General features: G+C 71.2%; 45 protein-coding genes and 1 riboswitch (1 of these 46 only partly in view). Of the genes, 28 read left to right on the forward strand and 17 right to left on the reverse strand.

From position 1 onward, the window contains the following. The first annotated feature begins 134 nt into the window (after window positions 1–134). Complete coding sequence (locus AB0J66_RS41915; RefSeq protein WP_364673005.1) at window positions 135–1487, forward strand: sensor histidine kinase; 1353 nt, start codon at window positions 135–137, stop codon at window positions 1485–1487. Beyond that, window positions 1484–3016 (forward strand): SpoIIE family protein phosphatase, encoded by a 1533-nt coding sequence (locus AB0J66_RS41920; protein ID WP_364673007.1) that lies wholly within the window; start codon window positions 1484–1486, stop codon window positions 3014–3016. Before AB0J66_RS41915 ends, AB0J66_RS41920 begins: the two co-directional genes overlap by 4 nt. A 1-nt stretch (window position 3017) precedes the next feature. Here the strand turns inward: AB0J66_RS41920 and AB0J66_RS41925 are convergent, their stop codons facing one another. Further along, entirely contained in the window at window positions 3018–6029 is a 3012-nt protein-coding gene (locus AB0J66_RS41925) for an EAL domain-containing protein (RefSeq protein WP_364673008.1), read from the reverse strand. Window positions 6030–6212: 183 nt separating this feature from the next. On the opposite strand from AB0J66_RS41925, the gene AB0J66_RS41930 reads away from it, so the two are divergent. Next, window positions 6213–7817, forward strand: coding sequence for a chitinase (locus AB0J66_RS41930; RefSeq protein WP_364673010.1), 1605 nt, complete (start codon window positions 6213–6215; stop codon window positions 7815–7817). On the opposite strand, the gene AB0J66_RS41935 is transcribed toward AB0J66_RS41930, so the two are convergent. The 3 genes from AB0J66_RS41935 to AB0J66_RS41945 all read right to left on the reverse strand — a co-directional run bounded on the left by AB0J66_RS41935 (window position 7814) and on the right by AB0J66_RS41945 (window position 15935). After that, window positions 7814–10765 (reverse strand): VCBS repeat-containing protein, encoded by a 2952-nt coding sequence (locus tag AB0J66_RS41935; RefSeq protein ID WP_364673012.1) that lies wholly within the window; start codon window positions 10763–10765, stop codon window positions 7814–7816. The two genes, AB0J66_RS41930 and AB0J66_RS41935, sit on opposite strands and share 4 nt — an antisense overlap. Continuing rightward, window positions 10765–13782 (reverse strand): VCBS repeat-containing protein, encoded by a 3018-nt coding sequence (locus AB0J66_RS41940; RefSeq protein ID WP_364673014.1) that lies wholly within the window; start codon window positions 13780–13782, stop codon window positions 10765–10767. The genes AB0J66_RS41935 and AB0J66_RS41940 overlap by 1 nt, the downstream gene beginning before the upstream one ends. A gap of 71 nt (window positions 13783–13853) precedes the next feature. Continuing rightward, complete coding sequence (locus tag AB0J66_RS41945) at window positions 13854–15935, reverse strand: S9 family peptidase (protein WP_364673015.1); 2082 nt, start codon at window positions 15933–15935, stop codon at window positions 13854–13856. Between the two features lie 126 nt (window positions 15936–16061). Here AB0J66_RS41945 and AB0J66_RS41950 point away from each other — a divergent pair, with 126 nt between their 5' ends. Next, window positions 16062–17195 (forward strand): FAD-binding oxidoreductase, encoded by a 1134-nt coding sequence (locus tag AB0J66_RS41950; RefSeq protein WP_364673017.1) that lies wholly within the window; start codon window positions 16062–16064, stop codon window positions 17193–17195. A gap of 88 nt (window positions 17196–17283) precedes the next feature. On the opposite strand, the gene AB0J66_RS41955 is transcribed toward AB0J66_RS41950, so the two are convergent. Both AB0J66_RS41955 and AB0J66_RS41960 read right to left on the reverse strand, forming a co-directional pair. After that, a complete protein-coding gene (locus AB0J66_RS41955) occupies window positions 17284–17895 on the reverse strand; it encodes a dihydrofolate reductase family protein (RefSeq protein ID WP_364673018.1) in 612 nt (203 codons plus the stop codon). Window positions 17896–17946: 51 nt separating this feature from the next. After that, the gene (locus tag AB0J66_RS41960; protein WP_364673020.1) at window positions 17947–20040 is read right to left on the reverse strand and encodes a SpoIIE family protein phosphatase; all 2094 of its coding nucleotides are present in this window, start codon (window positions 20038–20040) and stop codon (window positions 17947–17949) included. Between the two features lie 62 nt (window positions 20041–20102). Here AB0J66_RS41960 and AB0J66_RS41965 point away from each other — a divergent pair, with 62 nt between their 5' ends. Beyond that, on the forward strand, window positions 20103–24509 hold the full coding sequence (locus AB0J66_RS41965) for a HAMP domain-containing protein (RefSeq protein WP_364673022.1): 4407 nt from the start codon (window positions 20103–20105) through the stop codon (window positions 24507–24509). After that, entirely contained in the window at window positions 24502–25050 is a 549-nt protein-coding gene (locus tag AB0J66_RS41970) for a response regulator (protein WP_364673024.1), read from the forward strand. The genes AB0J66_RS41965 and AB0J66_RS41970 overlap by 8 nt, the downstream gene beginning before the upstream one ends. Here AB0J66_RS41970 and AB0J66_RS41975 read toward each other — a convergent pair whose 3' ends face one another. From AB0J66_RS41975 to AB0J66_RS41985, 3 genes are all read right to left on the reverse strand, one after another. Continuing rightward, entirely contained in the window at window positions 25051–25398 is a 348-nt protein-coding gene (locus tag AB0J66_RS41975; protein ID WP_364673025.1) for a thioredoxin domain-containing protein, read from the reverse strand. Then, on the reverse strand, window positions 25371–25754 hold the full coding sequence (locus tag AB0J66_RS41980) for a MerR family transcriptional regulator (protein WP_364673027.1): 384 nt from the start codon (window positions 25752–25754) through the stop codon (window positions 25371–25373). Before AB0J66_RS41980 ends, AB0J66_RS41975 begins: the two co-directional genes overlap by 28 nt. A gap of 67 nt (window positions 25755–25821) precedes the next feature. Continuing rightward, on the reverse strand, window positions 25822–26148 hold the full coding sequence (locus AB0J66_RS41985; protein ID WP_364673028.1) for an STAS domain-containing protein: 327 nt from the start codon (window positions 26146–26148) through the stop codon (window positions 25822–25824). A 146-nt stretch (window positions 26149–26294) separates the two neighbouring features. On the opposite strand from AB0J66_RS41985, the gene hemL reads away from it, so the two are divergent. From hemL to ccsB, 6 genes are read left to right on the forward strand one after another with little or no spacing between them, the layout of a single operon-like run. Further along, window positions 26295–27629 carry a glutamate-1-semialdehyde 2,1-aminomutase gene (hemL, locus tag AB0J66_RS41990; RefSeq protein WP_364673030.1) on the forward strand — a complete coding sequence of 445 codons (1335 nt, stop codon included), beginning with the start codon at window positions 26295–26297 and terminating at the stop codon, window positions 27627–27629. Further along, entirely contained in the window at window positions 27626–28282 is a 657-nt protein-coding gene (locus AB0J66_RS41995; RefSeq protein ID WP_364673032.1) for a histidine phosphatase family protein, read from the forward strand. The genes hemL and AB0J66_RS41995 overlap by 4 nt, the downstream gene beginning before the upstream one ends. Then, complete coding sequence (locus AB0J66_RS42000; protein WP_364673034.1) at window positions 28279–28842, forward strand: TlpA disulfide reductase family protein; 564 nt, start codon at window positions 28279–28281, stop codon at window positions 28840–28842. The genes AB0J66_RS41995 and AB0J66_RS42000 overlap by 4 nt, the downstream gene beginning before the upstream one ends. Then, window positions 28842–29645: a cytochrome c biogenesis protein CcdA gene (locus AB0J66_RS42005; RefSeq protein ID WP_364673036.1), complete on the forward strand. Its 804-nt coding sequence runs from the start codon at window positions 28842–28844 to the stop codon at window positions 29643–29645. The genes AB0J66_RS42000 and AB0J66_RS42005 overlap by 1 nt, the downstream gene beginning before the upstream one ends. Beyond that, a complete protein-coding gene (locus tag AB0J66_RS42010; RefSeq protein ID WP_364673038.1) occupies window positions 29642–31249 on the forward strand; it encodes a cytochrome c biogenesis protein ResB in 1608 nt (535 codons plus the stop codon). The genes AB0J66_RS42005 and AB0J66_RS42010 overlap by 4 nt, the downstream gene beginning before the upstream one ends. Beyond that, window positions 31249–32223: a c-type cytochrome biogenesis protein CcsB gene (gene ccsB, locus AB0J66_RS42015; RefSeq protein ID WP_364673040.1), complete on the forward strand. Its 975-nt coding sequence runs from the start codon at window positions 31249–31251 to the stop codon at window positions 32221–32223. Before AB0J66_RS42010 ends, ccsB begins: the two co-directional genes overlap by 1 nt. On the opposite strand, the gene AB0J66_RS42020 is transcribed toward ccsB, so the two are convergent. Further along, window positions 32220–33128: a hypothetical protein gene (locus AB0J66_RS42020; RefSeq protein ID WP_364673042.1), complete on the reverse strand. Its 909-nt coding sequence runs from the start codon at window positions 33126–33128 to the stop codon at window positions 32220–32222. The genes ccsB and AB0J66_RS42020 overlap by 4 nt on opposite strands. Before the next feature lie 114 nt (window positions 33129–33242). On the opposite strand from AB0J66_RS42020, the gene AB0J66_RS42025 reads away from it, so the two are divergent. The 3 genes from AB0J66_RS42025 (at window position 33243) to AB0J66_RS42035 (ending at window position 36315) form a co-directional block, all read left to right on the forward strand. Then, window positions 33243–34703, forward strand: a complete 1461-nt coding sequence (locus AB0J66_RS42025; protein WP_364673044.1) for a menaquinone biosynthesis decarboxylase — start codon at window positions 33243–33245, stop codon at window positions 34701–34703. Next, the gene (gene mqnP, locus AB0J66_RS42030; protein WP_364673046.1) at window positions 34700–35596 is read left to right on the forward strand and encodes a menaquinone biosynthesis prenyltransferase MqnP; all 897 of its coding nucleotides are present in this window, start codon (window positions 34700–34702) and stop codon (window positions 35594–35596) included. Before AB0J66_RS42025 ends, mqnP begins: the two co-directional genes overlap by 4 nt. Window positions 35597–35676: 80 nt before the next feature. Further along, entirely contained in the window at window positions 35677–36315 is a 639-nt protein-coding gene (locus AB0J66_RS42035) for a UbiX family flavin prenyltransferase (protein WP_364673048.1), read from the forward strand. On the opposite strand, the gene AB0J66_RS42040 is transcribed toward AB0J66_RS42035, so the two are convergent. Further along, entirely contained in the window at window positions 36288–36563 is a 276-nt protein-coding gene (locus AB0J66_RS42040) for a BldC family transcriptional regulator (protein ID WP_364673050.1), read from the reverse strand. The genes AB0J66_RS42035 and AB0J66_RS42040 overlap by 28 nt on opposite strands. A 212-nt stretch (window positions 36564–36775) precedes the next feature. On the opposite strand from AB0J66_RS42040, the gene AB0J66_RS42045 reads away from it, so the two are divergent. After that, on the forward strand, window positions 36776–37225 hold the full coding sequence (locus tag AB0J66_RS42045) for an Lrp/AsnC family transcriptional regulator (RefSeq protein WP_203377960.1): 450 nt from the start codon (window positions 36776–36778) through the stop codon (window positions 37223–37225). 39 nt (window positions 37226–37264) lie between these two features. On the opposite strand, the gene AB0J66_RS42050 is transcribed toward AB0J66_RS42045, so the two are convergent. From AB0J66_RS42050 to AB0J66_RS42060, 3 genes are all read right to left on the reverse strand, one after another. Then, complete coding sequence (locus AB0J66_RS42050) at window positions 37265–37909, reverse strand: putative glycolipid-binding domain-containing protein (RefSeq protein WP_364673052.1); 645 nt, start codon at window positions 37907–37909, stop codon at window positions 37265–37267. A 111-nt stretch (window positions 37910–38020) separates the two neighbouring features. Then, entirely contained in the window at window positions 38021–39826 is a 1806-nt protein-coding gene (locus AB0J66_RS42055) for a DEAD/DEAH box helicase (RefSeq protein WP_364673054.1), read from the reverse strand. Between the two features lie 264 nt (window positions 39827–40090). Continuing rightward, window positions 40091–41662, reverse strand: a complete 1572-nt coding sequence (locus AB0J66_RS42060) for a hypothetical protein (protein WP_364673055.1) — start codon at window positions 41660–41662, stop codon at window positions 40091–40093. Window positions 41663–41726: 64 nt separating this feature from the next. Here AB0J66_RS42060 and AB0J66_RS42065 point away from each other — a divergent pair, with 64 nt between their 5' ends. Next, complete coding sequence (locus AB0J66_RS42065; protein ID WP_364673057.1) at window positions 41727–41915, forward strand: hypothetical protein; 189 nt, start codon at window positions 41727–41729, stop codon at window positions 41913–41915. A 550-nt stretch (window positions 41916–42465) separates the two neighbouring features. Here AB0J66_RS42065 and AB0J66_RS42070 read toward each other — a convergent pair. Next, window positions 42466–44337, reverse strand: coding sequence for an NlpC/P60 family protein (locus tag AB0J66_RS42070; RefSeq protein WP_364673059.1), 1872 nt, complete (start codon window positions 44335–44337; stop codon window positions 42466–42468). Window positions 44338–44595: 258 nt separating this feature from the next. On the opposite strand from AB0J66_RS42070, the gene mqnE reads away from it, so the two are divergent. The 6 genes from mqnE (at window position 44596) to AB0J66_RS42100 (ending at window position 49572) form a co-directional block, all read left to right on the forward strand. Continuing rightward, the gene (mqnE, locus tag AB0J66_RS42075; RefSeq protein WP_364673061.1) at window positions 44596–45765 is read left to right on the forward strand and encodes an aminofutalosine synthase MqnE; all 1170 of its coding nucleotides are present in this window, start codon (window positions 44596–44598) and stop codon (window positions 45763–45765) included. Window positions 45766–45789: 24 nt separating this feature from the next. Then, window positions 45790–46224 carry a hypothetical protein gene (locus AB0J66_RS42080; RefSeq protein WP_364673063.1) on the forward strand — a complete coding sequence of 145 codons (435 nt, stop codon included), beginning with the start codon at window positions 45790–45792 and terminating at the stop codon, window positions 46222–46224. A gap of 11 nt (window positions 46225–46235) precedes the next feature. Continuing rightward, window positions 46236–46586, forward strand: coding sequence for a DUF4229 domain-containing protein (locus AB0J66_RS42085; RefSeq protein ID WP_364673065.1), 351 nt, complete (start codon window positions 46236–46238; stop codon window positions 46584–46586). Further along, window positions 46581–46717: riboswitch (cobalamin riboswitch) on the forward strand. Its footprint overlaps the gene before it by 6 nt. A gap of 109 nt (window positions 46718–46826) precedes the next feature. Then, window positions 46827–47753, forward strand: coding sequence for an ABC transporter substrate-binding protein (locus AB0J66_RS42090; RefSeq protein ID WP_364673067.1), 927 nt, complete (start codon window positions 46827–46829; stop codon window positions 47751–47753). Continuing rightward, entirely contained in the window at window positions 47750–48805 is a 1056-nt protein-coding gene (locus AB0J66_RS42095) for an iron ABC transporter permease (RefSeq protein ID WP_364673068.1), read from the forward strand. Before AB0J66_RS42090 ends, AB0J66_RS42095 begins: the two co-directional genes overlap by 4 nt. Next, on the forward strand, window positions 48802–49572 hold the full coding sequence (locus tag AB0J66_RS42100; protein ID WP_364673070.1) for an ABC transporter ATP-binding protein: 771 nt from the start codon (window positions 48802–48804) through the stop codon (window positions 49570–49572). The genes AB0J66_RS42095 and AB0J66_RS42100 overlap by 4 nt, the downstream gene beginning before the upstream one ends. Window positions 49573–49576: 4 nt before the next feature. Here AB0J66_RS42100 and AB0J66_RS42105 read toward each other — a convergent pair whose 3' ends face one another. Both AB0J66_RS42105 and AB0J66_RS42110 read right to left on the reverse strand, forming a co-directional pair. Then, window positions 49577–50326: a VOC family protein gene (locus AB0J66_RS42105; RefSeq protein WP_364673072.1), complete on the reverse strand. Its 750-nt coding sequence runs from the start codon at window positions 50324–50326 to the stop codon at window positions 49577–49579. A 124-nt stretch (window positions 50327–50450) separates the two neighbouring features. Continuing rightward, window positions 50451–52451, reverse strand: a complete 2001-nt coding sequence (locus AB0J66_RS42110) for an AAA family ATPase (protein WP_364673073.1) — start codon at window positions 52449–52451, stop codon at window positions 50451–50453. Window positions 52452–52611: 160 nt separating this feature from the next. Here AB0J66_RS42110 and AB0J66_RS42115 point away from each other — a divergent pair, with 160 nt between their 5' ends. The 5 genes from AB0J66_RS42115 to AB0J66_RS42135 form a co-directional block, all read left to right on the forward strand. Then, on the forward strand, window positions 52612–53184 hold the full coding sequence (locus tag AB0J66_RS42115; protein ID WP_364673075.1) for a winged helix-turn-helix domain-containing protein: 573 nt from the start codon (window positions 52612–52614) through the stop codon (window positions 53182–53184). A 147-nt stretch (window positions 53185–53331) separates the two neighbouring features. Beyond that, the gene (locus AB0J66_RS42120) at window positions 53332–54519 is read left to right on the forward strand and encodes an MFS transporter (RefSeq protein ID WP_364673117.1); all 1188 of its coding nucleotides are present in this window, start codon (window positions 53332–53334) and stop codon (window positions 54517–54519) included. After that, the gene (locus tag AB0J66_RS42125; RefSeq protein ID WP_364673076.1) at window positions 54516–55367 is read left to right on the forward strand and encodes a menaquinone biosynthesis protein; all 852 of its coding nucleotides are present in this window, start codon (window positions 54516–54518) and stop codon (window positions 55365–55367) included. The genes AB0J66_RS42120 and AB0J66_RS42125 overlap by 4 nt, the downstream gene beginning before the upstream one ends. An 81-nt stretch (window positions 55368–55448) precedes the next feature. Next, window positions 55449–56930 (forward strand): LPXTG cell wall anchor domain-containing protein, encoded by a 1482-nt coding sequence (locus AB0J66_RS42130; RefSeq protein WP_364673078.1) that lies wholly within the window; start codon window positions 55449–55451, stop codon window positions 56928–56930. A gap of 62 nt (window positions 56931–56992) precedes the next feature. Beyond that, a protein-coding gene (locus tag AB0J66_RS42135) for a thioesterase family protein (protein WP_364673080.1) crosses the window boundary here: on the forward strand, window positions 56993–57671 show its 5' portion. 116 nt of this gene lie beyond the right edge of the window; the window shows 679 of its 795 coding nt (coding positions 1–679); the start codon lies at window positions 56993–56995; the stop codon falls past the right edge of the window.

Consider the following 57671-nt stretch of genomic DNA (forward strand, 5'->3'; position numbering starts at 1 on the left):
CGGATTCCAGGAGTGGCCCGGATTCCAGGAGTGGCCCGGATTCCAGGAGTGGCCCGGATTCCAGGAGTGGCCCGGATTCCAGGAGTGGCCCGGATTCCAGGAGTGGCCCGGATCCCAGGAGTGGCCCAGGTCCCATGAGCGACCGGCCCGAGCAGCTGATGCGGATGCGCCTGCGGGTTGCCCAGGACATCTTCGTGGTGCGCCAGCTCAGCCGGGAGGTGGCCCGCGAGGTCGGCCTCGAGCAGCAGGACCAGACCCGGCTCGCGACCGCCCTGAGCGAGGTGAGCCGGGTGATGATCGCCCGGGGAACCGATGCCGAAGTGACGTTCGCTGTCCAGTCGGACGGGGTAGTACCCATGCTGCAAGTGACGGTCGAGGGCCGGGTGGCGGGTGATGCCGCGCGGCTGACGCCGGAACTCGGCGCGGTCGGCCGCCTGGTGGACAAGATGGGGGTCTCGGATGGCGGGAACGGTACGGTCGTATGGATGGCTCGACGGTTGCCGGCGAGTGTGCCGAGGCTGACCCCGGACCGCATGGAGGAAATCCGCGCCGGGTTGGCGAGGCACGTCCCGGGCAGCCCGCTCGACGAGCTGAACGTGCAGAATCAGCAGCTCATCGCCGCCCTGGACGAGGTGCGAGCGCAGCGTGACGACCTGGCCCGGCTCAACGCCGAGCTGGAGGAGACCAACCGCGGCGTGATGGCGCTCTACCACCAGCTCTCCGAGGAGCTGGAGGAGACCAACCGCGGCGTGGTCGCCCTCTACGCCGAGCTCGACGAGAAATCGGTGCAGCTCGCGGCGGCCAGCGAGGCCAAGAGCCGGTTCCTGGCCAACGTCAGCCACGAGCTGCGGGCCCCGGTCACCGCGATCATCGGGTTGGGCCGGCTGCTCGGCGACGAGGGCTCGGACGAGCTGACCGCCGACCAGGCCCAGCAGGTCGACCTGATCCGCGGCTCGGCCACCGATCTGCTCTCGCTCGTCAACGACCTGCTCGACCTGGCCAAGGCGGAGGCCGGCCGGGTCGAGGCGACCATGGCCGACGTCGACCTCAAGGCCGTCTTCGGGCAGCTCCGGGGGACGCTGCGGCCGCTGGCGACCCGGCCCGAGGTGGAGTTCGTGGTCGACGAGCCGTCGTCGGTGCCGTCCATCCGGACCGACGAGGTGCTGCTGACCCGGATCCTGCGCAACCTCCTGACCAACGCGCTGAAGTTCACCGCGGCGGGCGAGGTGCGGCTCAGCGTGCGCCCGGTCGGCGACGACGCCGAGTTCACCGTCTCCGACACCGGCGCCGGCATCCCGGCCGAGCTGCACGAGCGCATCTTCGAGGAGTTCTACCAGGTGCCCGGCAGCCGGCCGATCAGCGGCAAGGGCACCGGCCTGGGCCTGCCGTACGCGCGGCGGCTGGCCGGCATCCTCGGCGGCGGCCTGCACGTGGCCTCCACGCCGGGTGAGGGCAGCACCTTCACGCTGCGGCTGCCGTTGTCATGAGCTCCGCCACCGTCCTCGTCGTCGACGACAGCCCGACCAAGCGCTACCTGCTGGTGAGCTGGCTGACCCGCGCCGGTTTCGCGGTGCGCCAGGCCGAGACGGGTGGTGAGGCGCTGCGGATGCTGCCCGGCTCGGGCGTCGACCTGGTGGTGCTGGACGTGAAGCTGCCCGACATGAGCGGTTTCGACGTCTGCGAGCGGATCAAGACCGACGCCGAGTACGGAACGCTGCCGGTCGTCCACGTCTCGGCCCACGCCGTCGATGTGGTCGACCGTACCCAGGGGCTCAACCGGGGCGCCGACGCCTACCTGGTCGAGCCGATCGAGCCGGACGAGCTGATCGCGACCGTGCACGCGGTGCTGCGCTACTACTCGGCCCGCCGCCGGGCCGAGACGCTCGCCGCCCGGCTGGTCCGGCTGGCCGAGGCCACCCTCGACATCAACTCGGCGGCGACGCTGGACGGCCTGTTGACGGCGGCCGCGGCGGGCGCGGTCGACATCTTCGGCGGCCCGGTCGTGGTGGTCGCCGAGACGGCCGACGGGGAGAGCCGGGCCGCCTCCGGCCAGGGGGTCAGCCGGTGGTCACCCTCGAGCCGGGTGGTCACGGTCGGTTCGCTCGTCCGCACCGAGGAGCCGTCGGACTGGGATCTCGTGGAGTGGCCCGAGGGCGACACGGTGGCGGTGGCCGCCGCGCGGCTGCGGGCCGACCGCCCGCCGGTGTTCGTGGCGGTGCCCAGCAGCTCGCAGACGCCCGGCTTCCCGGTGCTGCGGCAGCTCTCGCAGGCGGTCGCAGCGGCGGTCGAGGCCCAGCGCTCCTACGACGAGGAGCACCGGATCGCGGTCACCCTCCAGCGCAGCCTGCTCCAGTCGCGCCTGCCCGACGTGGCCGGCCTCGAGCTGGCCATGCGGTACGAGCCGGCGGGCGCCCAGACCGAGGTCGGCGGCGACTTCTACGAGCTGACCATGCTCGAGGGCCGGTTGCTGGTGGCGATCGGCGACGTGGCCGGCCACTCGCTGCACGCGGCCACGGTGATGGCCGAGGTGCGGCACGCCGTGCGCGCCTACGCGGTCGAGGGCCACCCTCCGGGCACGGTGCTGAGCCTGGTCAACCGCTTCATGCGGACCGTGCTGCCGAACGAGTCGGCCACCATCTGCCTGCTCACCCTCGACCCGGTCACCGGCGGCGTGCGCCTGGCCAGCGCCGGCCATCTGCCGCCGCTGCTGCACACCGAGGCCGAGGGCCCGCACTTCCTGCACCCGCGGGGCCCGCTGCTCGGCATCAACGCGCCCCGCCCCCCGGACGACCTCGAGTTCGTCCTGCCGCCGGGCGGCACGCTGGTCCTCTACACCGACGGCCTGGTCGAGCGGCGCGACGCCGACATCGACGTCGGCCTGACCGCCCTGGCCGCGGCCGCGGCCACGGTCGAGCCCAACCTGGACGACTTCTGCCGCCGCCTGCTCAGCCAGCTGGGCGGGACGGGGCAGCAGGCCGACGACATCGCGGTCGTCGCCCTGCGCCGCCGTCCGTAGGTCACCAGCCGCCGACGCCGGCCAGGACACGCTCCACCGGCACCGGTTTGCCGAGGTAGAACCCCTGCCCGAAGGCCACCCCGCAGGCGACCAGGGCGTCGCGCTGCTCGGCGGTCTCGATGCCCTCGGCGATGACGGTGCAGCCGTGCTGCTCGGCGAATTCGACCAGCGCCCGGATCGCGGCCTGGCGCGCCGTCTGGTGCTCGACGCCGGCCAGCGAGTCCAGGCCCAGCTTGAGAAAGGCCGGGCGGACCGTCTCGATCAGGGAGAGCGTCTCGTATCCGGCGCCCTGGTCGTCGACGGCGATCCGCACGCCCCCGCCGAGCTGGGCCGCCTCGGCCGGGGGCGGCCCGCCGGTCTCGACGACCAGCGGCCGCCTCGACTCGGCGAGCAGCGGGGCCAGCTCGTGCGGCCGCCGCATCAGGTCGGCCGAGACGTTGACGGCCAGCCAGGTGCCGTTGGGCAGCGGCGCGGCCGAGGCGATGGCCGCCTGGACCAGCGCCGCGTCGAGCGCGATGTGCACGCCGCGCCGCGCGGCCGCCTCGAGACCCTCCTGCGGGTTGCTGCCGTCGGCGAAGCGGGTGAGCGCCTCGTAGCCGGCGACGTGCCCGTTGATCATGTTGTAGATCGGCTGGAACACCGTGAAGAAGCTGAACTCCTCGAACGAGTGCCCACGGCTCGCCGACGAGGAGCGGTCGGCCTTCCACGCGCCGGTGTCGGTGCGCTGGAGCCGGACGGTGACCTGACCGGCGGTGGTGCCGTGCTCCTCGCGATAGTGCAGCACCGTCGCCCAGTCGCCGACCTTCGCCGCCGGCGCCGGGGCCGCGGCCGACCGGCGGCGCTTCGTCTTCTTCGGCTTGACCGGGCGGATCAGCCAGTTGCGCAGATGGGTCATCAGGTCGACGACCGTGTTGCCCAGACCGACGAAGGCGATCATCGCGTAGAGCGACAGGATCAGGTTCAGGCCGGCGAAGACCAGGTTGTTCCAGTGGTGCAGCTCGATGTCGCGCCACGCGGTGTAGACGCAGAGCACGATCAGCGCCAACGGCAGGATCAGGTAGCTGGTCGCCGCCGTGGTGCGGTCACGCACCTTGGGCGTGCGCTTGAAGGCGCTCTTCTCGCCGGTCAGCAGCTGCAGCAGCGAGGCGATGCTGCCCGACAGGTTGACCGGCAGCAGGATCAGGTTGAAGCCGTAGATGCGCAGCATGTCGGACCGCTTGTAGCCCAGGTGCTTCAGGTCGGCCGCCATCATCAGGAAGTACGGCACCGAGATGAGCAGCAGGATCGGGTTGAGCAGGTCCTTGTTGAACGGGTAGGCCAGCATGACGACCAGGCAAACGGAGCTCCAGAAGATGGAGGCCATGTAGTTGACCCGCAGGAAGTACTCGCCGAAGCGGTTCTTGTCCTCGCGCTTCGACTTCGCCCGGAACTGGTCCTTCAGGCGGGACAGGATCAGCAGGCCACCGTTGGCCCAGCGCTGCCGCTGGATGCAGAGCGAGCCGAAGTCGGGCGGGGTCGCGCTGTAGGCCAGCCGCTCGGGGTAGTTGTGCAGCGACCATCCCCGGACGCCGAGGTCGATCGTCGATTCGGTGTCCTCGATGACCGTACGGTCCTGGATGTAGCGCTTGATCTCCCAGTCGCCCTCGTAGGAGATCTCGCAGATCTCGTCGAGGGCCTTCTTGCGCAGCACGGCGTTGGCCCCGACCCAGAACGTGGCGCCGTAGTGGGTCATGCCCTGGTGCACGATGTACTGGATGTCGGTGGTGGCGCCCGAGATGCGCTCGATCCGGGTCGCCGAGCCCGGGTAGGCGCTGTACGGCGTCTGGGCCACGGCGTGCTGGGCGTACGCGCCCTGTTCGAGCAGGTGGACCAGGCGCAGCGCGTACTCCGGGAGGAGAACGCTGTCGGCGTCGAGGGTCAGCACGTAATCCGGGTTGGGCACGACCAGGTCGGCCCGGTTCGGGCCCGCCGTCACCAGGGCGGTGCCCATCGGCGTGCTGACCTCCTGGTAGGCGCCGCCCATGAGGCCGATGTAGCTGTTGAGGTTCATCGCCTTGTTCGGCTCGTGCGACAGCGACACGTACTTCTTGCGCTCGAAGCTGGTGACCTGCGCGTCGAAGATCGCGAGCAGCCGGCGGTAGAGCTGGTTCATCCGCGCCAGTGGCAGGGTGACCTGCTCGTCGGCGCCTTTGCTGAGCGCGCCGGAGATCTGGCCGAGCTCGACCGCGAGCGGGTGCAGGATGTTCTCGACGAAGAACTTGTCGGTGTGGTCGACCATCTCCTGCCGGGCGCCCAGGTCGTAGAGCCAGTCGGAGGCGAACCGGTACTCGTCGGCGAGCCGGCGCATGTCCTCCAGCACCACGAGATAGCCGCCGCGGTAGCGCACCTGCTCGTCGAAGCTGGCGTACATGCTTGAGACCCGCTGGTACGGGCCCTTCAGCTCGGCCTCGATCTTGCCCGGCAGGGCCCGGGCGGCCAGCAGCATGTCCCTTGCCGCGCGGGTCTTCGGCGCCCGCGGGTCGTCGATCAGCAGTGTCACCCGCAGACCGGGGTACTCCTGCAGCGCCGCCGAGAGCAGCGTGGTCCGGTTGGTCCGCTCATCTTCCTGATATGACGGCACCAAAACCGTCACGGACGGCGTCTTCCCGCCGATGAACTCGTCGAGCATGATGCGCGGCGCCCGCTGGTGGCCGCGGGACCGGTAGAAGTAGCCGATCCGCGTGATCAGGTAGGCGATCGCGGACGCGGCCAGGCCGGTGACGACGAGCATGTAGACGATCGCCTCGATCGCGAGCCGCACGCTGGAGGCGTGGCCCGCGATGAACTGCTGGATGATCGTGTACGTGATGTAGCAGGCCCAGACTGTGATGGTCACCACGATGGCGAGCCGGCCCCGGGTGATCCTGCCTTCGGAGATCGGCGGCGGGACGATCGGGTGAGGCTCCGTCCGCCGGTCGGCTCCCCATTGGCGCTGGGCGTCCGGCTTGCGCCGGTCCGCCGGTGTGCGTGGCATGCGTTTTGGTGCCCTTCGGTGCGAATTGCGACGACACCGCACGGCGATGCCCGGCCGAATTGTCATGCCAAGATCGTCAGTTGGCGCTCCGATGTCCAGATTGGACGCCTTCGGCCTTTCGCCCGATCGCGCAAAAGACGTTCGTAGGTCAGCGTGTGTCGACGGAAAAACGAAAGGCACCACATGACGGACCGCGCCCCACACGTAGCCGTGCGGCCCGAGTACGACCCGCTCGCCGATCCGAACTGGCAGGAACCGGAGCAACCACGCAGCCGGCTGTCGTGGACGAGGCTCGGCATCCTGATCCTCGCCCTGGGGCTGGCCGGCGCGGCCGGCACCTTCGAGGTGCTGCACCTGCGGAACACCTCCGGCCCGACCGCGAAGTCGTGGGCGGTGCCCTACGTCGACGTCACGCTCACCCCGACGTTCCAGTTCCAGGACCCCACGGCGAACCCGGCCAACGACGTCGCCCTCGGCTTCGTCGTGGCCGACCCGAACAACGCCTGCACCCCGAGCTGGGGCGGGGCGTACACCCTCGACGAGGCGGCCTCGTCGCTCGAGCTCGACCGGCGGATCAACCAGCTGCGGCAGGCCGGCGGCGACATCACGCTCAGCCTCGGCGGGCTCGCCAACAAGGAGCTCGCCGTCGCCTGCACGGACGAGGCGCGCCTCACCGACGCGTACCGCCGGCTGGTCAAGCGTTATGACGTGAAGACGCTCGACCTGGACATCGAGGGCACCGCCGTCGCCGACCAGGCGTCGCTGCGGCGCCGGGTGACCGCGGTGGCCACGGTGCAGAAGGAGCGGGCGCAGGCCGGGCAGCCGCTCACCGTGTGGCTCACCCTGCCCGTCACCCCCAGCGGGCTGACCGACGACGGTGTCGCCCTGGTCCGCGGCATGCTCGAGGGCGGCGTCGACCTGCGCGGCGTCAACGTGATGACGATGGACTACAACAACGGCGACAAGAACCCGGACATGCTGACGCTGAGCACGAGCGCGCTCAACGGCACCCACAAGCAGCTGTCCGACCTCTACCTGCGCCTCGGCCGCAAGCTCACCTCGCCGCAGGTCTGGTCCCGGATCGGGGCCACCCCGATGATCGGCCAGAACGACGTCGACACCGAACGCTTCACCGTCGACGACGCGGCCGGCCTGGCCCGGTTCGCCGTCGACAACGGCCTCGGCCGGGTCTCCATGTGGTCGCTGAACCGCGACGCCGAGTGCCGCGGCACCTTCGCCAACGTCGTGGTCCACTCGAACACGTGCAGCGGCGTCGACCAGGAGGCGCTCGCGTTCAGCAAGGTCTTCGCGGGTCTGCCCGGCAAGGCCGCCGGCAGCGGCACCGCCGACTCGGTCGAGATCCCCGACCAGGCCGCCACCGTCGACGACCCGAAGACCAGCCCGTACCCGATCTGGCGGCTCACCGCCCTGTACGCCGGCGGCTACAAGGTCGTCTGGAAGGGCGTCGTCTACGAGGCCAAGTGGGCCAACTCGGGCGCCGACCCGTCCGCGGCCCCGGCCGCCGGCACGCAGAGCGCGTGGTCGGTGATCGGCCCGGTCAGCCCGGTCGAGAAGGCGCCCCGCCCCACCCCGTCGGTCACCGGTGTCCACCGGATCTGGGCTCCCGGCATCATCTACCAGCGCGGCAACCGCGTGCTGTCCAACGGCCTGCCGTACGAGGCGCGGTGGACCACCAAGGGCGAGACCCCGTCGACCGAGTTCCCGATCGACGCCGACGACCCCTGGAAGCCCCTCTTCGACATCCCCGGCGAGCCGGCGACGAACTAGTAGATCCCCGCGAACTTCTGGTAGCCGGTGCCGACGAGTTCAAGGCCACCGAAGGTGCCCTTGCCGTCGCCCAGCTTGCGGAAAAGGGTGCCGGCGCTGTTGCGCAGCAAGATGTCGTTCTTCCCGTCCTCGTTGAGGTCGCCGGCCCCGATGATGTTGAGGAAGCCGAGGTAGCCGGTCCCGATCAGGTGGTAGCCGTCGGTGAAGCCGCCGACGCCGTTGCCGTACCAGGCGTACATGGTGTCGCCGATCAGGACGATCAGGTCGGCCTTGCCGTCACCGTTGATGTCGCCGGGGCCGGCGAAGCGGGAGGCGCCCTTGTAGGTGCCGGCGAAGGCGGCGACCGAGCTGAAGCCGCCCTTGCCGTTACCGGTGTAGCGGAACAGGCGGCCGGTGCTCTTCTCGCGGACGATCAGGTCGGAGATGCCGTCGCCGGTGAGGTCGCCGGTGTGCACAAGGGCGTCGAAGCGGTTCCACTCGCCGGGAATCAGCAGGGTCCGGTTACCGGTGAAGCTGAGCATCTCGTCCGAGAGATAGGCCCGCAGGGTGCCGTCGGAGCGGCGGATCAGCAGATCGTTGCGATAGTCCTGGGTGATGTCGCCGTACGGCACGACCGCGGTGACCGCACCCAGGGCTTCCGTGCCGGCCGGGTTGGTGCCGGTCGCCCGGGTCATCCAGGCGCCCGCGCCGGTGGAGAGGCTGGTGAGGCCGAGCAGGGTCGACTGGCCGTCGCAGGTGAAGCTGTGCAGGGGCGGGACTCCGGCGCAGCCGACGGTGACGAAGCCGGCGCCGACGGTCGTTGTCCTCGTCTCCGTGACGACTGTCAGAATCCAGCTGTACGACCCGCTGGTGGGCCGCTTCCCGTTGAACGTGCCGTTCCAGTCGACACGCACAGCGCTGCCGTCCACCGTGCCGGCGACCTGGGCGACCTGGCCGGTGCGGGCCTGGGTCAGGTAGAGGGTGGCGGTGGTGACCGGGCGGTTCAGCCGCGCGGAGACCGAGAAGGTGCCCGGGTAGGACATGGCGGACGGCGCGGTGACGGTGATCGCGCGCGGGACCGACGAGGTGGCGCCGGGGTCGACGATGTGCGTCGCGTTGCCGGCGTCGACCCAGGCGACGTCGCCGTCGTATTTGTCGACGGCCCAGGTGATGTTGCGGTCGTCGGCCAGGTCGCCGCGGGGGAAGGTGGCCAGGGTGGCGGTGCTGCCGTCGACCAGGTCGGTGCGGAGCAGCGCGCCGTCCGCTTCGTGGCGCACCACGTAGTTGTCGCCGAGCAGGTACTGTCCGGCCGGGAGCCCGATGGTGGTCTTGGAGCCCAGATCGTAGACGCCGGCCGGGCCGTCCACCCCGCACGACCAGAACACGTGCAGAGCGGTCGCCTGGACGTCGGTGGCGGTGCAGGAGTTTCCGGTGGCGACGGCGGCACCGACGGTCCCGGTCCCCAGGTCCTTGGGCTGCAGCCGGCCGGCACCGGCCGTCCACAGGGTCTGCGACCACAGGGCTGCCCCCGTGACCGGGCCGGTCGACACGATGGCGTCGTTGTTGGCGACGACGTACTGCTGCGCCGGCCCCGTGCCGTTGACCAAGCGGTAACCGAGCGAGGCGTCGATGACGGCGCCGCCGGTCGAGGGCAGTGTGGCCGTGGCCACGGTGGCACCGGTCTTCGCCACGTGCAGGACGACGGCATCGGTCGTCTGGTGCAGGAACGAGACGCCACGCTGGGAGCCGTCGACCGCGTGCAGACACGTCGCGCCTGTCTCGCAGGGCACCGGAGCGGGCAGCAGGCTGCCGAAGACGCCCGGGCTGGTCACCTTCTGATGGTCGTAGCTGCGGTACTGCGGAAGCTCACCGGGCTGTTCCAGCGCGGTGAACCGCCACAGGGAGCCCTTGTTGAAGGTGATGCCGGCGTTGACCTGCTCGGTCAATGGCTTGACGACCGACTGGCCGGTCGCGGTGGCCTTGCGCACCGACCAGTCCGTCGGGTCGGTCCCGCCGACGAAGAGGACGCCGTCGTCCGCCTGGGCCACGGTCGTCATGGCGCCGGCGACTGTCGTCGGCTCGGCGCCGTCCGGGGTGTAGCGCAGGAGGGGGAGCCGGGCGGCGGTGGGCGCAACGATCACGTCGTCGCCGGCCAGCGCGAGGGAGTTGAGGTCGACCGGCGCGGGCAGGGTGATGGTGGCCCGGGCGGTGCCGTCCCGGCCGAACGTGCGGACCACCTGCTCGGTGAACAGGCCGACGCGGTCGCCGGTGAGCGTGGCCCGGGTGGCCGCGCCGGTGAAGTCCAGCAGCGTGATCCGGCCGGAGGTGGCGTCCAACAGGCCCCACCGCCGGCCGGCCGGGGTGGGGAACGAGAGCACCGCTGTCATCTCGTCACCGGCCATGATGGTGGCCGACGTGGCGCCGTCGGGGATTCCGGTGATCGGCGCCAGGGTGTCCGAACCGTCCTGCCGCAGCTCCATCTGGGCGCCCGGTCTGATCAGCAGCAGAGCATGGTCGCCGAGGGGGCGCGCCGTGAGGTAGCTGTAGCTGCCCCCGGCGGGCATGGCGTACTCGCGCCACGTCATGGTGGCCAGATCGAACGTCTGACGCAGGCTGCCCGAAACCGGATGCCCCGGGATCGAGGTCCGGATCTCCACCGTGTCGCCGTAGAGACGGGCGGCGGCTCCGTTCGGCAGCCCGGCCAGCTCGGTGACGACGACGGTGTGCCGGTCGGCGTAACGGGTCCACAGCCAAGGCGAACTGCCCGTGCGCCGGTGCAGGAAGCCGGTCCGCCCGGCGACGCTCGGTGTGTCGGGCTGGTAGGCGTCGGTCCGGTCGTACTTCTCGGCCGGCACCACTGTCACCTCGGACGGCGCCGCGGCCGACGCGGCGCTGGGGACGGACAGCGCGGTGGCGGCCAGCGTGCCGCCGATCAGCATCGCGAGCCCGCGACGACGGACGTTGGTCATCAGTAGATCCCCGCGTACTTCTGGTAGCCGCTACCGACGAGCTGGAGGGCGCCGAAGCCGCCCTTGCCGTCGCCGAGCTTGCGGTAGAGGGTGCCGGCGCTGTTGCGCAGCAGCAGGTCGTTCTTGCCGTCCTCGTTGAGGTCACCGGCGCCGATGATCGCGTTGAAGCCGAGATAGCCGGTGCCGATCAGGTGGTAGCCGGGGGTGAAGCCGCCGGCGCCGTTACCCCACCAGGCGTACATGGTGGTGCCGATCAGCACGAGCAGGTCGGCCCGTCCGTCGCCGTTGATGTCACCGGGGCCGACGAAGCGGGAGGCGCCCTTGTAAGTGCCGGCGAAGGCAGCCGCCGAGCTGAAGCCACCCTTGCCGTTGCCGGTGTAGCGGAACAGCCTCCCGGTGCTCGTCTCCCGCACGATCAGGTCGGAGACGCCGTCGCCGGTCAGGTCGCCGGTGTGGACGAGGACGTTGAAGCGGTTCCAGCTGCCGGGGACGGCCACGGACGTCTTGGTGCCGAAGTTCGCCTGGCCGCTGCCCAGGTAGGCCCGCAGCGTGCCGTTGCGGTAGCGGACCAGCAGGTCGTTCTTCAGGTCCCGGTTGACGTCGCCGAAGGGAACCATCGCGGTGACCTGCGAGCGGTCCCAGGTCTCGGTCCGGCCGTTGTCCATCAAGGCGGCCGTGGACGGCCGGGAGAGCAGCCAGTGACCCTCACCGGACGGGGACGTACGCACGCCGAGCACGGACTGCTGCCCGGAGCACTCGAACGAGTGCAGGGTCGGCGTGCCGCAGTACACCCCGAACGTGCCTGAGCCGAGCGAGGTCGTGGCGCCGCCGGCCACCGCGGTCAGCTGCCACCGGTAGGTGCCGCTCGTCGCCCGTCGGCCGGCGATCAGCCCGGACCAGGAGTCCGCGCGGCTGACCCGGAGCGGCCCGGCGGCCACGTCCAGGACCACCCGGCCGGTACGGACCTGGGTGACGACCAGCCGCGACGAGGTGGTGGGCCGGGTGAACCGAAAGGCGGCCGACCAGGGGCTGGTGGACGCGAAGTCCAGGGTGGAGTCGCCGCGCTCGACCCAGAGAGCCGCGGCGGACGGCGCGACGCCGGGATCGACCACGTGCACGGCGTTGCCGCTGTCGACCCAGGCCACGTCGCCGCCGAACTTGTCGACCGCCCACGAGACGGTGCGGTCGTCGGTGAGGCCGCCACGGTCGAAGGTGGCCAGGACGGCCGGCTCGCCCAGCCGGCCGCCGGTGATCCCGAAGCGGATCAGGCTGCCGTCGGCGTCGTGCCGCACCACGTAGTTGTCACCGAGCAGATACCGGCCGGCGGGCAGTGCGATGCCCGCCTGGCGGGTGAGGTCGTAGACGCCGGCCGGACCGGTGGCGCCGCACGACCAGTAGAGGTACTTCGCGGTGGCCTGGACCTCGGTCGCCGTGCAGGCAGCGCCGGTGCTGACCGTGAGGCCGGCCGTCGCCGTGTCGTTCCGGCCGAGCGGCAGGGTGGTGGCCTGCAGCGTCCCGGCCCGGGTGGCCCGCCACAGGGTGCGGAACCAGAGGGCCGCGCCGGTCACCGGGCCGGTGTCGACCACGCCGGAGCTGTCCAGCACCACGTACTGCTTGGCCGGGTTCGTGCCGTTGACGATCGTGTACCGGTAGGAGGCGTCGACGACGGTCGCTCCGGCCGAGGGGATCGAGGTCATGTTGTGCCGGCCGGCGCTCTGGTAGCTCAGGGTCGAGCCGGTCGTCATCCACGGCATGCCCTGGTCGTGGCCGCCGATGGTGCGGATGCAGGCGGCGCCCGTCTGGCAGGTGGCCGGGCTGCTGAGCGCGGCGTCGTCGACGCGGCCGGTGATCCCGTCCGGCCCGATTAGGTAGCTGTAGGGGTGGTAGTCGGCCGGGGCCTCGCCCGGCGGCAGGGAGACGTGCACGTGGCGCAGCCGGCCGGCCGTGAGGGAGATCCCGGCGTTGCCGCGGGGCACCGCCAGCGGGGCGATGATCTCCTGGCCGGCGGCGGTCGCCTTGCGGGCCGCCCAGTCGGCCGGGCCGGTGCCGCCCACGAAGATCACTCCGTCCGGCGCCTGCACGGTCATGAGGTCACTGACCGGCGCGATCTGCTCCGGCGTGGGATCGCCCGCCCGGTAGCGCAGCATCGGTGTCTTGTTCTGGGTCTCACTCACCGGGCCGGCGATGAGATCCCGGCCGGCCAGTCCCATGAAGAAGTAGTTCCCGCTCTTCGGCAGCGTGATCGTCTCAGGCTGGGTGGCGGTGCCGGCCATGACCTCCGCGCGCGAGAACGTCCGGGCCGAGGTGGCGGTGAACAGGCCGATGCGATCGGCGGTCAGCACGACCCGGCCGGCCGCGGTCAGCCCGGCCGGCAGCAGCGCCACCCGTCCCGAGGCCAGATCGAGCAGGCCGTGGCGAACGACACCGGACACGGACAGGGACAGGACGAGGCTCTCGGCGTCGCCGGCCGTGCCCATCGCGATCGTGGTGGTGCCCTCGGGCACCCCGGTGATCGGCGTGGTCGTCCCGTCCGCCCGCCGGATCAGCGGGATGTTGGGCGTCGCGGCCGGTCGCAGCACGACGACGTCGCCGACCGGCCGGACCTGATATCCGGCCGGCGTGGTCACGTCGTGCCACGTCATGGTGGCCAGGTCGAACACCCCTGGCTGCGGGTGCGAGGTGGAGCCGACCGGGGACCACACGTGGTCACCGCCGGTGGGCAGGAGCCGGTTCCAATACGAGCCGGCGAGCTCGGGCACCGCCGTGGTGACGCCGTCGGCGTAGCGCGTCCACAGGAACGGTGAGGTGAACGTGCGCTGGTGGAGGTAGCCGGTCTCGCCGGCGAAGACAGGGACGTCGGCCGTGTAGGTCTGCGCCGGCTCGGGCGCGACGACGGCGACTTCGGATTCGGAGGCGGCGGCCGCAGCCATCGCGGGCGCGGGGACCGAAGTCCCCGCGGCCACAGCGAGTGCGCCGCCCACCAGCGCCGCGAGGGTGCGGCGGTAGACGTTCTTCACTTGTGCCCCGATTTAGAGAAAGACTCTCAGCAGCGAGACACTAAGGTGAAGTTGCTCTATGCGCAAGATCCTTATTGGATGCCGAGGACGTCGAGGGTCCAGGCGTTGACGAAGGCCTCTTCCTTCCAGGAGTCGTAGCGGCCGCTCGGGCCGCCGTGGCCGGCGCCCATCTCGGTCTTGAGCAGGTAGTCGCCGTCGGGGGCGGTGGCGCGCAGGCGGGCGATCCACTTGGCCGGCTCGTGGTAGAGCACGCGGGTGTCGTTCAGGCTGGTCATGGCCAGGATCTTCGGGTAGGCCAGCTTGGCGACGTTCTCGTACGGGCTGTACGACTTCATGTAGGCGTAGACGTCGGGCGACTCGAGCGGGTTGCCCCACTCCTCCCACTCGGTGACCGTCAGCGGCAGCGACGGGTCGAGGATGCTGGTCAGCGGGTCCACGAACGGCACCTGGGCCACGATGCCGGCGAACGCCTCGGGGGCGAGGTTGGCCACCGCGCCCATCAGCAGGCCGCCGGCCGAGCCGCCGCGGGCGACCAGGCGCTGGGCCGACGTCCACTTGTCGCGGACCAGGTGGCGGGCGCAGGCGACGAAGTCGGTGAACGTGTTCTTCTTGGCCAGTAGCTTGCCCTGCTCGTACCACCGGCGGCCCATTTCGCCGCCGCCGCGGATGTGCGCGATGGCGAAGACGACGCCGCGGTCGAGCAGCGACAGCCGGGCGATCGAGAAGTAGGGGTCGATGCTGGTCTCGTACGAGCCGTAGCCGTAGAGCACGGCGGGCGCGGAGCCGTCGCGCGGCACGCCCCGGCGGGCCACGATGGAGATCGGCACGCGGGTGCCGTCCTCGGCGGTCGCCCACTCGCGGAACTGCTCGTACGCCTGCGGGTCGTAGCCGCCCAGCACCGGCCGCTGCTTGCGCAGGGTCATGGTGCGGGTGACCAGGTCGACGTCGTAGACCGAGTCGGGGGTGACCATCGAGGTGTAGCCGATCCGCACCGAGGTGGTGTCGTACTCCGGGTTGCCACCCAGGCCGACGCTGTAGAGCGGCTCGGGGAACTCCATCTCGTACGCGTCGGTGCTGCCGTCGCCCAGCACGCGCAGGCCGGTGAGTCCGTCGCGGCGCTGCGAGACGACGATGTGCCGCTGGAACGCGTCGACCGACTCGAGGCGGGTGCCCGGCTCGTGCGGGATCAGCTCGACCCAGTCGCCGGGGGCGTCGGCCGAGGTGTAGGACAGCGCGAAGTCCTCGGCGTCCTTGTTGTGCAGGATCAGCAGGCGGTGGCCGTGGTGCTCGATCGAGTACTCGACGCCCTGCTCGCGCGGGGCGACCAGGATCGGCTCGGCCGCCGGCGTGTCGGCCGGGATGATCCGGATCTCTGAAGTGATCTTGCTGCCGGCGTCGATCACGATGAACTTCTCGCTGCGGGTGAGGTCGACGCCGACCCAGAACCGCTCGTCCGGCTCCTCGAAGATGATCACGTCGTCGCTCGCGGGCCGGCCCACGGTGTGACGCCAGACGCGGTACGGGCGCCAGGCGTCGTCGACGGTGATGTAGAACAGCACGCTGCCGTCGGCCGACCACGCCGTCCCGTACGAGGTGTCGGGCACCTCGTCGGCGAACACCTCACCGGTCCGCAGGTCCTTGACCTTGAGGGTGAACCGCTCGTCGCCGGCGAAGTCGGTCGAGTAGGCCAGGCGGTGGCCGTCGGGGCTCACGTCGAACGTGCCGAGCGCGAAGAAGTCCTTGCCCTCGGCGAGCGCGTTGCCGTCGAGCAGCACCTCCTCGCCGGGCACGGACCCCTCGGGCGACGGCGGGTCGGTCTCGCCGTCGCGCACGGCCACCCGGCAGTGGATGCCGTACTGCCGGCCCTCGACGGTGCGCGTGTAGTACCAGTAGCCGCCCTTGCGGGTGGGGACCGACAGGTCGGTCTCCTTGGTCCGGGACTTGATCTCCTGGAAGAGGGTGTCGCGCAGGCCTTCGAGGTGAGCGGTGGTCTGGTCGGTCCACGCGTTCTCGGCCTCGAGGTAGGCGATGGTCTCCGGGTTGTCCTTGTCGGCCAGCCACGCGAACTCGTCGGTGACGGTGTCGTCGTGGAAGGTGCGCTCGTGCGGCACCTGCCGCACCGAGGGCGGGTTGTCCGGAGTCTGCGTAGTCACCCGCCCTACGTTACCGGGCGGTCCGATTTCGCAGCCTTCTTTACTTCTTGCGCCCGGACCGCGCTCGTTCGAACACGTGTACGATATGCCAGAGTGGACGATCTTAAGGGCGTTGGGGGACCTCCTGTGAAAGAGCACGTGCTGAGCGCGCTTGTGGACATCTGCGGGCCCGACTACGCGCGTGTCGCCCGCTCGGTGGACACGGTGCACGGCCGCCGGGCCGGCTTCGTCGCTCTGCCCGCGACGCCCCGTGCGGCCGCCGACACGATCCGGCTCGCGGCCGACCTCTCGCTGTCGTTCCTCGCTCGCGGCTCCGGCTCCAAGATCGATTGGGGTACGCCCCCGCCGCGTGACATCGACCTGATCGTGGACACGGGCCGGCTCAACGGGATGTGGGACCACGACGTCGCCGCGGCCACGGCCGAGGTCGCCACCGGCACCCCGGTCCATGCCCTCCAGGCCGCCCTCGCCCTGCGGGGTCAGCGGCTGCCGGTCGATCCGCCGTCGCGCACGGCCACGGTCGGCGGCATGCTCGCGCTGAACGAGTCGGGGCCGCTGCGCCACCGGTTCGGCACCCCGGCCGAGCACGTCGACCGCGTCGTCTACGTCGACGTCCAGGGCCGCCCCGGCGAGTCCGACGGTGAGGACGGCCGGCCCGGCATCGCCGAGATCGACGGCCTGATCACCTCGGCCGTGCTCCGTCTGCAGCCGCTGCCGCCGGCCCGGCGCTGGGTGGGCGTCGCGGTCGACACCCCGCCGCAGATCCGCCGGCTCGAGGCGGCCGCGGCCGGGCTCGAGCCGAGCGCGATCGAGATCGACCTGCCCGGCGGCGGCACCTCGGGCACGCTCGCCGTGCTCTTCGAGGGCGCCGAGGCCGAGGCGGCCGAGCGGGCCGAGCGGCTCGCGGCCCTGTGGGGCGCGGGCGCCGTGGTCACGCCGATCGCCCCACCCTGGTGGGGCGCCTATCCGTTCGGCCGCGACGACGTGGCGCTGCGCCTCGCGGTCTCGCCCGACGATCTGCCCTCGGTCATCTACTCGCTGGGCGACGCGGTCGGGGCGCCGGTGCCGGTGCGCGGCTCGGCCGGGCTGGGCCGGGTGCACGCGGTGCTGCCGGGCGCGCTCGAGGCCGGCCGGCTGCACGGCGTCCTCGACACGGTGCGGCACGTGCTCCTGGCCCGCAACGGGCGCGCGGTGGTCATCTCGGCGCCGCCGTCATTGGCCGCCGACATCGAGCTGGCCGACCGCCACGACCTGTTCTAGCGCGGGACGGCCCGGGGCCGGCGGCGGGGCTTCGGCGCGGGACGGGCCGGGCGGCGTTCTTCAGCGCAGGACGGCTTGGCGGCGTTCTTCAGCGCAGGACGGCTTGGCGGCGGTCCGAGGCGGCCGGGTGCCGGCCCGGGATGGGCTCGGTGCCGACGGCGTAGGTGAGGTAGGCGAAGCGGCCGATCTGCGCGGTGCCGGTGAGCGCGAGATGCCGGGCGGTCAGGTGCCGGGGGAGCAGGGGGACGCCCTTGCCCAGCACGACCGGCGCGATGCCGAGGATGATCTCGTCGAGCAGGCCCTGGTCGACGAACTGGCCGACCAGGTCGCCGCCGCCCACCAGCCAGACGTTCTTGCCCTTGGCCGCCACCAGCATCGCCTCGTGCACGCGCTGGACGTCGCCGCTGACCATGAAGATGTTGGCGTCGGGCACGAGCGGCAGCTCCCGGTTGCCGAAGACCCAGCAGGGCATGTCGCCGTAGAGGTCGTGCCAGTTCTGCGGCTCGGCCAGCACGTTGTCGTTCTTCAGCACCCACTCGTACGTGTTCGCACCCATGGCGAACGCGCCGACACCCGCGAAGAAGCCGCCGAACGGGTTCTCGGTGCCCCCGTCCACGTCGGCGAGCCAGTCGAGCGAGTTTTCCTCGTCGGCGATGTAACCGTCGATGCTCGTGGCCGTGTAGTACTGGGTTTTCGCCATGACAAACACCATGCCACGACCAAGCGGGCGAAAGGGGCGAATCCGCCGAGGTCAGGCGTCGTTACGTAAGACCAGAATCGCGATGTCGTCGCGGGGTTCCTCGACCGAGAAGTTGATCGTGGTGGAGCGCAGCCGGGCCGCCATGACCTCGGCCGGGTAGCCGGCCAGCGGCCCGGCCGCGTCGCGCAGCCGGCCGGTGCCGAACAGCTCACGGCCGCGCCGGCGCTCGGTCACCCCGTCGGTGTAGAAGATCAGCGAGTCGCCGGGCTGCAACCGCACCTCGGCGTCGGGCGACGAGATCGTCTCGAGCAGGCCCAGCGCCGTGCCGCCCTCGCCCACGAACGACGTCTTGCCGTCCGCGTGCACCAGCACCGCCCGGTCGTGCCCGGCCAGGTGCAGGCAGACCACCAGGACCCCGTCGGCCGCCCGGGACACCGAGGCCATGGCGAGCGTGCAGTACCGCCCGCCGCCTCGCTGGACCAGGGTCTTGTTGACCCGGCAGAGGATCTCGGTCATCGGCTTGCCGTCGTCGACCAGGATCCGGATCACGTCCCGGACCAGGCCGGTCACCGTGGCCGCCTGCACGCCCTTGCCGGAGACGTCGCCGACCACCACGATCCAGCTGTCCGGGCCCGAGGGCACCACGTCGTAGAAGTCGCCGCCGACCTCGGAGCCGGTCGGCACGTACTCGGCGGCGAAGCCGACGCCGTCGACGCGGGGCAGGGTCGGCGGCAGCAGCGAGGCCTGCAGCGTGCGGGCCACCTTGTGCCGCTCGTCGTGGATGCGCGCGTTGTCGATGGCCAGGGCGGCCCGGCGGGCCACGTCCTCCAGGATCGCCACCTCGTCGGTGTCGTGCCGGATGCGGTGGTGCCGGCCGACCGCGAGGGTGCCCAGCCGGGTGCCCCGGGCCACCAGCGGCACGGCGAAGCCCTCGGCCGGCGGCCCGAGCATCACCTGGGTGCCGAGGCGGGAGGCCTCCTCGAGCCGGGCCAGGACCGTGTCGGGCCCGGTCAGCGCGAGCGTCTCGTGCAGCTCGGGCAGGGCCGACTCGTCGGCGTGGGTGGCCGCGGCCAGCTGCAGGTGGCCCCAGGCGTCGGTGGTGTGCACCGCGCACCACTGGCCCAGGCGGGGCACCACGAGCTGTGGGATCAGCGCCATCGTGAGGTTGACGTCGAGCGACTGGGCGAGCAGCTCGCTGGCCTCGGCCAGGAAGGTCAGCCAGGTCTGCCGGCGCAGGTCGGTGCGGCGCAGGCGGTCGTTCTCCAGGTGCAGCGAGAACCGCTCGGCGACCATGACGGCCAGCGGATGGGCGTAGCCGATGGGTGACGCGTCGAGCTCGAGCTCGCCCGCGTAGGGCCGGTTGACGGCGAGCGGGACCTTTATCGTCTCGGCGTCGTCGCGCGGGGCCCGGCCGTACCGGGCCAGCAGCTGGCGCCCGCCGCCGTCGCCGCGGTCGAGCCGGATGACCCCGCCGGCCGCGCCGGTCAGCCGGGCCAGCTGGGCGAGCAGCCCGGCGGCGAACTCGGCCAGCCCGTCCTCGCTGGGCCGCTCGGGGCTGACCTGCAGCAGGGAGGCGAGGGCGCCCGCGCTGGGCGTGCCGCCCTCGATCTCCTGGGAGATCGCCGGCACCACGGCGGCCGCGGTCTCACCGGCCGGCCGGCCCTCCAGGCGGAACCACACGCCCTTGCCGGTGCCCTCGTGCACGGTGCCCCAGCGGCTGGCGAAATGGTCGACCAGCAGCAGGCCCCGGCCCCGCTCGGCGACCTCGCCGATGTCCACGCTCTCGTTGCGCGGCCCGACCGCGAGCTGCTCGACCGGGCCGGGCGCGAAGTCGGTGACGGTGACCGTCAGGCCGGTGGTGTCGGCCCGCACCTCGATGTCGAGCTCGGTGTTGGCGTGCACGACCGCGTTCGTGGAGAGCTCGGTGGTGAGCAGCAAAGCCTCGTTGAGCAGGGAATCCAGCCCGGCTTCCTCGAGGACCGAGCGCACCAGGGCGCGTGCGGCCGCCGGCGTGCGCCGGTCGTTGGGCAGGCGAACGCGCCGGACCAGCCCGCCTGCCGGACTGTCCGGGATCGCCCCGGCCTCCGCTGACACGCATGCATCCTCTCCTGAGGATGGGCCTGTGCACAAAGTCGTCTCTCGCATTGACCCGGTCGGGCGAGAGAGGATAGGTCAGCCCACGCAGTTGGACAGCGAGTGAGGACAGCATGACCGCGGCCAAGGAAGCCAGCGTCGGCGCGCCCGACGACACCGCCGTGCTCGGTGAGCTCGCCGACGCGCTCCGGCGGGTTCGCCGGGGCGATCTCAAGGTTCGGCTGCCCCGCCGGAGCGGGACGGCCGGCGAGGTCGCCGACGCGTTCAACGAGGTCGTGTCGCTCCAGGAGCGGCAGAACCTCGATCTCCGGCGGATCAGCCGCATCGTCGGCCGGGACGGCCGGCTCACCGAGCGTCTGGACGACGAGGGCCTCGACGGGGCCTGGGCCGACAGCGTCAGATCGGTGAACGCGCTGATCGACGATCTCGGCCGGCCGACCACGGAGATCTCCCGGGTCATCGTCGCCGTCGCGGAGGGTGACCTCTCCCAGCACATGGCTCTCGAGATGGACGGGCGACCCCTTCGGGGTGAATTCCTGCGCATCGGCCGGACGGTCAACACGATGGTGGACCAGCTGTCGTCGTTCGCCGACGAGGTGACCCGGGTCGCCCGCGAGGTGGGCACCGAGGGTGAGCTGGGCGGCCAGGCCGACGTCCGCGGCGTCGCCGGCACGTGGAAGGACCTCACCGACTCGGTGAACACGATGGCCTCCAACCTGACCCACCAGGTGCGGTCGATCTCCCAGGTGGCCACGGCCATGGCCCGCGGCGACCTGTCGCAGAAGATCACGGTTTCCGCCCGCGGCGAGGTGGCCGAGCTGGCCGACACCATGAACGGCGTGACCGACACCCTGCGCCTGTTCGCCGAGCAGGTGACCCGGGTCGCCCGCGAGGTGGGCACCGAGGGCAAGCTGGGCGGCCAGGCCGAGGTGCCGAACGTGGCCGGCACCTGGAAGGACCTGACCGACTCGGTCAACTCGATGGCATCCAACCTGACGAGCCAGGTCCGCAACATCGCCCAGGTCTCGACCGCGGTGGCCAAGGGCGACCTGTCGCAGAAGATCACGGTGGCCGCCCAGGGCGAGATCCTCGAGCTCAAGGACACCGTGAACACGATGGTGGACCAGCTGTCGTCGTTCGCCGACGAGGTGACCCGGGTCGCCCGCGAGGTCGGCACCGAGGGCAAGCTGGGCGGCCAGGCCCAGGTCCGCGGCGTCTCCGGCACCTGGCGCGAGCTCACCGAGAACGTGAACCAGCTGGCCGCGAACCTCACCGACCAGGTCCGCAACATCGCCCAGGTCTCGACCGCGGTGGCCAAGGGCGACCTGTCGCAGAAGATCACGGTCGACGCCCGCGGCGAGATGCTGGCGCTGAAGAACACCATGAACACGATGGTGGACCAGCTGTCGTCGTTCGCCGACGAGGTCACGCGGGTGGCCCGCGAGGTCGGCTCGGAAGGCAAGCTGGGCGGTCAGGCCCAGGTCAAGGGCGTCTCCGGCACCTGGCGAGACCTGACCGACAACGTGAACTACATGGCCTCCAACCTGACCAGCCAGGTCCGCAACATCGCCTCGGTGACCACCGCCGTGGCCAAGGGTGACCTCTCGCAGAAGATCACGGTCGACGCCCGGGGCGAGATCCTCGAGCTGAAGTCGACGGTGAACACGATGGTCGACCAGCTGTCGTCGTTCGCCGACGAGGTCACGCGGGTGGCCCGTGAGGTGGGCACCGAGGGCAAGCTGGGTGGTCAGGCCCAGGTGCGCGGCGTGGCCGGCACCTGGCGCGACCTGACCGACAACGTCAACTCGATGGCCTCGAACCTGACGGCCCAGGTCCGCAACATCGCCCAGGTCTCGACCGCCGTGGCTAAGGGCGATCTGTCGCAGAAGATCACGGTCGACGCGCAGGGCGAGATCCTCGAGCTCAAGTCGACCGTGAACACGATGGTCGACCAGCTGTCGTCGTTCGCCGACGAGGTCACGCGGGTGGCCCGCGAGGTCGGCTCGGAGGGCAAGCTGGGTGGTCAGGCCCAGGTGCGCGGCGTGGCCGGCACCTGGCGCGACCTGACCGACAACGTCAACTACATGGCGTCCAACCTGACGGCCCAGGTCCGCAACATCGCGTCGGTGACCACCGCCGTGGCCAAGGGCGACCTGTCGCAGAAGATCACGGTCGACGCCCGGGGCGAGATCCTCGAGCTCAAGGACACCGTCAACACGATGGTCGACCAGCTCTCGTCGTTCGCCACCGAGGTCACCCGGGTCGGCCGCGAGGTCGGCGTCGAGGGCAAGCTCGGCGGTCAGGCCCAGGTCAAGGGCGTCTCCGGCACCTGGCAGGACCTCACCGACAACGTGAACCAGCTCGCCTCGACGCTGACCATCCAGCTGCGCGCGATCGCCGAGGTGTCCACCGCCGTGACCCGCGGCGATCTCACCCAGAGCATCGCGGTCGAGGCCCAGGGCGAGGTGGCCGAGCTCAAGGACAACATCAACCAGATGATCGTCACCCTCCGGGAGACGACCAAGGCCAACGCCGAGCAGGGCTGGCTCGACTCCAACCTGGCCCGCATCGGCGGTCTGCTGCAGGGCCAGCGCGACCTCGGCGAGGTCTGCCGCATGATCATGACCGAGGTGACGCCGTTGGTCGACGCCCAGCTCGGGGCGTTCTTCCTGGTCGACAACGAGCAGGCGGTGATGCGGCTGCGGCTGGCCGCGTCGTACGGCTACGTCGCCCGCAACCACGAGGTCACCTTCGGGCCCGGCGAGGGCCTGGTCGGGCAGGCCGCGGTCTCCCGGCGCACCATCCGGGTCCGGGCCACCCACGACGGCATCCTGACCATGCGCTCCGGCCTGATGTCGATGCCGCCGAACGACCTGGTCGTGCTGCCGGTGCTCTTCGAGGGCGAGATGCTCGGCGTGATCGAGTTCGCCTCGGTGGCCGCCTTCTCCGGTCTGCACCTGACCTTCCTCGAGCGGCTGGTCTCGACGATCGGGGTCGCCCTCAACACCATTCAGGCCAACCGCCGTACGGAGGAGCTGCTCTCCCAGTCGCAGCGGCTGGCCCGCGAGATGCAGGACCAGTCGGCCGAGCTCCAGCGCACCAACGCCGAGCTGGAGGACAAGGCGCAGCTGCTCAGCGAGCAGAAGGCCAACATCGAGACCAAGAACAGGGAGATCGAGCAGGCCCGCCGCGGTCTGGAGGAGAAGGCGCAGCAGCTGTCGCGCGCGAGCGCGTACAAGTCGGAGTTCCTGGCCAACATGAGCCACGAGCTGCGCACCCCGCTCAACTCGCTGCTGCTGCTGGCCCGGCTGCTGGCCGACAACGCCGACACCAACCTGACCGAGAAGCAGATCGAGTTCGCCCGCACGATCCACAGCGCCGGCTCCGACCTGCTGTCGCTGATCGACGACATCCTCGACCTCGCCAAGATCGAGGCGGGCCGGATGGACGTCGAGCCCGACCAGGTCGACTTCGACGGCGTCCGCAGCTACGTCGAGCAGGCGTTCGCCCCGCAGGCCGAGGAGAAGGGCCTGCAGCTGCGGGTCCAGGTCGAGACCGGGCTGCCCGCCTCGATCGTCACCGACCCCCAGCGCCTGCAGCAGATCCTGCGCAACCTGCTGTCCAACGCGGTCAAGTTCACCGACAAGGGCTCGGTCACGCTGAACATCTTCGCGGCGCCGCCGAACACCGACTTCGACGTGCCCGCCCTGGCCTCAGCCCAGCAGGTGATCGCCTTCTCGGTCTCCGACACCGGCATCGGCATCAACGACGAGAAGCTGGCGATCATCTTCGAGCCGTTCCAGCAGGCCGACGGCACCACCACCCGCAAGTACGGCGGCACCGGCCTGGGCCTGTCGATCAGCCGCGATCTGGCCGCCCTGCTCGGCGGCACGATCGTGGTGTCGTCGCGGCCCGGGGAGGGCTCGACCTTCACCCTCTACATGCCGGACGCGCTGAGCGCCGAGGGCGTCCCGGCCCTGACCCTGCCGACCCTGCCCACGGCGACCGTCGTGGTGCAGCCGGCGCCCGCCCCGCTCGACATGCCGCTGCTGGACATGCCGGTGCTCAGCCAGCGGGCCGACATCGAGAGCCACGTGGTCACCCCGGCCAGCCGGCAGCTCGACGGGGCCACGGTGCTGATCGTCGACGACGACGTCCGCAACGTCTTCGCCCTGACCAGCGCCCTGGAGATGCACGGCCTGAACGTCCTGTACTCGGACAACGGCGTCGACGGGGTCCGCGTGCTGGCCGAGCACCCGGAGATCGACATCGTGCTGATGGACGCGATGATGCCCGACCAGGACGGCTACGAGACGACCCGGGGGATCCGCCGCAACCAGCGCTTCCAGGACCTCCCGGTAGTGTTCCTGACGGCGAAGGCCATGCCGGGCGACCGCGAGTCGGCCCTCGCCGCCGGCGCCAGTGACTACATCACCAAGCCGGTCGACCTGGACGAGCTGATCGAGCTGATGGCCCGTTGGGTGAACGCGGACCCCGAGGAAAGGATCACGCGTGGCTGAGCGCGCCAAGGCCCTGCTCGTCGACGACCGGAAGGACAACCTGCTCGCGCTGGAAGCGATCCTCCAGGGTCTGCCGGTGACCGCGGTGGCCGTGCAGAGCGGCGAGGCGGCGCTGAAGCAGCTGCTCACCGACGACTTCGCGGTCATCCTGCTCGACGCGCAGATGCCCAACATGGACGGCTTCGAGACGGCCGGCCACATCAAGCGGCGGGAACGCACCCGGCACGTGCCGATCCTGTTCCTGACCGCGGCCGACCGGGACGCTCAACTCGCGCTCCGGGGCTACGCGGTGGGCGCGGTGGACTACCTCACCAAGCCGTTCGACCCGTGGGTGCTGCGGGCCAAGGTGTCCATCTTCGTCGAGCTGTGGACGAAGACGCAGCAGCTCAAGGCCCAGGCCGAGGCGAGCCGGGAGCGCGAGGCGCAGTGGCAGCGGCTCACCGAGACGGTCGACGAGGCGGCCCGGGTGCTGCGCTCCGGCGGCGACGACGCCGCCACCGAAGCGCTGGGCCTGCTGGAGAAGGCCCGCTGGGGTTCGTGATCAGACGTTCGCGTACGGCGTGACGGCGTTCGCCAGGAGCTGCCGGAGAACGGACTTCGGGCGGGCGCCGACGGTCGAGCTGGTGAGGACGCCGGCGCTGTAGATCAGCAGGGTCGGCAGCGACATGATCCGGTGGGCCCGGGCCGTCTCGGGGTTCTCGTCGGCGTTGAGCGTGTAGATCCGCAGCCGGCCGGCGAACTCGGGGGCCAGCTCGGCCAGGGTGCGGGCCATCGGGCCGCAGGGCGGGCACCACTCGGCCCAGACGTCGACGACTACGGGCGTCGTCGCGTTCTTCACAAGATCGGCGAAGGTGGCATCGGTCAGGGCTGGCAGGTCATGGTCTGGCACAGGGACTCCTCGACGGCCTCGTTCAGCTGAGCGCGCAGACGCTGCCGGAGGTCGGTGAGCTGCCCGATGTAGCTGTCCACTTCGGCCAGCTTGCGGCGCAGCACCTCGACCGAGTCGGGACAGACATGTCCTAGATCGTTTCCGGCGCGCAGGCACGCGACGAAGGGCCTGATGTCGTCGAGACCGAAGCCGGCCGCGAGCAGCGAGCGGATCTCGTGTACGACCCGCAGCTCGGCGTCGTCGTACTGGCGGTATCCGTTCGCGTCCCGGTCGGCCCGGACCAGACCGTGCTGCTCGTAGTAGCGCAGCGTCCGCGTGCTGGTGCCGGCCTTCTCGGCCAGCTCTCCGATCAACATCGGTGCCCCCTCGTCCGTCACCAGACGTTAGGCATTGACACCGGCGTCAACGCAACCCTCGGGAGGGTCAGGCCGTGCTGCTGATCATCAAGGCGCTGCGGAGGCCGGTGATATCGAGCACTCGCATCAGGAAGTCGCCGACGTTGGCCAGGGCCAGCACCGTGCGGGCGTGCTGGGCCTTGCGGCTGAGCACGACGAGGGTGCCCAGGCCCTGCGAGTCGCAGAACGTGACGCCCGCCATGTCCAGGACGATGCGGGCGGGCGGCTCGGCCAGCACCTCGTTGACGAGCGTCGACAGATTATTGACCGTGAGCACGTCGATCTCCCCGGCGAGGTGGAAGACGACCTCGTCGGGGGCTCGCTGAACCGTGATCGACAGTTCGGGTCGCTCCACGCCGTCAGCCTATCGCCTATGCACTCGTTCGGCCCGCTGGGCGCGTCGGCAACCGGGCGTTCCGGACATCCCCGCCCGCGACGCCAGGGCATCCTTGGGTGATGTGAGGAACCCTCTTGAGATTCTTGCCGGAGTGCGCTGACACAATGGGAGCCGCTGTGACCACCTCATACCGCGCCGAGGGCTTCCCGTACCCGGAGGACGCCCCGGCTTCCCAGGCCCTGTTCGACCGCGCCCAGGCCATCGTGCCGGGCGGGGTCAATTCACCCGTGCGTGCGTTCCGAGCCGTCGGTGGCACGCCCCGATTCATGGCCCACGGCGCGGGTCCGTGGCTGACCGACGCCGACGGCCGCCGTTACGTCGACCTCGTCTGCTCGTGGGGCCCGCTCATCCACGGCCATGCGCATCCCGAGGTCATCGCGGCCATCCAGGCCGCCGCGGCCCGTGGCACCAGCTTCGGCACGCCCACCGCGGGCGAGGTCGACCTGGCCGAGGAGATCGTCCGGCGCACCCCGGTGGACGAGGTCCGCCTGGTCAACTCGGGTACCGAGGCCACCATGTCGGCCATCCGGCTGGCCCGCGGCTTCACCGGTCGCTCCAAGATCGTGAAGTTCGCCGGCTGCTACCACGGGCACGTCGACGCGCTGCTCGCCGCGGCCGGTTCCGGCGTGGCCACGCTCGGGCTGCCCGACTCGCCCGGCGTCACCGGCGCGGCCGCGAGCGAGACCATCGTGCTGCCGTTCAACGACGTCTCCGCGGTCGAGGCGGTCTTCCGGGAGAGCGGGGGCGAGATCGCCGCGATCATCACCGAGGCCGCCGCCGGCAACATGGGCGTGGTCGCCCCGCGTGAGGGCTTCAACCAGCGGCTGGCCGAGATCGCCCACGCGGCCGGCGCGCTGCTGATCGTCGACGAGGTGATGACGGGCTTCCGCGTCTCGGCCGGCGGCTGGGCCGGGCTCGACCCGGTCGACGCCGACCTGTTCACCTTCGGCAAGGTGATGGGCGGCGGCCTGCCCGCGGCCGCGTTCGGCGGGCGGCGCGACGTGATGTCCCGGCTGGCCCCGGCCGGCCCGGTCTACCAGGCCGGCACGCTGTCGGGCAATCCGCTGGCCTGCGCGGCCGGGCTGGCCTCGCTGCGGCTGGCCGACGACGCGGTCTACAAGCGGCTCGACGAGCTGTCGGCCACCATCGGCGCGCTCGCTTCGGACGAGCTGACCAAGGCCGGCGTCCCGCACCGGCTCTCCTTCGCCGGCAACATGTTCTCGATCTTCTTCACCGAGGTCGACGTCGTCGACTACGACTCGGCCCGGACCCAGGACGTGGGCGCCTTCAAGGCGTTCTTCCACGCGATGCTGTCGCGCGGGGTCTACCTGCCGCCGAGCGCCTTCGAGTCGTGGTTCGTCTCGACCGCGATCGACGACGCGGCACTGGAGCAGATCGCGACGGCACTTCCGTTCGCAGCAAGGGCGGCCGCACGATGAGCGAGTCCACGAAGACGACGGTCCACGTGCTGCGGCACGGCGAGGTCCACAACCCGGGCAAGATCCTGTACGGGCGGCTGCCCGACTTCCATCTGTCCGAGCTGGGGCAGCAGATGGCCAAGGCGGCGGCCGAGGCCCTCAAGGACCGCGACGTGACGTACGTGGTCTCCAGCCCGCTCGAGCGCGCGCAGGAGACGGCGGCCCCGATCGCGGCCGAGTTCAACCTCGAGATCGCCACCGACGTCCGGCTGATCGAGAGCGCGAACTTCTTCGAGGGCAAGAAGGTGTCCGTCGGCGACGGCGCGTTCAGCAACCCGCGGCACTGGTGGGTGCTGCGCGACCCGATCACCCCGTCCTGGGGCGAGGCGTACCTCGTGATCGCGCAGCGCATGTTCGCCGCGGTCCAGGCGGCCCGGGTCGCCGCCGAGGGCCACGAGGCCGTATGCATCTCGCACCAACTGCCCATCTGGACGCTCCGGCGGTACGTGGAGAAGAAGCGACTCTGGCACGATCCGCGTAAGCGGCAGTGCGGGCTGGCCAGCCTCACCTCGTTCCACTTCGAAGACTCCAAGATCGTCGGAATCGACTATTCCGAGCCGGCCGCCCATCTGGTGGCCCTGTCCGCGACAGCCAAGACCGCCAAGGGAGCTTGACCGTGCGCCGCCTCGCCGCTGTTCTGGCCACCGCCGTCCTCTCGGCCGGTGCGTTAGCCGGGTGCGGTGGGGACAGCTGGGCCGACAAGTGCGCCACGGCCCAGGGCGTCATCGAGTGCGCGCCCGATCAGCGCACCGCGGTCAAACAGGTCAAGGGCGAACTGCTCGACGGCAAGCCGTACGAGTTGAAGCAGGACCTCGGAAAAGTGGTCGTGGTCAACTTCTGGGGCTCGTGGTGCGCCCCGTGCCGGGCCGAGGCGGACGACCTCGTGAAGACGTACGAGTCGACCAAGGCGCAGAACGTCGCCTTCGTCGGCGTCAACACCCGGGACGACCGTGACTCGGCCGTGCAGTTCGAGCGTGGCTACAAGGTCGAGTGGCCCAGCATCTACGACGTCGACGGCAAGGTCGCCCTGCAGTTCGACGTGACCCAGACCAGCACGCCGGCCACCCTGATCATCGACCGGCAGGGCCGCATCGCCGTCGCGATCCGCCAGGCCACCACGGTGACCCAGTTGCAGCCCCTGGTGGAAAAGGTGGCCGCGGAGGGGAACGGCTGATGGGCGAGCAGTTCGCGTCGATCGCCAGCGGCGGGCCGCTGGTGCTGGCGGTCGCCGTGGCCGCCCTGGCCGGCCTGGTCAGCATCCTGTCGCCGTGCGTCCTGCCCCTGGTGCCGGGTTACCTGTCCTACGTGACGGGCCTGGCCGGGTCTGATCTCGACTCCCGCGAGGAGACCCGGGAGGAGGGTGGCGGCGTCGCCACGGTGACCAGGACGCGTGTGCAGAGCCGGGGCCGTGTGCTGGCCGGCACCAGCCTGTTCGTGCTCGGCTTCGCGGTCGTCTTCATCCTGCTCAACGTCGTCGTGGCCAACGTCGGCTTCCTGCTGCGCCACCAGGACGCGCTCAACGTCGTCCTCGGCATCATGATCATCGTGCTCGGCCTGGGCTACCTCGGCTGGATCCCGGGCCTGCAGCGCGAGGTGCGGATCTCCAAGCTGCCCGCGGCCGGCTTGCTGGGGGCGCCGGTCTTCGGGGCGATCTTCGCGCTGTCCTGGGCGCCCTGCGTGGGACCGACACTCGGCGCGGTGATGCTGCTGGGGGCCACGAGCGGGCAGACCGACCGGGCGGTGATCCTCGCGATTGCGTACAGCCTGGGCCTGGGTCTGCCCTTCGTGCTGTTCGGCTTGTTCTTCAGCAAGCTGCTCGGGGTCTTCCGGGCGATCCGCCGCAACAGCCGGTGGGTGACCCGGGTCGGCGGCGCGCTGCTCATCCTGGTCGGCCTGGCCCTGGTCACGGGCGGCTGGAACGACTTCCTGATCTGGCTGAAGACCACCTTCGACTTCAGCCAGGAGGGTCTGCTGTGACGATCGTCGAACAGCGTCCGGCGCCACCGGCCCCGCCGCCACCGAGCCGGCCCAACCGGGTCTGGGCGCTGCTGCGCAACTCCTGGCGGCAGCTCACCAGCATGCGTACGGCCCTGGTGTTGCTCTTCCTGCTGGCCGTGGCGGCCATCCCGGGTTCGATCTTCCCGCAGCGGGCGGTCAACGCCGAGCGGGTCACGCAGTACTACACCAAGCACCCCGACCTGGCGCCCTGGCTGGAGCGGGTCGGCGGCTTCGAGGTGTACGCGTCGCCGTGGTTCGCCTCGATCTACCTGCTGCTGTTCATCTCGCTGATCGGCTGCGTCGTGCCGCGGCTGATCGACCACGTGCGGGCCCTGCGGATCTCGGTGCCGGACGCGCCGAAGCGCTTCGGGCGCCTGCCGCAGCACAGCGACGAGTGGCGCAGCTCGCAGGAGCCCGCCGCGGCGGCCGCGGTGATCGCGAAGCAGCTGCGCGGGCGCCGCTTCCGGGCCAAGGTGCGCGAGCACGACGACGGCAGCGTCACGGTGGCAGCCGAGAAGGGCTACCTCAAGGAGACCGGCAACCTGCTCTTCCACATCAGCATGCTGGCCGTGCTGATCGGGGTGGGTTTCGGCCACTGGTACGGCTGGCACGGCAACCGCATCCTCGTCGGCGGGGCCGACCAGGGCTTCTGCAACGTGATCCCGCAGTACGACGACTCGACCCTCGGGCCCCGCGTCACCGCGGCCGACCTGCCGAACTTCTGCCTCAAGCTGACCGACTTCGACGCGACCTTCCAGAGCACCGGGCAGCCCAAGACGTTCTCGGCGACCGTCTCGGTCACCCAGGACGACGGCCCGGCCGAGACCCGGAAGTTCACCGTCAACGACCCGCTGCGGCTCCACGGCGCCAACGTGCACCTGCTCGGTCACGGCTACGCGCCGATCCTGCGCTACACCGACCGCTACGGGGTCACGCAGACCAAGGTCGTGCCGTTCCTGCCGGTCGACGCCATGCAGACCAGCGAGGGCGTGGCCCAGTTCCCCGACGTCAACATCGACCCGAAGACCGGCCGCCGCGACGCCAAGCTGCAGATGGGCTTCGAGGGCCGGTACCTGCCCACGGTGGCCAAGGACGGCAGCGCCACCTCGGCCTTCCCGGCCGAGAACGACCCGGCCCTCTACCTGACCGCCTACCAGGGCGACCTCGGGCTCGACGTGGGCACGCCGCGCTCGGTCTACTCGCTCGACCAGGGCCAGATCGCCACCGGGGCGCTGAAGAACATCAGCGGCGCCCGGCCGCACCCGCTGCGCGCCGGCGCGACCTGGACGCTGGAGGACGGCAGCAAGCTCGAGTTCCTGGGCACCCGGCCGTTCGCCACGCTGTCGATCCGCTACGACCCGACGCAGTCGCTGGCCCTGGCCGGCGCGGTCCTCGGCCTGACCGGGCTCATGCTCTCGCTGTGGGGGCACCGGCGCCGGGTCTGGTTCCGTGCCCTGCCAGGTACGCCGGGCTCGTCCGGCGGTACGTTGTTGGTGGCCGGTGGGCTGCCGCGCACCGACTATCCCGGTTTTCCCGATGAATTCGCCTCTTTGGTCAAGACCGCCGAGGAAGGGACGTCCTGATGGCGGAGCTGTCTAATCAATTGGTCGCCGCCGCTGTCCTGGCGTACCTGTTCGCGATGATCTGCTACGCGGGGGAGTACGCGTTCGGCCGGCGCAGCCACATCGGCAAGGCGGCCGCGCGGCCGGCCCGCCAGCTCGTGGGCGCCGGCGCTCCGGCCTCCGACGTCCCGGACGACGTCCTCGACGAGCCGGCCCCGCCCGTCCGGCGCGACCGGGCCGAGCTCATCGGGCGCGCCGCCGTCGGCCTGAACGTGCTCGCGCTCCTGCTCCACCTGGGCGCCCTGGTCACCCGCGGCATCGCCGCCGACCGGATGCCGTGGGGCAACATGTACGAGTACATCCTGTCCACGACGTTCGTCGCCTCGGCCGTCTGGGCCGGCGTCGTGCTGGCCCGCCCCAAGGTGCGCCACCTCGGCCTGTTCGCCACCCTGGCGCTGGTCGTCATGCTCGGCGCGGCCAGCCTCATCGCGTACACGCCGGTGGGCCCGCTGGTCCCGGCGCTGAACTCGTACTGGTTCATCATCCACGTCTCGACGGTCATCATCGGCTCCGGCATCTTCCTGATCGGCGCCGTGCCGGCCGCCATGTTCCTGATCCGCCAGGGGTACGACGACGGCAAGCGCCGCTTCCCGTACACGCTGGGCAAGCGGGTGCCCGAGGCGGCGCTGCTCGAGCGCCTGACGTTCCGGCTGCACGCCTTCGCGTTCCCGCTGTTCACCTTTGGCGCCCTGATCGCCGGCCCGATCTGGGCCGAGGCGTCCTGGGGCCGCTACTGGGGCTGGGACCCCAAGGAGGTGTGGGCGTTCATCTCCTGGATCGTCTACGCCGGTTACCTGCACGCCCGGGCCACGCCCAGCGTGAAGCGCACGGTGGCGACGTGGATCGCGCTGCTCGGCTTCGTGACCATGCTGATGAACCTGTTCGGCGTCAACCTGTTCTTCGAGGGCCTCCACTCGTACGCCAACGCGGGCTAACGAGAGCAGTCGCCCGCCGTCCAGGTGTCGTAGCGGGTCCGCCAGTCGAGGCAGAAGCCGCCGCGCTGCTGGCGCTGGGACGGGTCGGTGCCGGTCAGGGTGGGCACGTCCTCGCGCCAGAGGCGTGGCTCGCCGCCGTCGGCCGGGCGCAGCCGGACGTTGTCCACGGTGATCGGGGGCACGTCGATCAGGCTCGGCTTGGTGGCGTCGACGTGCACCTCGACGTACTGCTCGACCACGGCGGTGGAGCCGATCGGCAGGCGCTGGGCGGTCAGCAGGTTCCACCGGTTGCCCCACCAGAGCCAGGCGCTCCACACGCCGCCCGGGTCGCTGTGCAGGTCGAGCCAGACCTTGTCGCCGGGCCGCAGCGGGTACTGGTCGTAGAACTGCCAGGTCTTGGTGTTGGTGTTGAACGTGTAGATGTGCTGCCGCCCGGGACCGGCCCAGCCGGTCTCGGCCCAGCCCGCCTCGAGCCAGTTGATGACGCCGCGGCCCAGGTTGCGCTTGACCATGAAGCGGCTCGCAACGAAGTCGTACGAGCGGGACCGGATCGAGCCGTCGACGATCGCCAGGCGGCCGGAGACGCCGGCCCATTCTCCGGCGGTGTTCGCGCCCAGGTGGTGGTAGCCGCTGGGGGTGAAGCCGGCCTCGCCGCGCCGGGGGAGGCGCACGCCGGACTCGACGATGGGGCCCGTGGCCGCGCGGCACGCCCCCGGGGAGCCGGGGCCGGCGGGCCTCGTGGGCGGGCGGGTCGAGCGCTTCGTCGGCGGGCAGGCCGGCAGCTCTCTCGCCGCCGCTGCGGCCTCGGCCGGGCGGCTTCCGGCTGAGTGGGCCGGGGTCGCGCTGATCAGCGCGATGGCCAGCCCTGCCGCGGCGAACCAGCGTGCCGCGTTCCGGACCTTCACCGGATCACCTCCACTCGACGGGACCAATCGCCCACTCCAACTCGAATCGGACAGCGTGAGTGACGGTGATCGCCCCGGCTCGGAACTGTCGGACCCGTGGTGAAGACTGGGTGCATGGCGCCGCGTGGGTTTCCCTATGAAGATCTGCAGAGCTTCGTCGCCGCCCTCGAGGCGGCCGGTGAGCTGCGCCGGGTGACCGTCCCGGTCGACCCGACGCTGGAGATCAGCGAGGTGGTGACGCGCACGGTGCGGGCCGGCGGCCCGGCCCTGCTGTTCGAGCGGCCCACCCGCGGCGACATGCCCGTGGCGATCAACCTGTTCGGCACCGAGAAACGCATGGCCATGGCGCTCGGCGTCGAGTCGCTGGACGAGGTCGGCGACCGGATCGGCGCCATGCTCAAGCCGGAGCTGCCGGTCGGCTGGTCCGGCATCCGCGAGGGCATCGGCAAGGTGCTGCAGCTCAAGTCGCTGCCGCCGCGCAAGGTCAAGACCGCCCCCTGCCAGGAGGTCGTGCTCAAGGGCGACGAGGTGGATCTCGGACTGCTGCCCGGCCTGCAGGTCTGGCCCGGTGACGGCGGCATCTTCCACAACTTCGGCCTGACCCACACCAAGCACCCCGAGACCGGCAAGCGCAACCTCGGGCTCTACCGCCTGCAGCAGCACTCGCGCAACACCCTCGGCATGCACTGGCAGATCCACAAGGACTCGACCGCCCACCACGCGGTGGCCGAGCGGCTGGGCCAGCGCCTGCCGGTCGCCATCGCGATCGGCTGCGACCCCGTCGTGTCGTACTCGGCGAGCGCCCCGCTCCCGTCCGACATCGACGAGTACCTGTTCGCCGGCTTCCTGCGGGGCGAGCGGGTCGAGATGGTGGACTGCCTGACCGTGCCGCTGCAGGTGCCGGCCAACGCCCAGATCATCCTCGAGGGCTACCTGGAGCCGGGCGAGCGGATGCCCGAGGGCCCGTTCGGCGATCACACCGGCTTCTACACCCCGGTCGAGCCGTTCCCGGTGCTGCACGTCGAGACGATGACCATGCGGAAGAAGCCGATCTACCACTCGATCATCACCTCGAAACCGCCGCAGGAGGACCACGGCCTGGGCAAGGCGACCGAGCGGATCTTCCTGCCGCTGCTGCGGATGCTGATCCCCGACATCGTCGACTACGACCTGCCCGCGGCCGGCGTCTTCCACAACTGCGCGATCGTCTCGATCCGCAAGCGCTACCCCAAGCACGCCCAGAAGATCATGAACGCGATCTGGGGCGCCCACCTGATGTCGCTGACCAAGCTGATCGTGGTCGTCGACGAGGACTGCGACGTCCACGACTACAACGAGGTCGCCTTCCGCGCCTTCGGCAACGTCGACTACGACCGCGACCTGATGCTCACCCAGGGTCCCGTCGACCACCTCGACCACGCCTCCTACCAGCAGTTCTGGGGCGGCAAGGCCGGTCTCGACGCCACCCGTAAGCTGCCGGGCGAGGGCTACTCCCGCGGCTGGCCGGAAGAGATGACGATGTCGCCCGAGGTGGTCGGCCTGGTGGACAAGCGCTGGAAGGAGTACGGCATATGACAGCGGTCGCCGCGGTCCCGGAGAAGCCGGGCAAGGTGAAATCGTTCCTGCGGCTGGTCGCCATCGAGCACTCGGTCTTCGCGCTGCCGTTCGCCTACCTGTCGGCCGCGGTCGCCCTCGACCGCGAGGACACCGGCGTCCACTGGCTCGACCTGCTGCTGATCACCATCGCGATGGTCTCGGGCCGGACGTTCGCGATGGCGGCCAACCGCCTCCTCGACCGCAAGATCGACGCGCTGAACCCGCGGACCCGCAACCGCGAGCTCGTCACCGGCGCCGTCTCCCCGCGGACGGCCTGGACCGGCGCGATCGTCTCGCTGGTCGTGATGGCGGTGGCGGCCGGGCTGCTCAACTGGCTCTGCCTGGTGCTCTTCCCGCTCGCCGTGATCCCGCTGGTGATCTACCCGTACGCCAAGAGGTTCACCAACTTCCCGCACTACGTGCTCGCCCTGGCCCAGGCCGTGGCCCCGGTCGGCGCGTGGCTCGGCATCACCGGCACCTTCTCCGGCTCCGGCCCGGCGTGGCTGCTCGGCGTGGCGGTGGGCCTGTGGATCGGCGGCTTCGACATCATCTACGCCTGCCAGGACGTGGAGATCGACCGCAAGATCGGCGTGCACTCGACCCCGGCCCGCTTCGGCGTGCGCACGGCGCTGCACATCTCCACGGCGACGCACGTGGTGACCTTCGCCCTGTTCGTGTGGTTCGGCCAGCTCGTCGGCCTGGGCTGGCTCTGGTGGATCGGCCTGGCCCTGACCGCGGTCGCCTTCGCCTACCAGCACATCGTCGTCACCCCGAACGACCTCTCCAAGGTCAACCGGGCCTTCTTCACCGCCAACGGCTTCGTCGGCATCGCCCTGTTCCTCTTCGCTCTGCTCGACCTGATTGTTCTGTAACCCCGCCCGCATCGCCGCCCCGATCCACGCTTTCCCGGCATCGGCCCAGCGCCGACGGGACTGAAGGGCACACTTGAGACATGCGTGAACCGTGGATCGTCGGTGTTTCGGGGGCGTCCGGTACGCCGTACGCCCGGGCGGTCCTGACCGCCCTGCTCGAGGCGGGCGAGGCGGTCGACCTGGTGATCTCGCGGGCGGCCCGGCTGACCCTGCTCGACGAGACCGGGGCGACCGTGCGGGACGCGCACTGGAAGGACGACGTCGGCGCCTGGCTGGGCCGCGACCTGGGCGACCTGACCTACTGGCCCGCCGGTGACCTGGCGGCCGGGCCGAGCAGCGGCTCGTACCCGGCCAAGGGCATGATCGTGGTGCCGGCCAGCACCGCGGCGTGCGCGGGCATCGCCATCGGGCTGTCCAAGGATCTGCTCCAGCGGGCGGCCGAGGTCAACCTCAAGGAGCGGCGACGCACAGTGATCGTGCCGAGGGAGACTCCGGTCACCCGGAGTCACCTCGAACACCTGATTGCCCTGCTCGACGCCGGTGCGGTCGTCCTACCAGCGAGCCCCGGGTTCTACGGCGCCGGGGCGCAGGCGAGCGCGCAGCAGCTCATCGACTTCGTGGCGGGCAAAGCCTTGGACGCGCTGGGCGTACCCCATACGCTTCTGACCCGTTGGAAGGGTGAGCTGAACGCTCAGCGCAGCCCGTTGGGCGGGCCGTAACCCATGCCCGGGTTGCTCGGGCCCTGGTTGCGGGGCCGGTTGGCGGCGTCGTCCTCGCGCATTTCCTCGACCACGCCGTCGCCCTCCAGCAGGGCCCTGACCTCGGACTCGCGGAACCGGCGGTGGCCACCCGGAGTGCGGATGCTGCCGATGCGCCCGGCGGCCGCCCAGCGCGTGACCGTCTTCGGGTCGACGCGGAACAGCGCGGCCACCTCGCCCGGTGTCAGCAGACGATCTCCAGTGTCCACAACCCCCTCCTCGCGTCGGTGTTCTGGAGCGGCCGTGATCACGGTGAGTGTCGGCGTGCTCGATCGGGACGTAAAGCCATTAGAGCATTGCCCCGGAACCGAGTCCCTGGAATGCGGAAAAAGCCCTAATTGCGACAGTGATCGTTATCCTGCCGACGATTCGTCGCTACCGGGCGTGAGTAGCCATCTGCCACCCGATTAGGGTCATCAGCATGGACTCCATCGACCTCCGGCTGATCGAGCTGCTACGGGAGAACGCCCGCTCGTCGTACGCCGAGCTCGCCCGCAAGGTCGGGCTCTCGGCGCCCGCCGTGCACGAGCGCGTGGGCAAGCTCGAGGCGGCCGGCACCATCCGCGGCTACCGGGCCGAGGTCGACCACGAGGCGCTCGGGCTGGGCGTCACGGCCCTGATCGGCATCATCGAGGACTCCGGGGCCGACACCGACGACGTGCTGACCGCCGTGCGCGCCATGCCCGAAGTGGAGAGTTGCTACTTCATGGCCGGCGTCGAGTCGTACCAGCTGACCGTGCGGGTCGGCACGATCGCCGAGCTGGAACAGCTGATCGTCCGGATCAACCGCACGCCGGGGGTCGCTTCGACGCGTACGGCCATCGCCCTGTCCACGAAGTGGGAGAACCGGCCCCAGCCGGGCCTGGCCTGAAACCGGCCCCGGCCGGCCCGGGGATCTGGCAGGCTGAGCTCAGCCCGCCTTGCCACCCACGCGGACGGCCAGCCCGGGGTAATCGGTGACGAACCCGTCGTCGTCGATGGTCAGATCGGCGCTGAAAGTCTCACTCGCGTAGCGGATCCGGCCGTCCGGCAACGCCGTGTAGATCTGATCCGCCTGCACCACCTCGAGGCTCGGCAGCAACACCCAGGCCACGTTCAGGCGATGGGCCACACCGACGTCGGCCCCCTGCGCCCGGTGCAGACCGAGACGGCGTACAGGCAAGGTGTTGGTCAGTGGAGAACCGCCCAGATCCACGTCGAAGGCGCCGAAGAGCCGATCAGGATCCTCGATGCCGGGGAAACCGGCCCCGGCGTGCCCGGCGGCCGACAGCACGGCGTCCAGGTCGCCCTGCTCCTTCGTCGTGGCCCGCCAGCGCCCGGCGGCCAGCTCCAGCCGCACGCTGCGGGACCAGTCGGCCCCCTCGGCGATGACGTCGAGGTAGCCGGTCACCCACTCGGCATCGGTACGCAGCTCGTACCGGCAGGTGTACGGAATCGGGTCCACGGCGAGCGCGGTGCCCCGCGCGTAGAGCCCGGACGAGGCGTCGACAAGGGCGTGCTCGGCTCCGGCAGTGTCTTTCCGCTCCCAGAACAGCGACTGCGGCAAGGGCGACATGCCCCCCTGTTTACCCGCGCACGCCGAGAGCGAACAAGCCCGGCCCAACCGTGGAGAACGCCGGAAGCCCGGCACGATCGCTCGTGCCGGGCTTCCGGGTGGAACTGTGGATCAGTACGTGCGCGCCGGGCGCGGGCTGCCGTAGCGGCCCGCCGAGCCGCCGTCGCGCTGGTTGTCGCGGCGGAAGCCGCCGGTGCGCTCGGCGTTGCGGCCGTAACCGCGGTCGCCGGTGGGCCGGTCGCCCGCCGGACGGTCGCCGTAGGAACGCTGCGGGCGGTCCCCATAGCTCGGGCGGTCGCCCGCCGGGCGGTCGCCGTACGAACGCTGGGGGCGGTCGCCGTACGCCGGCCGGTCGCCGTACGAACGCTGCGGGCGGTCACTGCCCGTGCCGCCGTCGTAGGAACGCTGCGGACGGTCACCGTACGAACGCTGCGGACGGTCACCCCGCGGGCGGTCGCCGTAGCCACCGCGGCGGTCGCCGCCCCGGTCGCCGCCGCCGAAGCGGCCACGGGAACCGCCACGCTCGCGGCGGGGCTCCGGCTCGTCCACCACCGGCACGCCGCTCGGCTCCCGAGCGCCGGTGATCTCCACCAGCTTCTCGTCGCCGAGACGGACCCGGACCTCGCCCGGGTTGACGCCGGCCTTGGACATCATGGCCTGGGTGCTGCGGCGCTGCTTGGGCAGAACCAGGGTCACCACGGCGCCCGACTCACCGGCGCGAGCCGTACGGCCGGCGCGGTGCAGGTAGTCCTTAGGGTCCTTCGGCGGGTCCACGTGCACGACCAGCGAGATGCCGTCGACGTGGATGCCGCGGGCGGCCACGTCCGTCGCCACGAGGACGCTGGTCCGGCCCTCCTTGAACTCGGCCAGCGTGCGGGTGCGAACCCGCTGGGTCTTGCCGCCGTGCAGGCCGCCGGCCCGGACACCGACCGCGCGCAGCTGCTCGACGAGACGGTCGACACCCATCTGCGTACGGGCGAACACGATCGTCTTGCCCTCACGGTTGGCGATCGAGGCCGCGATCGGGAACTTGTCGTGCGGCGGGATCAGCAGCAGGAAGTGGTCCATGGTGGACACGCTGGCCTCGGCCGGAGCCGTGGAGTGCGTGACCGGGTCGTGCATGAACCGCTTGACCAGCGACTCGACGTCACCGTCGAGAGTGGCCGAGAAGAGCAGGCGCTGCGCGTTCGCCGGGGTCTTGGCCAGCAGGTCGGTGACCTCGGGCAGGAAGCCCATGTCGGCCATCTGGTCGGCCTCGTCGAGCACCGTGATCTCGATGTCGTCGAGCTTGCAGGCGCCCCGCTCGATCAGGTCGCCGAGGCGGCCCGGGGTGGCGACCATGACCTCGACGCCGCGGCGCAGCGCGTCCATCTGACGGTCGTACGGAACGCCGCCGACCGCGGTCTTCAGGAAGACGCCGACCGAACGGCCGAGCGGCATGAGCGCGTCGGCGACCTGCATCGCCAGCTCGCGCGTGGGCACCAGGATCAGCGCCTTGGGGTGATGCGGGCGGGCCCGGCCGCCCTGCGCGACCCGGGCCAGCAGCGGCAGGCCGAAGGCCAGCGTCTTGCCGGAGCCGGTCTGGCCGCGGCCGAGAACGTCCCGGCCGGCCAGCGCGTCGGGCATGGTCGCGGCCTGGATCTCGAACGGCTGGGTGATGCCCTCACGGTTGAGGACACGCACGAGCTCGGCCGGCAGGCCCAGCTCGGCGAAGCTCTTCACCGGCGTGGCGGCCTCGGTCTCGATCTCGGTCGCCTCGGTCTCGGTGGCCACAGCCTCGGCGGCCTCGGTCTCGGCGACGGGGACGTCGGTGACCGGCGTCTCAGTGACCGCGGTCTCCTCGGCGGTCTCGGTGGTGTTCTCGGTCGTGTTCTCGAAAACGGACGGGAACGTGCTGGGATCAGCGAAAGTGGTCAAGAGAACCTCTCTACGGGGGCGCATGCTCGCGAATGGCCCGCCGCGGCTGCCTTGAGCCGACCGCTGAAATGCCCGCAAGAACGCCCGTGGCGTGCTCCGCAAGGGCACGCCGCGTCAACAACTGTCATAAGTGTACGGCTCAACGTTTTCCGCGCCGACCGCATTCCGCGCCTGTAGTGGGCAGGCTCACCCCCGGGCGCAACCTCGCCAGCTTAGGGTCAGGCGAGGCCTATCGCCAACAAAGTCGGATGTCGGTCACCACGGTCACTCGAACATTTTGCCGATCATGTCGCTGAACGAGCTTCCCGCGGTGAGCAGGAAGACGACACTGACCGCCACCAACAGGCCTAGCACGATCAGCATGGCCACGGCCACCTTGAGGTTGCCGCGCCGCCGGTCGACGACCTCGTCGTGCCAGCCCTGAGCCAGGATGTGGCCGGTCAGAGAGCCGGAGTTCTCCACCGCACTCATCGAGACCGGCATCGTTGTGTCGATCGTCTCGTAGCCGCCGGTGCCGTAAAGAGTGCCGGGCACGGCACCGTGCAGCCGCTGCTGCGGGACGGCCATGGTCGAGTCGGGGTCGTCACCGTGCGCCCCGAAGGCGGTGGTGGCCGGCGAACCGAAGACGGTCCCGGCAGGGACACCGGTCGGCTGACCGGAAGTCGGCCCGAAAGGCCGAGCGGACGGGGCCGGCTCGCCGACCCCGAAGGGGGTGGTCACGCTGCGTGCGCTCGCTTCCGGGGGCATGGAGTACGCCGGCAGACCGGCGCCATTGGACGGGATCATAGGCGGCGGCGGAACGACCGGCTGAGGCGGCCCGGGCACCGGGCTGGGCCCCGGCCCGGGCGGCACCGGGAACGGCCCCGGTCCTGGAGGCACCGGCGACGGCCCGGGGCCAGGCGGCACCGGCGAAGGACCAGGACCGGGAGGCACCGGCGAAGGACCAGGACCCGGCGGTACGGGTGACGGCGGCACCGGGCTCGGCGACGGCGGCACGGGGCTCGGGGTCGGCCCCGGCGCCGGGAACGGGCCGGGCTGTGGCGCCGGGCCGGGACCGGGCGCGGGCGGCGCCGGGAACGGGTCGGGGTGCCCCGGCTCGGGACGCGTCGGCTCCGGCCGCTGCGGCGGCGCGGGAACCGGCGGCCCGGGCCGCGGGGTGGGCTCGCTCGGCTCGGGCTCGGCCGGCTCCGGCTCGGCCGGCGTCGGGTCACCGGGCTGCGGCGGATCGGCCGGCTTGGGGTCGGCGGGCGCCGGGTCACTGGGCTTGGGGTCTCCGGGCGCCGGGTCGGGCTCGCTCAGCCGCGGCTCGGTCGGCCTGGGGTCGGACAGTCCCGGCTCGCTCAGCCGCGACTCGGTCGGCCTCGGGTCGGACGATCCCGGCTCGCTCGGCCGGAGCTCGGTCGGCCGGGGGCCGGCGGAGTCGGAGTCGGAGTCGGAGTCGGACAGCTTAGGCGCGGGGTCGGCCGCCGGATCTTCGGGCTTGGTCGTCACGACGGGCGCGGCCGGGGCCGTCTCGATCGGCGTCTCCGGGGTGCCGGGCGGCGTGACCAGCTTGGCCGACTTCGCCCCGTACAGCTTCGACTCTCCTGTCGGGAGGCGCAGGGCGCGCGCGACCTCGCTCGCGTCCGGAGCAACCGTGCCGGGCACCGTGGCGCGAGCGGCCCCGGTGCTCAACTTCGAGGGAAGCTGACGACTCGACCCATCGACCCGCTCCGGCACGAGCGCCGGGCTCACCGCCTCGGCGTCCTTCCGCCCCGCCGGCACGCCCTCATCCGGCGCGTTGCTGCCCGCAGCGTCCTTCTCCGGCGCCGCCAATTCCGAGGCGTCCTGCTCCACGGCAACGCCCGACCCCGACGCTCCTGCTCCTGCCGTTCCCGGCGCTGCGTCTCCCGACGGAGCCTTGCCCGAGGTGCCCCCGCCGGGGGTGGCCGAGCCGGAGGTGGCCGAGCTGGGGGTGGTCGAGCCAGAGGTGGTCGAGCTGGGGGTGGTCGAGCCAGAGGTGGTCGAGCTGGGGGTGGCCGAGCCAGAGGTACCCGCGCCGGGGGTGGCCGCGCCGGGGGTGGCCGAGCTTGGGGTGGCCGAACCGTAGGTGGCCGGAGTGGAGGGGGCCGAGCCGGGGGCAGTTTGCGCCGGAGCGACCGGGGTAGACGCGGCCGGGGCAGGAGGGACTGAAGCGCGCGCGGTGGCGGAGGCGGCCGGGGTGGGCGCGGCCGACACGGGGGCCGAGGCGGTGACCTTGGCCGGCGGGACCGGGATGGAACCGGAGACTGAGGCGCGGCCGCTCGCCGCGCCGCTCACCGGGGCGCTGCTGGGTGTGGCCCAGAGGGCGCCCGCCGCGGGGGGCGGCGGGGGTGAGAACCAGTCGTCGCTGCTGGACGGCGTCGGTTCAGCGGGCGGCTTGGGGCCGCTGCTGTCCGGTGTCGCCTGCCGCTCGTCCATGGAACCTCCCGACGCCGCGTGCCGACGGTTGGGGAACGTCGGGCGCTGACCATAACCGTGCCATATCCGCGCGCGTCACCGCATCCTGGCACCGGCCGGACCATGCCCCCGGAGCGCCACTGACCACCGGAAAGGCGGTTTTCGCGGCCCCGCGGGTCAACTCTTGATCAGACCCCGATACCGAAGCGGACGCCAAGCGTTTACGACCCCTTAGCGGACGCCGAGGCCGCCTTGGCCGAGTTGCTCGTGGTGGGCGTCGCCTTCGACGTCGAGGTGGTGGCCGCCGACGACTTCGTGGCCGAGGAGCCGCCGCTGGACGGCGCCGTGGCCTTGGTCGTCTCCGGCGCGGCGGGCTCGGTGGTCGTCTTGGTCGGCTCCGGCTCCGGCTTCTCCGTGGTCTTGGTCGGCTCGGGCTCCGGGTCGGTCGTCTTGGGCGGGTCGCTCGGCGTGTCCGTCCCCGGGTCGGGGTTGGCCGGGGTGCCCGTGCTCGGGTCCGTCGGCGTGCCGGTGCCCGGGTTGGAAGGTGTGCCCGTGCCGGGGTTGGAGGGCGTGCCGGTCCCCGGGTTGGAGGGCGTGCCCGTGCCGGGGTTGGAGGGCGTGCCCGTGCCGGGGTTGGACGGGGTGCCCGTGCCGGGGTTGGACGGGGTGCCCGTGCCGGGGTTCGAGGGAGTGCCGGTGCCCGGGTTGGAGGGCGTGCCCGTGCCTGGGTTCGAGGGCGTCCCGGTCCCGGGGTTGGAAGGTGTGCCCGTGCCGGGGTTGGACGGGGTGCCGGTGCCCGGGTTGGAGGGCGTGCCCGTGCCGGGGTTGGAGGGCGTGCCGGTGCCGGGGTTGGACGGGGTGCCCGTCCCGGGGTTGGTCGGCGTCGTGCCGCCGTCGGTCGGGTCGGGGTCGGGCGCACCGAGGTTGGGGCCCTGGACGATGCCCTCGACCGAGCCGAAGACGCGGGTGGCCTGGAACAGCCGGCTCCACCGGACCGGCGTGAGCCGCACGTTGAGGCCGGTGCGCGGGGCCTCGACCATCATGCCGTCGCCCGCGTACATCGCGACGTGGTGGATGCCGCGCCAGCTGCTGGACGAGCTGAAGAACAGCAGGTCGCCCGGGAGCAGCGAGTAGCGGTCGACCACCTTGTTGCGGGTCTGCCAGTACTGGTCGCGGGAGACGCGGGTCAGCGCGAAGCCGACCGAGCGGTACGCCGCATACATGAGGCCGGAGCAGTCGTACTGGTCCGGGCCTTCCTCGGACCAGACGTACGGGTCGCCGCGCTGGGCCAGCGCGAAGTTGAGCGCTTGGATGGCGCGGGCGTCGGCGCCGCGGCCCGCCTCCTCGCCGGCGAGGTAGGACTGGCCGAGCTGGCTGTCCTGAGCCGTCTCGGTCGCCTCGAACGCGTTCAACTCGTCCTGGTGGGTGAGCTCGAGGGCCTGCTGAGCCGTCTGCTTGGCCGTGAGCTGGGCGTTGAGCTGGTTGTACTTGGCGGCCAGCTCGGCGTAGCGCTCGGCGCCGAGCGTCTGCTCGTCGAGCGCGATCTGCGCGTTGATCTGGGCCTGCTCGATCTGGCGGGCGATGGCCTGCTGGGTGTCGACCTGGCCGCGCTGGAGCCGGGCGAGGTCGCCGAGACCGCTCAGCCCGGGGTCGACCATGCCGGGCGGCATGGCCGCGGCCTCGCGCATGGCCTGGGCGGCCGCGTCGGAGGCGGCGGTCTGGGCCTGGCGCAGCGCCTCCTCGGCCTGGGTGTATTTGACCTTGGCGGCGGCCTGCTGGTCACGCGCGAGGTCGCGATCCTGGCCGACCTGGATGAGCTGGTCGCCGAGGGCGGAGATCTCGGTGCGGCCCTTCTCGATCGCCTGCAGCGCGGGGCTGGTCGGCGTCGGCGTGGCGGTCGGCCGGACGCTGGCCTTCTGCCCCGGCATGGCCAGGGTGCCGAGCGCCATGGGGCGCGCGCCGATGTCGGGAACGGCCAGGCCGACGGGGGCCTGGGGAGCCTGCGGGGCCGCGGCCGGGTCGGCCAGCGCGGGGGCCGGTGACAGAAGAGGGGTCAGAAAGGTCGTGACGATCGCGGCCACGGCTGAATACACGACGGGGCGCCACCACGGGCGCGATCGCCGAGAACCGAGTCGTGCTGTCGCCATGTGCTCCCCGTCCACCGCGACGCCGGAGCGCCGCTCGTCGTTCCCCCCTAATGTGATACCTCACGTCTCGCATTCCTGTCGATTGATCCCAGATGAAAGAAGACTGGGAATCCGGGTTACGGCGGCATGATCGACACCCCGCCCGGAGATTCCTGTCGGAGGCGAGCCGTACCCTCGACGGCGAGGTAAGCGAGAGGGGCACACATGGACGCCGGCTTGAAGCGCGAGCTCGAGGCCAAGGTCTACGCAGGTGAGAGACTCACCCGGGCCGACGGCGAGGCGCTGTACGCGAGCGATGACCTCGCCTGGCTCGGCCGGCTCGCCCACCACAAGCGCACCGAGCTCAACGGTGATCGTGTGATGTTCAACGTCAACCGCCACCTCAACCTGACCAACGTGTGCTCGGCCAGCTGTGCGTACTGCTCTTTCCAGCGCAAGCCGGGCGAGAAGGATGCGTACACCATGCGCATCGACGAGGCCGTGGCGAAGGCCAAGGAGATGCAGGACGAGCAGCTCACCGAGCTGCACATCGTCAACGGCCTGCACCCCAGCCTGCCCTGGCGTTACTACCCCAAGGTGCTGCGCGAGCTGAAAGCCGCGCTGCCCGACGTGAAGCTCAAGTGCTTCACCGCGACCGAGGTGCAGTGGTTCGAGAAGATCAGCGGCCTACCGGCGAGCGAGATCCTCGACGAGCTGATGGACGCCGGGCTGGAGTCGCTGACCGGTGGCGGCGCCGAGATCTTCGACTGGGAGGTCCGGCAGCACATCGTCGACCACGACACCCATTGGGAAGACTGGTCGCGCATCCACCGGCTCGCCCACGCCAAGGGCATGAAGACGCCGGCCACCATGCTCTACGGCCACATCGAGGAGCCGCGGCACCGCGTCGACCACGTGATGCGCCTGCGCGAGCTGCAGGACGAGACCGGTGGCTTCGCCGTCTTCATCCCGCTGCGCTACCAGCACGACTTCGTCGACTCGCAGGACGGCAAGGTCCGTAACCGCATCCAGTCACGGACCACGATGGCCGCCCCGGCCGAGTCGCTCAAGACGTTCGCCGTCTCGCGGCTGATGTTCGACAACGTGCCCCACGTGAAGTGCTTCTGGGTCATGCACGGCCTGTCGGTGGCCCAGCTGTCGCTCAACTTCGGAGCGGACGATTTGGACGGTTCGGTGGTGGAATACAAGATCACCCACGATGCCGACTCGTACGGCACGCCGCACACGATGCACCGTGACGACCTGCTCAACCTCATCTGGGACGCCGGCTTCCAGCCGGTCGAGCGCAACACGCGCTACGAGGTGGTCCGGGAGTACGAGAAGGCGCCCACGCTTGCGAGCCGCCGGGCCGAGCCGCAGAAGGTCTGGGCCTGACAAGCGCGTACCCTGCTTGTTGTCATGTCGGATACGAAGAGTGCGCGCCGCCCGCGCCGCGATGCCAGCGGACGCCTGGCCACGATCGGTGACCTGCTCGGCACCGCGATGGCCGGGCTGGTCACCGGCGCCGTCGTGCTGCTCCTGCTCGAGGCGGTCCTGTCGCTGACGCACGTCTCCGAGTTCGGGCACACGAGCGGCTGGCTCGCCGTGATCCTTCCGGTGTGGCTGTTCGTCGAGGAGTTCCGGGCCGAGGGCTTCGGCGCCCCCCGGGTCGTGGTCGCGCTGCTGGCCACCGGCTTCGGCGTGGCCGCCGGGATGACCCTGGCCGGCTTCGCGTCGTCCCAGTTCGAGTTCCCCACCCTGGTCAGCGGGCTCCTCGGGGCCTTCGGGGCCACGGTCGTCTATTGCCTGATCTGGTTCTACGGCCTGCGGTGGCTCGACCACCGCACGGGCTAGAGAGAGAAGTCATGAACCCCGCCGTCAAGTACTCGCTGGGCCGCCTCGGCCTGTTCGTGGTCGTCTTCGCGGCGCTTCTGCCGGTGCCGCTCAACTTCCTGGTCCGGGCCATGGTGGCGCTGGTCGTCTCGGCCGTCGCGTCGTACTTCCTGCTCGCCACCTGGCGTAACCAGATGAACGAGCAGCTCGTCGGCGTCGCCTCCCGCCGCACGGCGGAGAAACAGCGGCTGCGCGCCGCCCTGGCCGGCGACGAGGACGCGGCGGCGGCCGGCGACCGCGCGGCCCCGGCGGAGGAGAAGGCCGAGGCGGAAGACAAGGACGAGGTCAAGGCGGAGGCCGAGCCCAAGAGTGTGGAGAAGTAAGGTCGGAACCCCGGCGTGAGTTAGCGTCGGAAGGACCGCATCTCAGCGAAGCCGGTGCGAACCCGGCGCTGTCCCGCAACTGTGAGGCCCTTCAAGGGCCGAGCCAGGTCGCCTGGGTGCGGTCGCGATCAAGCGCTCCCGGGGAGGGGCGCCTCGCGGACGGAACGCCCCCGGGGCCCTGTCGGCGAAGCACCCGGCCGACGACCCGTCGGCCACGCACCCGGCCGACCGGAGGACCTCATGAAACGCATGCTCACCGCCGCCCTGGCGACCGCTCTGCTGCTCGCCGGCGGGTGCGGCGACAGCGGCGACGACACTCCGCCGGCGAGCACCACGCCCAGCGCCGGCGCCTCGTACCCGGTGACCGTCAGTGGTCTCACCCTCGGCGCCCGTCCCGAGAAGATCGTCTCGCTCTCGCCCACCGCGACCGAGATGCTGTTCGCGATCGGCGCCGGACCGCAGGTCACGGCGGTCGACGACCAGTCGACGTACCCGGCCGACGCCCCCAAGAGCAACCTTTCCGCCTTCAAGCCCAACGCCGAGGCGATCGCGGCCAAGAATCCCGACCTCGTCGTCCTCTCCGACGACATCGACAAGGTCGTCGCGCAGCTGGACAAGCTGAAGATTCCGGTCTTCAAGACGCCGGCCACCGCGAGCCTCGACCAGACCTATGAGCAGATCAAGCAGCTCGGCACGCTGACCGGGCACGGCGCCGAGGCGACCGCGGTGACCGAGCGGATGGCGTCCGACATCGAGAAGATCGTGGCCGGCGTGCCGAAGCGGTCGAAGCCGCTCAGTTACTACTACGAGCTGGATCCGACCTTCTACACCGTCACGTCCAGGACGTTCATCGGGTCGGTCTTCTCGCTGTTCGGCCTGACGAACATCGCCGACCCGGCCGACGCCGACGGCGCCAAGGGCGGATATCCGCAGCTCTCGCAGGAGGCGATCGTCAAGTCCAGTCCGGACACGATCTTCCTGGCCGACAGCAAGTGCTGTCAGCAGTCGGCGGCGACGGTCGCGAAGCGTACGGGCTGGAGCAGTGTCACGGCGGTCAAGGCCGGCCAGGTCTTCGCCCTGGACGACGACATCGCCTCCCGCTGGGGGCCGCGCACCGTCGACCTCGCCCGCTCCATCGCCGATGCGGTGGCCAAGGTCCCGGCGTGAGACCGGCCGGTCTCCGGCCCGCCTGGCTCCTCGGAGGTACCGCCGCGGTTCTCGTCGCGCTGGTGGCGGGGCTGGCCTTCGGGTCGGTTCCGCTGCCACCGGCCGGTGTCATCCTGGAGCTGCTCAATCTGATCCCGGGCGTGCACCTGCACAGCGGGCTCACCGACCGTGAGATCGCCATCCTCACCGAGCTGCGGCTGCCCCGGGTCGTGCTGGGTCTGCTCGTGGGCGGGATGCTGTCCCTGGCCGGCGCGGCCTACCAGGGCGTCTTCCGCAATCCGCTGGCCGACCCGCACCTGCTCGGCGTCGCGGCCGGGGCCGGGCTGGGTGTGACCGCGGTGATCTCGCTGCGGGCCGGCACCACGGGCGGTGACGCGACCGCGAACCTGCCCTTCGGCGTGCCGGTGGCCGCCTTCGCCGGCGCGCTGCTGGCCGTCGCCCTGACCTGGCTGCTCGGCGCGGCCGGGGGCCGCGACCGCACACCGTCGACGCTGATCCTCTCCGGCGTCGCGGTGTCGTCGTTCCTGGCCGCGGGGCAGACCTATCTGATGCAGCAGCATGTGGAAACGCTGCGCGAGGTCTACTCCTGGTTGCTGGGCCGGCTCGCCACCGCCGGCTGGCACGACGTGCTGGTCATGCTTCCGTACGCGGTGGTGACCGGTGTGATCGTCCTGTCCCAGCGGCGTGAGCTCGACGTGCTCACCGTCGGCGACGAGGAGGCGAGCGCGCTCGGCCTGCATCCCCAGCGGTCCCGTTACCTGCTGATTGTCGCCGCCTCGCTCGGCACGGCGGCGGCGGTCTCGGTCTCCGGCCTGATCGGCTTCGTGGGCATCATCGTGCCGCACACGATGCGCCTGCTCGCCGGCCCGAGCTACCGCTCGATCCTGCCGCTGTCGGTGCTCTTCGGAGGCGCCTTTCTGGCCTTGGCCGACCTGCTGGCGCGTACCGCCGGGGGTCAGGCCGAGATCCCGATCGGCGTCGTCACCGCCTTCTTCGGCGCCCCGTTCTTCATCGTCGTGTTGCGCACCAGCCGCCAGGCGGCCGCCTCGTGACCGCGATCCGGGTTACGGACCTGCGGGTCAGCCTCGACGGCACGCCCATCGTGGAGGGCGTCGACCTCGACGTCGACCGCGGCGAGTGGGTCACCGTGATCGGTCCGAACGGCGCCGGCAAGTCGACGGCGCTCCGGGCGATCGGCGGTCTGCTGCCCTTCACCGGCACCGTCGAGCTCAACGGCAGCCCTCTCGACCACCTGCCCCGCCGCGAGCGCGCGAAGACCATCGCCACGGTCGCCCAGTCCCCGATCGTCCCGCCCGGCATGCGGGTCTTCGACTACGTGCTCCTGGGCCGTACGCCATATGTCCCGCCCCTCGGTCGTGAGTCGGCCAACGACCTCGAGGTGGTGGAACAGGTGCTGGAAGAGCTCGACCTGACCCGCTTCGCCACCCGCCGCCTCGACACCCTCTCGGGCGGCGAACGCCAGCGCGCCTTCCTGGCCCGCGCCCTGGCTCAGGGGGCCGGCATCCTCCTGCTCGACGAGCCCACCAGCGCCCTCGACATCGGCCACCAGCAGGAGGTCCTCGAGCTGGTCGACCGCCTGCGGGCCGAGCGCGCCCTCACCGTGCTGGCCACCATGCACGACCTGACCACGGCCGGCGAGTACGCCGACCAGATGGTCTTGCTGGCCGCCGGCCGCGTCGTGGCCGCGGGTTCGCCGCGCGACGTGCTCACCGAGGAGAACCTGGCCAAGCACTACCGCGTACGGGTCCGCGTCATCGACGGCGACCACGGCCCCCTGGTCGTGCCGGTACGAAGCTAGCCGGCTAACGGTTGCCGGCGAGCACCGCGAACAGGCCGCCCTGAGGGTCGCTGAGCACCGCGTACCGGCCGATCGAGATGCTGCGCGGGGGCAGGGCGACCCGGCCGCCCAGCGCGACCGCGTGGTCGGTGGCTATGTCGGCGTCCTGCACGGCGAAGTAGACCATCCAATGCGGACCGACGTCGTCCGGCCACAGCTCGGGCAGCATCTGCTGGATGCCGCAGATCGGCGTCTCGTGCACCTTGGCCACCACGTAGCGGGCGCCGTCCATCGCGCTGTTGCGGTACTGCCAGCCGAACACCGCCTGGTAGAAGGCCGTCGCGCTGTCGATGTCGCGGGTGTTCAGCTCGTTCCAGGTGAGGGCCCCGGGCACGTCGAAGAGCTCGGCGCCGCGCATCGCCCAGGGCTGCCAGACGCTGAACGGCGCGCCGCCGGGGTCGAGGAACGCCGCCATCCGGCCCTGGTCGGTCACGTCGAACGGGGGCACCAGCACCTTGCCGCCGGTGGCGGCCACCCGGGCCGCCACCGCGTCGGCGTCGTCGGTGCCGATGTAGGTGCTCCAGGCCGTGGGCTGCCCGGCGCCGTAGAGCGGGCCGGCCCCGGCCACCGGCAGCCCGTTGCGCAGGAAGGTGATGTATTCGCCGGAAACCTCGGCGGTCCACCCGAACAGCTCGGTGTAGAACCTCTCCGCCCCGGCGAGATCGGCGGTTCCGAGATCGACCCAGCTGGGCGTCCCGGGCGTCGATGCGGTCATCGCCGCATCATCACACCGCGTATCTAAACACTGCCTTAAGTGTCAATGTTCTAGCTGAACCGACGACGTCCCTCCCGCCGATAGGCGGAGTGGGCGACCCCTCAAGGGTGGCCGTCCAGCCGACTCACTCCAGCGGCGCGGGCAGGGGCGCCGCGTGCACCACCGACAGGCGGGACACGGCCCGGGTCAGGACGACGTACAGCCGGTTCAGGCCCTTCGGCTCGGCGGCGACGATGTCGGCCGGCTCGTGCACGACCACGTGGTCGTACTCCAGGCCCTTGACCACCGTGGCCGGCACCACCGTGACCCGCGCCTCGGAGTCGACGTCGTCCGGGGTCGCGTGCTCGATGCCCGCGGCCGTGAGGTGACCGCGCAGCCGGTCCACCGCGGCGTCGGCCGCGATCAGCGCGACCGAGCCCTCGTGCCCGAGCGCCGCCGTGACCTCGGCCAGTGTCTCCGCGTCCAGATCGGACGGCTCGGCCACCGGCACCACGACCAGGTCGCCGTCGCGCCGCAGCGAGACGGCCTCGGGCACGTCGACGCCCAGAGCCGGCAGCAGCCGGTTGGCCAGCTCCACCACCACCGCCGGGACGCGGAACCCGACCGTCAGCGGGACCACCTTCGTTTCCGGCTTGCCCAGGTGGCCGAGGGTCTCCTGCCATTGGGGGGCGGCCCACGGCGCGGTGCCCTGCGCGAGATCGCCGAGGACCGTGATCGAGCCGTGCTCGCTGCGCCGGGCGATCGCCCGCGCCTGCATGGGGGAGAGGTCCTGGGCCTCGTCGATCACCACGTGCCCGAAACTGGCGGCGCGCTCCAGCAGGCCGGCCGCCTCGTCGATCAGCACGAGGTCGGCCGCGGTGAACTTGGCCGCCTTGACCGTGCGGGGCGGCCTGGCCCAGCGGATCGCCTCCTGCTCCTCGGCGCTGAGCAGGTCACCGGCCACGAACGGGTCGGTCAGCACCTCGGCCACCAGCGCCTCGGGGGTCACGGCGGGCCACGCCTTCTCCAGGAACTCGGTGACCGGGGCGATCTTGCTCATCTTGCGGAGCCAGCCCTCGGTCGGCGAGTTGCCGGTGCGGTACTCCGACTGCCGCTGCAGAAGACCGACCACCCGGGCCCGTACGCGGTCGCGCCCGACCGCATAGGGAAGGCCCTCACGGCGGGCCTCGTCGACGATCCGGCGCAGCGGCTCGGCGTCGATCCGCCAGCGGTACGAGCCGTCGGACACCATGATCGGGTCGGTCGGCTTGGTGAGCCGCCCCCACAGGGCCTTGCGCAGCACCTCGGCCATCCGGGAGTCGTTCTTGACCAGCGCCGCCGCCGGGCCGTCGACCGCCCGGACCGGCACCCGCCCGACCAGCTCGTCCACTGTGGCCTGCTGCACTTCCACTTCGCCCAGGGCGGGCAGGACGGCCGAGATGTACGAAAGGAAAGCCGTGTTCGGCCCGACGATGAGCACCCCGGAGCGCCGAAGCCGCTCGCGGTGCAGATAAAGCAGGAAGGCGGCCCGGTGCAGGCCGACGGCCGTCTTGCCGGTGCCGGGCGCGCCCTGCACACAGATCGAGTCGGCCAGCTCGGCCCGGACCAGCTCGTCCTGCTCGGGCTGGATGGTGGCGACGATGTCACGCATCGGGCCGACGCGCGGGCGCTCGATCTCGGCGGTCAGGATGCGGCTCTTCGTGCCGAGCTCCTCGCCGCGGTCGAGATGCTCGTCCTCGAAACTGGTGAGCTCGCCCTTGACGAAACCGAAGCGGCGGCGGACGGCCACGCCCTGCGGATCCCGCACGCTGGCCCGGTAGAACGACCGGGAGAGCGGGGCCCGCCAGTCGAGCACCATCGGCTCACCGGCGTCGTCGGTGACGTGCCGCCGGCCCACGTGATAGGCCGCGTCGTCGATGTCGAGCCGCCCGAAGAACAGCGGCGTGGTGGGATCGTCGGCCAGCTCCTTGACACGGCGGGCCATGTGCCGGCCGAGCTGCTCCGCGGTGTACGCGTCACCGGCCACTTTGTCGCCGGTCGAGAAGAGCGCCTCGGCCCGCCCCCTCATCCGGGCGAGCGCGGCCCGCGACTCGGTCAGGTGGCGTCGTTCGTCTGCTAGTTCGGTGTCCAGGTCGAAAGCGGGCACGGTTCATCCTCAGGCAGGGTGTTCCTGGCTGCTCGCGTATCCGGCCTTTTCCGATGGCCGGCGCGGGGGGACGTCCGCTGCGGTGCATGCTCACCACGGCCGTCGAGCGGCCCTCGACACTACGCGCAACCGGCCTGCCACTCCACCGAATAATGGACACATGACGGACGGGCAGAGCAGGCGGATCTCGGATCCCCGGGTCATGCGGGCCTTGGCGCATCCGGCCCGCATCGAGATCATGGAACACCTCAACAACAGCGGGGCCGTCGTCACCGCGACCGAGTGCGCCGCCGTGGTCGGCCTCTCGCCCAGCGCCACCAGCTACCACCTGCGTGAGCTGGCCAAGTACGGGCTGGTCGAGCAGGCCCCGAGCCGTGGCGACGGGCGCGAGCGGGTGTGGCGCAGTCCCGCCAGCGGGTTGCGCATCGACACCGAGGGGTCCTCGCCGGACACCGTGGCGGCATCGCTGGCGCTGGTCGAGGTCTTCCTGCAACGCGATCTGCAACGCACGCGGGAGTGGGTGGCCCGGCAGCCGAACGAGTCGGATCAATGGCGCGACGTGGGCGACATGACCAGCCTCGAGCTCCTGCTCACGGCCGACGAGTTGCGGACGCTGTCGGCCCAGGTCATGGAGCTGGTCGCGCCGTACCGACGGCGCGATCGTCAGTCGTCCGCCCCCGAGGGGGCCCGCCGGGTGCACGTCAACTACAGCGCTTTCCCGGAGGAGGGGTAGCGATCACGAGATGTGAAGGATTATTTTCGAAGTATGTCTTTCACATCTTCCGATGGTCGGCGCCCGCGGTCCGCGGCGCCTGACAAGCCGGGCCAGGGCGGGGGCACACTGGGCGAGCGGGGTGGGTCGCGGTGGGGTGATGTTTATCTGGTTGTCGGGTCTCGGGCGGTTTCGGTCTGTGGGGACTTTCTGGCGGCGACCACGCTCGCGCTGGTGTTGCAGGAGGCGGGGCATGGCGGGCTGGCGATCTCTGGGCTGATGCTCGCCGCGGGGCTGCCGCCCGCGCTGTTGGCGCCGCTCAGCGGGCGTCTGGCCGATCTGGGTGACAGTCGCGTCATTCTGAGCGTGACGGCTGCGGCGCAGGCGGTTGTGTGCGCGGCGCTGGCCTTCGTGGCCAGCCCGGTGCTGATCATTGCGCTGGTCGCGCTGCTGGCCTGTGGGCTCGCCTTCACCCAGCCGGTGCTGTCGGCTCTGCTGCCCGACATGGTCCGGCGTGAGGACCTGGCCAAGGCCAGCGGGATCAGCCAGACCGCGGGCCAGATCGGCGTGCTCATCGGTCCCGCGCTGGCCGGCATCCTGGTCGGGCAGACCGGCTCGCGGGTGCCGTTGCTGATTGATGCCGCTACCTATCTTGCGCTGGTCGTGGCCGCCCTGGCCATGCGCACCCGCCGGCGTCGCGCCACCGCGGCCGGCGCGAAAAGGGCGCAGCTGGCCCCGTACCGCCTGCGGGACGACCGGACGCTGGCCGTGGTCGTCGGGGTGCTGGCCGCGATCGTTCTCGGGATCGCCGCGATCAACGTCTTCGACGTCTTCTTCATCCGCGAGACGCTCGGCGCCTCGGCCACGCTCTACGGCTTCGTCGCGGCCTCCTGGACGGTCGGCATGCTGGCCGGTTCGGTGACCTTCGGCCGGTTCCCGCCGCACCGCATCACGCCGCTGGCGATGGTGATCGTGGCCAGTGGCAGCTGCGTGCCGTTGATCGGCGCGGCCTTCGCGAGCAACGCCTTCTGGGTCGTCCCGCTCTGGATCGTCGGCGGCTTCTTCAACGGCGCGATCAACGTCTTCGTGATGGTGTTCGTCACCAGCCGTACGCCGCCGGCCGCCCGGGGCCGGGCCTTCGCCGCGATGAACGCGCCGATCCAGGGCGCCGGCATGATCGGGCTGCTGGTGGCGGGTCCGCTGGTCGGCCAGTTCGACCTGCGGCTGCTGGTCGGAGCCACGGGCGTGGCCGGGTTGGTGGCCGCGCTGGCCGCCCTGCCGATCGTGCGACGTGAGCCACCATCGGCCCCGGCCGCGGGCGGATCCCACTGGGTGAGAGATAGCGTCGGGTCATGAGCGACAGCGCCGGTCGGCCCCGGGTCGGGCACATCCAGTTCCTCAACTGCCTGCCGATCTACTGGGGCCTCATGCGCTCCGGCGCCCTGCTCGACGTCGACCTGCACAAGGACACCCCCGAGCGGCTCAGCGCCAGCCTGGTCGCCGGTGACCTCGACATCGGCCCGATCACCCTGGTCGAGTACCTGCGCCACGCCGACGAGCTGGTGTTGCTGCCCAACCTCGCGGTCGGCAGCGACGGCCCGGTGCTCTCGGTCAATCTGATCTCCACCCGGCCGCTGGCCGAGCTCGACGGCCGTCCGGTCGCCCTGGGCTCCACCTCGCGCACCGGCGTGCTGCTGGCCCAGATGCTGCTCGCCGAGCAGTACGGCGCCGAGCCGGAGTACTTCCGCTGCCCGCCCGAGCTCACCCAGATGCTCATCGAGGCCGACGCCGGCGTGCTGATCGGCGACCCGGCGCTGCGCGCGATGTACGAGGGGCCGCGGCTCGGCCTGGAGGTCACCGACCTCGGCGAGGCGTGGAAGAAGTGGACCGGCCTGCCGATGGTCTTCGCGGTCTGGGCGGTCCGCAAGGACTTCGCCGCGGCCCACCCGGGCGTCGTCAAGGACGTGCACGAGGCGTTCCAGCGCTCGCGTGACCTGTGTCTGGGCGAGCTCGACGAGGTGGCCACCGCGGCCGCGCGGTGGGAGCCGTTCGACGCCGAGACGCTCGCGACGTACTTCCGGGTGCTCGACTTCTCCCTCGGCGAGCGGCAGATCGCCGGTATGCGAGAGTTCGCCCGCCGTGCGGCGGCTAGGGGGGAAGTTCCGCCGCTTCCGGCCGAAGGCCCGGTTTTCGCCGAAGTTTGATCTCCAACCGCGGAAGCTCTACGCTCCCGGGACTCTCAGCCGACTCATAGAAAGCTCGGCTGATTCCTAGGAACGGTGACCATGCGCCTCCGCTCTCTCGCCATCCCCGCCGCTATCGCCGCTGTGGCCCTCGGGGGGCTCGCCGCGCCGGCCCAGGCCGCGCCGTTTGACGAAGAGCCATTCGTTGACTTCTACGTGCCCGAGCAGGTCACGGTGATCCAGGGCAAGGCCAAGACCGTCCAGGTCGAGCTGGTCAACCTGGGCCAGGCGCCCGCCAAGGACGTCGCCGTCACGTTCAGCGACGTCGACGCGGGTCTCGGCCTCACGCTGCCGGCCGGCTGCGACGCCACGAGCTGCAAGGTCGACCTCAAGCCGGGCAAGGTGACCAACCTGGCCATCACGCTGAAGCCGACCGGCGGCAAGCTCGTCTCCCACTTCACCGTCTCCGCCGGCGGCTGGGACAGCGAGGTCACCGTCCTGCGCTCGACCGGCGGGGTCGACCTCGAGGTCGCGCCGATCGCCGATATGAAGCTCAACCGCGGCCAGGCCAAGGACGTGCCGATCGTAGTGCGCAACGCCGGCAGCGAGACCGTCGACTCGATCGGGCTCGCCCTGGTCTCCGAGCCCGGCGTCGAGGCGCTCACCAAGTACCGCAACTGCGTCACCGAGGTCGAGGGCGAGAAGATCCCCGGCGTGCTCTGCTTCTTCCCGCAGGAGTTCGCCCCGGACACGACGTTCACCGTTCCCTCGGCCACCCCGGTGCAGCTCAAGCTGCGTACGGACGCCGGTGGCCCGTACACCTACGGCGCCGCTGTCTCGGCCATCGGCGTGAAGGACTCGGTGGCCGACGCGCTCGCCGCGAAGACCGGCCCGGTGCTGAAGCTCGAGGCCAAGCGCACGTCGGCCGTCGACATCCCCGACGACAGTCAGGTCCCGGACGACCTGAACGAGGAGGACAACGTCGCGTTCTTCGGCGTCGAGGCCGGTAAGTCGGCGGCCGACAGCGCGGCCATCGGTGGCGCCTTCACCGGCGCGATCGGCGACGAGACGACGGTCAAGGTCGGCGTCCGCAACCTCGGCCCGACCAGCGTCGTCCCGCTCATCGAGGACTGGTACGCGGCGGTGCACGTCACCGTGCCGACCGGCCTGAAACTCACCAATGTGGACCCGGCCTGCGTCCCGGGCATCGGCGTGCCGGAGGACTTCGACGGCGTCGACAAGGAGACCAACATCGACGGCCGGGTCTACACCTGCCTGCCCGGTGAGCTGCCCAAGGGCGGGCAGTCGCTGTTCACCTTCACCGGCACCATCACCGAGGAGAAGGTCACCGCCGGTTCGGTCACGGTCGACGGCGGCGTGCAGGACGGCAACGCCAAGAACGACAAGGCGGCCCTGACGCTGACCCTGACCGGTGGCGGCCAGGGTGGGGGCGACGACGAGGGCGGCCTGCCCGTCACCGGCGCCCCGGCCGGGTGGGTCGCGCTGGGTGGTGCCCTGCTGCTGATCGCGGGCGGCGTGGCGGCGTACGTCTTCCGCCGCCGGCACATCGTCACCAGCGCCTGACCGCAGTGATCAAGGACCGTCCCGGGCTCACCGGGGCGGTCCTTGTTTGATAGGAAGATCGCATGGGCTACCAGTTCGACGCCGACACGGCGGTGACCGGCGCGGACGGGCGCTGGTCGGCCACGCTGACCGACGACTGGTCGATCGCGGCCGGGGTGCCCAACGGCGGCTACCTGTTCGCCGTGGCGCTGGCCGCGGCCGGTCAGGTGGTGCCCGAGCAGCGGCTGATCACCGCGACCGCCCACTACGTGCGGCCGGGGCAGGACGGGCCGGCCGAGCTGGCCGTGGAAGAGGTCAAGCGGGGGCGGCTGACCAGCACCGTCGCGGTCGCGCTGAGCCAGGACGGCAAGGAGCGGGTACGGGTCGTGGCCACGTACGGCGATCCGGTCCTGCAGGAGGCGCCGGTCCAGCACCCGATCGCGGCGCCGTCGATCCCGGCGCCGGACGACTGCGCCGCGCCCCACTCCGAGCCGGCTGTGGCCATCGGCGCGACGATCTCCGAGCGTTTCGACTACCGGGTGCTGCCGGCCTCGCGCTGGGTGGGCGGCGAGGGGCCGGGGGAGGCGCGCCTCGACGGGTGGATCCGGTTCGCCGATGGGCGGGAGCCCGACCTGGCCGCGCTGCCGTTCTTCGCCGACGCGTTCCCACCCGCTCTGGGGGAGCTGGTCGGGTTGGTGACCGTGCCGACGCTCGAGTTGACCGTGCACGTGCGCAAGCAGCCGGCGCCCGGCTGGGTGCAGG

The sequence above is a fragment of the Actinoplanes sp. NPDC049598 genome (assembly GCF_040675435.1).
Lineage (GTDB): Bacteria > Actinomycetota > Actinomycetes > Mycobacteriales > Micromonosporaceae > Actinoplanes.

Excerpts from the sequence above, each read along its gene's own strand:
- AB0J66_RS41925 (WP_364673008.1), bottom strand. The coding sequence starts at position 6,029 with ATGCCACGCACACCGGCGGACCGGCGCAAGCCGGACGCCCAGCGCCAA.
- AB0J66_RS42005 (WP_364673036.1), top strand. The coding sequence starts at position 28,842 with ATGGGCGAGCAGTTCGCGTCGATCGCCAGCGGCGGGCCGCTGGTGCTG.
- AB0J66_RS42085 (WP_364673065.1), top strand. The coding sequence starts at position 46,236 with ATGAACCCCGCCGTCAAGTACTCGCTGGGCCGCCTCGGCCTGTTCGTG.
- AB0J66_RS42115 (WP_364673075.1), top strand. The coding sequence starts at position 52,612 with ATGACGGACGGGCAGAGCAGGCGGATCTCGGATCCCCGGGTCATGCGG.
- AB0J66_RS42025 (WP_364673044.1), top strand. The coding sequence starts at position 33,243 with ATGGCGCCGCGTGGGTTTCCCTATGAAGATCTGCAGAGCTTCGTCGCC.
- AB0J66_RS42105 (WP_364673072.1), bottom strand. The coding sequence starts at position 50,326 with ATGACCGCATCGACGCCCGGGACGCCCAGCTGGGTCGATCTCGGAACC.
- AB0J66_RS41965 (WP_364673022.1), top strand. The coding sequence starts at position 20,103 with ATGACCGCGGCCAAGGAAGCCAGCGTCGGCGCGCCCGACGACACCGCC.
- AB0J66_RS41915 (WP_364673005.1), top strand. The coding sequence starts at position 135 with ATGAGCGACCGGCCCGAGCAGCTGATGCGGATGCGCCTGCGGGTTGCC.
- AB0J66_RS41920 (WP_364673007.1), top strand. The coding sequence starts at position 1,484 with ATGAGCTCCGCCACCGTCCTCGTCGTCGACGACAGCCCGACCAAGCGC.
- AB0J66_RS41930 (WP_364673010.1), top strand. The coding sequence starts at position 6,213 with ATGACGGACCGCGCCCCACACGTAGCCGTGCGGCCCGAGTACGACCCG.
- AB0J66_RS41995 (WP_364673032.1), top strand. The coding sequence starts at position 27,626 with ATGAGCGAGTCCACGAAGACGACGGTCCACGTGCTGCGGCACGGCGAG.
- AB0J66_RS42130 (WP_364673078.1), top strand. The coding sequence starts at position 55,449 with ATGCGCCTCCGCTCTCTCGCCATCCCCGCCGCTATCGCCGCTGTGGCC.
- AB0J66_RS42045 (WP_203377960.1), top strand. The coding sequence starts at position 36,776 with ATGGACTCCATCGACCTCCGGCTGATCGAGCTGCTACGGGAGAACGCC.
- mqnE (WP_364673061.1), top strand. The coding sequence starts at position 44,596 with ATGGACGCCGGCTTGAAGCGCGAGCTCGAGGCCAAGGTCTACGCAGGT.
- ccsB (WP_364673040.1), top strand. The coding sequence starts at position 31,249 with ATGGCGGAGCTGTCTAATCAATTGGTCGCCGCCGCTGTCCTGGCGTAC.
- AB0J66_RS42125 (WP_364673076.1), top strand. The coding sequence starts at position 54,516 with ATGAGCGACAGCGCCGGTCGGCCCCGGGTCGGGCACATCCAGTTCCTC.
- hemL (WP_364673030.1), top strand. The coding sequence starts at position 26,295 with ATGGGAGCCGCTGTGACCACCTCATACCGCGCCGAGGGCTTCCCGTAC.
- AB0J66_RS41935 (WP_364673012.1), bottom strand. The coding sequence starts at position 10,765 with ATGACCAACGTCCGTCGTCGCGGGCTCGCGATGCTGATCGGCGGCACG.
- AB0J66_RS41980 (WP_364673027.1), bottom strand. The coding sequence starts at position 25,754 with ATGTTGATCGGAGAGCTGGCCGAGAAGGCCGGCACCAGCACGCGGACG.
- AB0J66_RS42080 (WP_364673063.1), top strand. The coding sequence starts at position 45,790 with ATGTCGGATACGAAGAGTGCGCGCCGCCCGCGCCGCGATGCCAGCGGA.
- AB0J66_RS42035 (WP_364673048.1), top strand. The coding sequence starts at position 35,677 with ATGCGTGAACCGTGGATCGTCGGTGTTTCGGGGGCGTCCGGTACGCCG.
- AB0J66_RS42050 (WP_364673052.1), bottom strand. The coding sequence starts at position 37,909 with ATGTCGCCCTTGCCGCAGTCGCTGTTCTGGGAGCGGAAAGACACTGCC.
- mqnP (WP_364673046.1), top strand. The coding sequence starts at position 34,700 with ATGACAGCGGTCGCCGCGGTCCCGGAGAAGCCGGGCAAGGTGAAATCG.
- AB0J66_RS42090 (WP_364673067.1), top strand. The coding sequence starts at position 46,827 with ATGAAACGCATGCTCACCGCCGCCCTGGCGACCGCTCTGCTGCTCGCC.
- AB0J66_RS41955 (WP_364673018.1), bottom strand. The coding sequence starts at position 17,895 with ATGGCGAAAACCCAGTACTACACGGCCACGAGCATCGACGGTTACATC.
- AB0J66_RS41960 (WP_364673020.1), bottom strand. The coding sequence starts at position 20,040 with ATGCGAGAGACGACTTTGTGCACAGGCCCATCCTCAGGAGAGGATGCA.